The sequence below is a fragment of the Pseudomonas sp. EggHat1 genome (assembly GCF_014892995.1).
GTDB classification, from domain to species: Bacteria; Pseudomonadota; Gammaproteobacteria; order Pseudomonadales; family Pseudomonadaceae; genus Aquipseudomonas; species Aquipseudomonas chaetocerotis.
Genome location: NZ_JACKQK010000003.1, coordinates 1 through 55,107, shown reverse-complemented (window position 1 = coordinate 55,107; position 55,107 = coordinate 1). Strand labels below are relative to the sequence as shown.

The 55,107-nt window shown below is 62.4% G+C and carries 62 protein-coding genes, 1 tRNA gene and 1 pseudogene (1 of these 64 only partly in view); 12 read left to right on the top strand and 52 right to left on the bottom strand.

The genetic code is table 11. The features are described from left to right. From INS93_RS06640 to INS93_RS06605, 8 genes are all read left to right on the top strand, one after another. Positions 1-955, top strand: partial view of a flavin-containing monooxygenase gene (locus INS93_RS06640; protein ID WP_192980769.1) — the 3' portion only. Its footprint begins 374 nt before the window's first position; only the last 955 of its 1,329 coding nucleotides appear in the window; its start codon lies beyond the left edge, outside the window; it ends in the stop codon at positions 953-955. After that, positions 952-1,890: a bile acid:sodium symporter family protein gene (locus tag INS93_RS06635; RefSeq protein ID WP_192980768.1), complete on the top strand. Its 939-nt coding sequence runs from the start codon at positions 952-954 to the stop codon at positions 1,888-1,890. The genes INS93_RS06640 and INS93_RS06635 overlap by 4 nt, the downstream gene beginning before the upstream one ends. After that, entirely contained in the window at positions 1,890-2,672 is a 783-nt protein-coding gene (locus INS93_RS06630) for an SDR family NAD(P)-dependent oxidoreductase (protein ID WP_192980767.1), read from the top strand. Before INS93_RS06635 ends, INS93_RS06630 begins: the two co-directional genes overlap by 1 nt. After that, positions 2,672-3,412: a sulfite exporter TauE/SafE family protein gene (locus INS93_RS06625; RefSeq protein ID WP_192980766.1), complete on the top strand. Its 741-nt coding sequence runs from the start codon at positions 2,672-2,674 to the stop codon at positions 3,410-3,412. Before INS93_RS06630 ends, INS93_RS06625 begins: the two co-directional genes overlap by 1 nt. Continuing rightward, positions 3,409-5,202: an N-acyl-D-amino-acid deacylase family protein gene (locus INS93_RS06620; protein WP_192980765.1), complete on the top strand. Its 1,794-nt coding sequence runs from the start codon at positions 3,409-3,411 to the stop codon at positions 5,200-5,202. Before INS93_RS06625 ends, INS93_RS06620 begins: the two co-directional genes overlap by 4 nt. 85 nt (positions 5,203-5,287) lie before the next feature. Next, entirely contained in the window at positions 5,288-6,634 is a 1,347-nt protein-coding gene (locus tag INS93_RS06615; RefSeq protein ID WP_192980764.1) for a class II 3-deoxy-7-phosphoheptulonate synthase, read from the top strand. A gap of 162 nt (positions 6,635-6,796) precedes the next feature. Further along, positions 6,797-7,552, top strand: coding sequence for a M48 family metalloprotease (locus tag INS93_RS06610; protein WP_192980763.1), 756 nt, complete (start codon positions 6,797-6,799; stop codon positions 7,550-7,552). 51 nt (positions 7,553-7,603) lie between these two features. Continuing rightward, positions 7,604-7,993, top strand: a complete 390-nt coding sequence (locus tag INS93_RS06605) for a lysozyme inhibitor LprI family protein (RefSeq protein WP_179527687.1) — start codon at positions 7,604-7,606, stop codon at positions 7,991-7,993. Here the strand turns inward: INS93_RS06605 and INS93_RS06600 are convergent. From INS93_RS06600 to INS93_RS06585, 4 genes are read right to left on the bottom strand one after another with little or no spacing between them, the layout of a single operon-like run. After that, the gene (locus tag INS93_RS06600) at positions 7,990-9,183 is read right to left on the bottom strand and encodes a winged helix-turn-helix domain-containing protein (RefSeq protein ID WP_192980762.1); all 1,194 of its coding nucleotides are present in this window, start codon (positions 9,181-9,183) and stop codon (positions 7,990-7,992) included. The genes INS93_RS06605 and INS93_RS06600 overlap by 4 nt on opposite strands. Before the next feature lie 14 nt (positions 9,184-9,197). After that, positions 9,198-9,644 carry a DUF3291 domain-containing protein gene (locus INS93_RS06595; RefSeq protein ID WP_192980761.1) on the bottom strand — a complete coding sequence of 149 codons (447 nt, stop codon included), beginning with the start codon at positions 9,642-9,644 and terminating at the stop codon, positions 9,198-9,200. A gap of 26 nt (positions 9,645-9,670) precedes the next feature. Next, positions 9,671-10,615 carry a DMT family transporter gene (locus INS93_RS06590; protein ID WP_192980760.1) on the bottom strand — a complete coding sequence of 315 codons (945 nt, stop codon included), beginning with the start codon at positions 10,613-10,615 and terminating at the stop codon, positions 9,671-9,673. 24 nt (positions 10,616-10,639) lie between these two features. Continuing rightward, the gene (locus tag INS93_RS06585) at positions 10,640-10,864 is read right to left on the bottom strand and encodes a DUF1127 domain-containing protein (RefSeq protein ID WP_192980759.1); all 225 of its coding nucleotides are present in this window, start codon (positions 10,862-10,864) and stop codon (positions 10,640-10,642) included. A 97-nt stretch (positions 10,865-10,961) separates the two neighbouring features. On the opposite strand from INS93_RS06585, the gene INS93_RS06580 reads away from it, so the two are divergent. Further along, entirely contained in the window at positions 10,962-11,816 is an 855-nt protein-coding gene (locus INS93_RS06580) for a LysR family transcriptional regulator (RefSeq protein WP_192980758.1), read from the top strand. Here the strand turns inward: INS93_RS06580 and INS93_RS06575 are convergent. Continuing rightward, positions 11,811-12,578, bottom strand: a complete 768-nt coding sequence (locus INS93_RS06575) for a sulfite exporter TauE/SafE family protein (RefSeq protein ID WP_160018083.1) — start codon at positions 12,576-12,578, stop codon at positions 11,811-11,813. The two genes, INS93_RS06580 and INS93_RS06575, sit on opposite strands and share 6 nt — an antisense overlap. A 100-nt stretch (positions 12,579-12,678) precedes the next feature. On the opposite strand from INS93_RS06575, the gene INS93_RS06570 reads away from it, so the two are divergent. Then, a complete protein-coding gene (locus INS93_RS06570) occupies positions 12,679-13,641 on the top strand; it encodes a LysR family transcriptional regulator (RefSeq protein WP_192980993.1) in 963 nt (320 codons plus the stop codon). A gap of 99 nt (positions 13,642-13,740) precedes the next feature. Here the strand turns inward: INS93_RS06570 and efp are convergent, their stop codons facing one another. The 13 genes and pseudogenes from efp to INS93_RS06505 form a co-directional block, all read right to left on the bottom strand. Beyond that, positions 13,741-14,313 carry an elongation factor P gene (gene efp, locus INS93_RS06565; protein ID WP_003460252.1) on the bottom strand — a complete coding sequence of 191 codons (573 nt, stop codon included), beginning with the start codon at positions 14,311-14,313 and terminating at the stop codon, positions 13,741-13,743. Positions 14,314-14,347: 34 nt separating this feature from the next. Further along, the gene (gene earP / locus INS93_RS06560; protein ID WP_192980757.1) at positions 14,348-15,490 is read right to left on the bottom strand and encodes an elongation factor P maturation arginine rhamnosyltransferase EarP; all 1,143 of its coding nucleotides are present in this window, start codon (positions 15,488-15,490) and stop codon (positions 14,348-14,350) included. A 108-nt stretch (positions 15,491-15,598) separates the two neighbouring features. Beyond that, positions 15,599-15,805 carry a hypothetical protein gene (locus INS93_RS06555; protein ID WP_099523996.1) on the bottom strand — a complete coding sequence of 69 codons (207 nt, stop codon included), beginning with the start codon at positions 15,803-15,805 and terminating at the stop codon, positions 15,599-15,601. Positions 15,806-16,149: 344 nt separating this feature from the next. Next, the gene (locus INS93_RS06550) at positions 16,150-17,346 is read right to left on the bottom strand and encodes a type II toxin-antitoxin system HipA family toxin (RefSeq protein WP_192980756.1); all 1,197 of its coding nucleotides are present in this window, start codon (positions 17,344-17,346) and stop codon (positions 16,150-16,152) included. Continuing rightward, a complete protein-coding gene (locus INS93_RS06545; protein WP_192980755.1) occupies positions 17,346-17,597 on the bottom strand; it encodes a helix-turn-helix transcriptional regulator in 252 nt (83 codons plus the stop codon). Before INS93_RS06545 ends, INS93_RS06550 begins: the two co-directional genes overlap by 1 nt. 586 nt (positions 17,598-18,183) lie before the next feature. Continuing rightward, positions 18,184-19,152, bottom strand: a complete 969-nt coding sequence (locus INS93_RS06540) for an LLM class oxidoreductase (protein ID WP_192980754.1) — start codon at positions 19,150-19,152, stop codon at positions 18,184-18,186. Positions 19,153-19,372: 220 nt separating this feature from the next. Then, complete coding sequence (locus tag INS93_RS06535) at positions 19,373-21,154, bottom strand: monovalent cation:proton antiporter-2 (CPA2) family protein (protein ID WP_192980753.1); 1,782 nt, start codon at positions 21,152-21,154, stop codon at positions 19,373-19,375. Positions 21,155-21,469: 315 nt separating this feature from the next. Next, the gene (locus tag INS93_RS06530; protein WP_021489146.1) at positions 21,470-21,940 is read right to left on the bottom strand and encodes a phosphate-starvation-inducible PsiE family protein; all 471 of its coding nucleotides are present in this window, start codon (positions 21,938-21,940) and stop codon (positions 21,470-21,472) included. Positions 21,941-22,219: 279 nt separating this feature from the next. Continuing rightward, on the bottom strand, positions 22,220-25,063 hold the full coding sequence (gene clpK, locus INS93_RS06525) for a heat shock survival AAA family ATPase ClpK (protein ID WP_192980752.1): 2,844 nt from the start codon (positions 25,061-25,063) through the stop codon (positions 22,220-22,222). Positions 25,064-25,168: 105 nt separating this feature from the next. After that, positions 25,169-25,500, bottom strand: a pseudogene (locus INS93_RS06520) (Hsp20/alpha crystallin family protein); the annotation flags it as partial. A 314-nt stretch (positions 25,501-25,814) separates the two neighbouring features. Beyond that, positions 25,815-25,901 (bottom strand) — tRNA-Leu (locus INS93_RS06515). Between the two features lie 293 nt (positions 25,902-26,194). Next, positions 26,195-26,743 (bottom strand): DUF2514 family protein, encoded by a 549-nt coding sequence (locus INS93_RS25015; RefSeq protein ID WP_192980751.1) that lies wholly within the window; start codon positions 26,741-26,743, stop codon positions 26,195-26,197. After that, entirely contained in the window at positions 26,743-27,180 is a 438-nt protein-coding gene (locus INS93_RS06505; RefSeq protein WP_192980750.1) for a cell wall hydrolase, read from the bottom strand. Before INS93_RS06505 ends, INS93_RS25015 begins: the two co-directional genes overlap by 1 nt. 89 nt (positions 27,181-27,269) lie before the next feature. Here INS93_RS06505 and INS93_RS06500 point away from each other — a divergent pair, with 89 nt between their 5' ends. Further along, entirely contained in the window at positions 27,270-27,491 is a 222-nt protein-coding gene (locus tag INS93_RS06500) for a carbon storage regulator (protein ID WP_192980749.1), read from the top strand. 80 nt (positions 27,492-27,571) lie between these two features. Here INS93_RS06500 and INS93_RS06495 read toward each other — a convergent pair whose 3' ends face one another. The 34 genes from INS93_RS06495 to INS93_RS06330 form a co-directional block, all read right to left on the bottom strand. Continuing rightward, on the bottom strand, positions 27,572-27,994 hold the full coding sequence (locus INS93_RS06495; protein WP_192980748.1) for a hypothetical protein: 423 nt from the start codon (positions 27,992-27,994) through the stop codon (positions 27,572-27,574). Positions 27,995-28,637: 643 nt separating this feature from the next. After that, complete coding sequence (locus INS93_RS06490; RefSeq protein WP_192980747.1) at positions 28,638-29,321, bottom strand: hypothetical protein; 684 nt, start codon at positions 29,319-29,321, stop codon at positions 28,638-28,640. A 10-nt stretch (positions 29,322-29,331) separates the two neighbouring features. Then, entirely contained in the window at positions 29,332-29,775 is a 444-nt protein-coding gene (locus INS93_RS06485; RefSeq protein WP_192980746.1) for a hypothetical protein, read from the bottom strand. Next, positions 29,759-30,346 (bottom strand): hypothetical protein, encoded by a 588-nt coding sequence (locus INS93_RS06480; RefSeq protein ID WP_192980745.1) that lies wholly within the window; start codon positions 30,344-30,346, stop codon positions 29,759-29,761. Before INS93_RS06480 ends, INS93_RS06485 begins: the two co-directional genes overlap by 17 nt. A gap of 26 nt (positions 30,347-30,372) precedes the next feature. Continuing rightward, positions 30,373-30,771 (bottom strand): hypothetical protein, encoded by a 399-nt coding sequence (locus INS93_RS06475; RefSeq protein ID WP_192980744.1) that lies wholly within the window; start codon positions 30,769-30,771, stop codon positions 30,373-30,375. Further along, positions 30,768-31,190: a hypothetical protein gene (locus INS93_RS06470; RefSeq protein ID WP_192980743.1), complete on the bottom strand. Its 423-nt coding sequence runs from the start codon at positions 31,188-31,190 to the stop codon at positions 30,768-30,770. Before INS93_RS06470 ends, INS93_RS06475 begins: the two co-directional genes overlap by 4 nt. Positions 31,191-31,199: 9 nt before the next feature. Further along, a complete protein-coding gene (locus INS93_RS06465) occupies positions 31,200-32,798 on the bottom strand; it encodes a hypothetical protein (RefSeq protein ID WP_192980742.1) in 1,599 nt (532 codons plus the stop codon). Beyond that, positions 32,788-33,213: a hypothetical protein gene (locus INS93_RS06460; RefSeq protein ID WP_192980741.1), complete on the bottom strand. Its 426-nt coding sequence runs from the start codon at positions 33,211-33,213 to the stop codon at positions 32,788-32,790. The genes INS93_RS06465 and INS93_RS06460 overlap by 11 nt, the downstream gene beginning before the upstream one ends. Continuing rightward, entirely contained in the window at positions 33,210-34,967 is a 1,758-nt protein-coding gene (locus INS93_RS06455) for a hypothetical protein (protein WP_192980740.1), read from the bottom strand. Before INS93_RS06455 ends, INS93_RS06460 begins: the two co-directional genes overlap by 4 nt. Before the next feature lie 2 nt (positions 34,968-34,969). After that, the gene (locus INS93_RS06450) at positions 34,970-35,473 is read right to left on the bottom strand and encodes a hypothetical protein (protein WP_192980739.1); all 504 of its coding nucleotides are present in this window, start codon (positions 35,471-35,473) and stop codon (positions 34,970-34,972) included. A gap of 3 nt (positions 35,474-35,476) precedes the next feature. Further along, complete coding sequence (locus INS93_RS06445; RefSeq protein ID WP_192980738.1) at positions 35,477-37,591, bottom strand: tape measure protein; 2,115 nt, start codon at positions 37,589-37,591, stop codon at positions 35,477-35,479. 175 nt (positions 37,592-37,766) lie between these two features. Further along, positions 37,767-38,132, bottom strand: coding sequence for a hypothetical protein (locus INS93_RS06440; RefSeq protein ID WP_192980737.1), 366 nt, complete (start codon positions 38,130-38,132; stop codon positions 37,767-37,769). Positions 38,133-38,188: 56 nt separating this feature from the next. Further along, positions 38,189-38,719: a DUF4124 domain-containing protein gene (locus INS93_RS06435; protein ID WP_192980736.1), complete on the bottom strand. Its 531-nt coding sequence runs from the start codon at positions 38,717-38,719 to the stop codon at positions 38,189-38,191. A gap of 82 nt (positions 38,720-38,801) precedes the next feature. Further along, positions 38,802-39,587: a hypothetical protein gene (locus INS93_RS06430; protein WP_143503774.1), complete on the bottom strand. Its 786-nt coding sequence runs from the start codon at positions 39,585-39,587 to the stop codon at positions 38,802-38,804. A gap of 23 nt (positions 39,588-39,610) precedes the next feature. Next, the gene (locus tag INS93_RS06425; protein ID WP_192980735.1) at positions 39,611-40,057 is read right to left on the bottom strand and encodes a hypothetical protein; all 447 of its coding nucleotides are present in this window, start codon (positions 40,055-40,057) and stop codon (positions 39,611-39,613) included. 3 nt (positions 40,058-40,060) lie between these two features. Continuing rightward, entirely contained in the window at positions 40,061-40,693 is a 633-nt protein-coding gene (locus INS93_RS06420) for a hypothetical protein (RefSeq protein ID WP_226945363.1), read from the bottom strand. Next, positions 40,672-41,223: a hypothetical protein gene (locus tag INS93_RS06415; RefSeq protein ID WP_192980734.1), complete on the bottom strand. Its 552-nt coding sequence runs from the start codon at positions 41,221-41,223 to the stop codon at positions 40,672-40,674. Before INS93_RS06415 ends, INS93_RS06420 begins: the two co-directional genes overlap by 22 nt. Continuing rightward, entirely contained in the window at positions 41,224-41,550 is a 327-nt protein-coding gene (locus tag INS93_RS06410) for a head-tail connector protein (protein ID WP_192980733.1), read from the bottom strand. 11 nt (positions 41,551-41,561) lie between these two features. Next, positions 41,562-41,792, bottom strand: a complete 231-nt coding sequence (locus INS93_RS06405) for a hypothetical protein (RefSeq protein WP_192980732.1) — start codon at positions 41,790-41,792, stop codon at positions 41,562-41,564. Positions 41,793-41,828: 36 nt separating this feature from the next. Then, positions 41,829-43,088: a phage major capsid protein gene (locus INS93_RS06400; RefSeq protein WP_192980731.1), complete on the bottom strand. Its 1,260-nt coding sequence runs from the start codon at positions 43,086-43,088 to the stop codon at positions 41,829-41,831. Between the two features lie 10 nt (positions 43,089-43,098). Continuing rightward, positions 43,099-43,794 carry an HK97 family phage prohead protease gene (locus INS93_RS06395; protein ID WP_192980730.1) on the bottom strand — a complete coding sequence of 232 codons (696 nt, stop codon included), beginning with the start codon at positions 43,792-43,794 and terminating at the stop codon, positions 43,099-43,101. Further along, complete coding sequence (locus tag INS93_RS06390; protein WP_192980729.1) at positions 43,791-45,125, bottom strand: phage portal protein; 1,335 nt, start codon at positions 45,123-45,125, stop codon at positions 43,791-43,793. The genes INS93_RS06395 and INS93_RS06390 overlap by 4 nt, the downstream gene beginning before the upstream one ends. Then, entirely contained in the window at positions 45,118-45,282 is a 165-nt protein-coding gene (locus INS93_RS06385) for a hypothetical protein (protein ID WP_192980728.1), read from the bottom strand. The genes INS93_RS06390 and INS93_RS06385 overlap by 8 nt, the downstream gene beginning before the upstream one ends. A gap of 12 nt (positions 45,283-45,294) precedes the next feature. Next, the gene (locus tag INS93_RS06380; RefSeq protein ID WP_192980727.1) at positions 45,295-47,019 is read right to left on the bottom strand and encodes a terminase large subunit; all 1,725 of its coding nucleotides are present in this window, start codon (positions 47,017-47,019) and stop codon (positions 45,295-45,297) included. Next, positions 47,003-47,524, bottom strand: coding sequence for a P27 family phage terminase small subunit (locus INS93_RS06375; protein ID WP_192980726.1), 522 nt, complete (start codon positions 47,522-47,524; stop codon positions 47,003-47,005). The genes INS93_RS06380 and INS93_RS06375 overlap by 17 nt, the downstream gene beginning before the upstream one ends. 136 nt (positions 47,525-47,660) lie before the next feature. Then, positions 47,661-48,050, bottom strand: coding sequence for an HNH endonuclease (locus INS93_RS06370; RefSeq protein WP_192980725.1), 390 nt, complete (start codon positions 48,048-48,050; stop codon positions 47,661-47,663). Continuing rightward, positions 48,050-48,376 carry a phage holin family protein gene (locus INS93_RS06365; RefSeq protein ID WP_192980724.1) on the bottom strand — a complete coding sequence of 109 codons (327 nt, stop codon included), beginning with the start codon at positions 48,374-48,376 and terminating at the stop codon, positions 48,050-48,052. Before INS93_RS06365 ends, INS93_RS06370 begins: the two co-directional genes overlap by 1 nt. Before the next feature lie 290 nt (positions 48,377-48,666). Beyond that, entirely contained in the window at positions 48,667-49,092 is a 426-nt protein-coding gene (locus INS93_RS06360) for a hypothetical protein (RefSeq protein WP_192980723.1), read from the bottom strand. 336 nt (positions 49,093-49,428) lie between these two features. Then, a complete protein-coding gene (locus INS93_RS06355; protein ID WP_192980722.1) occupies positions 49,429-52,152 on the bottom strand; it encodes a DUF5906 domain-containing protein in 2,724 nt (907 codons plus the stop codon). Continuing rightward, positions 52,145-52,774, bottom strand: coding sequence for a hypothetical protein (locus tag INS93_RS06350; RefSeq protein WP_192980991.1), 630 nt, complete (start codon positions 52,772-52,774; stop codon positions 52,145-52,147). Before INS93_RS06350 ends, INS93_RS06355 begins: the two co-directional genes overlap by 8 nt. 29 nt (positions 52,775-52,803) lie before the next feature. Continuing rightward, complete coding sequence (locus INS93_RS06345; RefSeq protein WP_192980721.1) at positions 52,804-52,959, bottom strand: hypothetical protein; 156 nt, start codon at positions 52,957-52,959, stop codon at positions 52,804-52,806. After that, positions 52,956-53,315: a hypothetical protein gene (locus tag INS93_RS06340; protein ID WP_192980720.1), complete on the bottom strand. Its 360-nt coding sequence runs from the start codon at positions 53,313-53,315 to the stop codon at positions 52,956-52,958. Before INS93_RS06340 ends, INS93_RS06345 begins: the two co-directional genes overlap by 4 nt. Continuing rightward, on the bottom strand, positions 53,312-53,803 hold the full coding sequence (locus INS93_RS06335) for a phage regulatory CII family protein (RefSeq protein WP_192980719.1): 492 nt from the start codon (positions 53,801-53,803) through the stop codon (positions 53,312-53,314). The genes INS93_RS06340 and INS93_RS06335 overlap by 4 nt, the downstream gene beginning before the upstream one ends. A 237-nt stretch (positions 53,804-54,040) precedes the next feature. Next, the gene (locus tag INS93_RS06330; RefSeq protein WP_192980718.1) at positions 54,041-54,304 is read right to left on the bottom strand and encodes a hypothetical protein; all 264 of its coding nucleotides are present in this window, start codon (positions 54,302-54,304) and stop codon (positions 54,041-54,043) included. Between INS93_RS06330 and INS93_RS06325 the strand changes: the two genes are divergently transcribed. Further along, positions 54,303-55,107 (top strand): LexA family protein (locus INS93_RS06325; RefSeq protein WP_192980717.1); only part of this gene is annotated, 805 nt, incomplete at its 3' end. The two genes, INS93_RS06330 and INS93_RS06325, sit on opposite strands and share 2 nt — an antisense overlap.

The following is a 55,107-nucleotide window of genomic DNA, read 5'->3' as shown; positions in this document are numbered from 1 at the left end:
ATGGCGTTTCGACGGTGTGCTGATCGCCAATGGCACCCTGCATACGCCCAACCTGCCGCACCTGCCTGGCGACTTTTCCGGCGAGCTGCTGCACTCCAGTGCTTACAGGAGCGCGGATATCTTCGCCGGCAAACGGGTGCTGGTGGTCGGCTGCGGCAACTCCGCCTGCGATATCGCCATCGATGCCGTGCATCGCGCCGCCTCGGTCGACCTCTCGGTGCGCCGTGGCTATCACTTCCTGCCCAAATTCATCCTCGGCAAACCCACCGACACCTTCGGCGGCGCGATCAGGCTACCGCGCTGTCTCAAACAGCTGGTTGACGGTCTGCTGGTGCGCGCGCTGGTCGGCAAACCTTCGCAGTACGGTCTGCCCGACCCGGACTACCGCCTGTACGAGTCGCATCCGGTGATGAACTCGCTGGTGCTGCACCATATCGGCCATGGCGACATCCGCCCTCGGGGCGATGTCACAGCGGTGAACGGGCAAAGCGTGACCTTTGCCAATGGTGAACAGGCCGAGTACGACCTGATCCTCATGGCCACCGGCTACAAGCTCGACTACCCCTTCATCGCCCGCGACGAGTTGAACTGGCCGCAAGATGCCGGTGCACCACAGCTGTATCTCAACGTCTTCCACCCCGAGCACGACGACCTGTTCATGCTCGGCATGGTCGAGGCCTCCGGCCTGGGCTGGCAGGGTCGTGACGAGCAGGCGGAGCTGGTGGCGCTGTATATCCGTCAGTCGCAGACTGGCAGCCCCGCTGCTCAGGTCCTGCGCCAGACCATTCGTGCTCAAGCCAGCCAGCGCCTGGACGGCGGCTATCGCTACCTGCAGCTGGAGCGCATGGCCTATTACGTGCACAAGGACAGCTATCGTAGACGCATAGCCGAACACAGCGCCGCCCTGCGCCGTGAGCTGGCCAACGACGGCGCATTCGCTGCGCAGGGGGCATGAGCATGGAACAGGTGAATATCGCCTTCGATCCCAGCAGCCTGGTGCTGATCAACCTGATCGTCGCGTTGATGATGTTCGGCGTTTCACTGGACCTGCGCGCCGAAGACTTCCGCCGCATCGTCCGCGCGCCCAAGGCCCCGGTGATTGGCATGCTGGCGCAATTCGTGCTGCTGCCGGCACTGACCTGCCTGGCCTGCTGGGCTCTGGCCATCGAGCCGCAACTGGCGCTGGGCATGACCCTGATCGCCGCCTGCCCGGGCGGCAGCTTCTCCAACATCATGACCTGGATGGCGCGCGGCAACGTCGCGCTGTCGGTGAGCATGACCGCCGTTTCCAGCGTCGTCGCCAGCGTACTGACACCGCTCAACTTCGCGCTGTACGCCTGGCTCAATCCCCACACGCGGCCCTTGCTGACGCAGATCGAACTGGACCCGCTGAGTTTGTTGCTGCTCGTGCTGCTGGTACTCGGCCTGCCTCTGCTGGCTGGCATGTGGATCGGCCGGCGCTTCCCGCAACTGACGCTGAACGCGGAAAAGCCCCTGCGTCTGTTCGCCTTGCTGGTAATGCTCGGTTTCGTCGCGCTGGCGTTCAGCCGCAACCTCGAGCAGTTCACCCGACATTTCCATCTGTTCTTCTGGTTGGTGGTGGCGCACAACGCCCTGGCACTGAGCATTGGTTACCTCAGCGCACGCCTGAGCGGGCTGCCGGTAGCCGACCGCCGCGCCCTGACACTGGAAGTGGGCATCCAGAATTCGGCGCTGGGCCTGGTGATCATCTTCACCTTCTTCCCGCAGGCCAGTGGCATGTTGCTGATCGCGGCGTTCTGGGGTTGCTGGCACCTGGTATCCGGTCTGAGCCTGGCCTGGCTGTGGTCACGCAGACCGCCTGCAGTCGACGCGTTGCTGACGCCTTTGCCCAACGCTGGAGAACGATGATGCGCGTAGTCCTGATTACCGGCGCCGCCAGCGGCCTCGGCTGGCAACTGGCACGCGCCTGTCACGCCCGTGGCGATGCACTGTTGCTCACCGACATCGACGCCAATGGTCTCACGGCTCGCGCCAATGAACTGGGCAGCGAACGCGTATTGGCCCTTGCTGGCGATATCACCGAACCCGAGCTGCATGAGCGTCTGCTCGATGGATGCCGGCAGCGCTTCGGCCGGCTGGACGTGCTGATCAACAACGCCGGCATCACTCACCGCTCGCCTACGCTGCGCACCGACCCAGCGGTGTTTCGCAAGATCATGGCGGTGGATTATCACGCGCCGCTGGAACTGACCCTGGCCGCCCTGCCCTTGTTGCGTGAAAGCAGCGGCCAGGTGGTCGCCATCGGCTCCATGGCCGGCTGGATGCCGGTGCTCGGCCGCGCCGGATACTGCGCTGCGAAGAGCGCCCTGGGCCAGGCCTTCGAGGTGCTGCGCGCCGAGATCGCCCGTGACGGTATCGGCCTGCTGATGGTCTATCCGAGCTTTCTCGATACCCCCATCGACCGCAATGCCCTGGGCGGCGACGGCAAACCGGCCGGGCATGCCCGTTCGACCATTGGCAAGATTCGCGGCGCCGACTGGATGGCCAGTCTGATTCTCGATGCACTGCAGCAGCGCCGCGAGCGCCTGTTCCCGGACCGCGGCAGTTGGCTGGCGAGCCTGCTCTGGCGCCTGGCACCGGCGCTGTACCACCGCAAGATGAGCCAGCGCTTCGCCGGGGAGATCAGCTGATGGCCCTGGCGCCCTACGCCCTCGGCGGCTTCATTCTGCTGGCCTACACCCTGGAAGCCGTCACCGGCTTCGGCAGCGTGGTCATCGCGCTGTCGCTCGGCGCATTGCTGCTGCCCATCGATCAGCTGTTGCCAATCCTGGTGCCGCTGAACATCTGCATGACCGGCTATCTGGTGCATCGCCACTGGCAGCAGATCGACCGCCGCCTGCTGCTTGGCACCCTGCTGCCTGGCATGCTCATCGGCACGTTACTCGGCTATTGGCTGCTGCCTTATCTGGACACCCAGGCGCTGAAGGTCGGCTTCGGTGTGCTGATAATCTGGTTCGCCGGCCGCGAGCTGTGGCGCCTGCGCCGGGCGAGCGCACTGCCGAAACGCCCGGTTTGGCTGACTCGCGTCATCACCCTGGGCGCCGGCCTCAGCCACGGCCTGTTCGCCTCGGGTGGCCCGTTGTTGGTCTACGGCCTGGCCGGCACCCAGCTGGACAAGGCGCGACTGCGCGCCACTCTGGTCACTGTCTGGTTCACCCTCAACAGCCTGCTCACCCTCGCCTTTCTGCTCGACGGCCGCCTGCTGCCGGCGCTGCCCCAGGTGCTCACCTACATGCCGTTGCTGCTGCTCGGGGTGTGGTTGGGCGAACGCCTGCACCGGCGCTTCGACGAGCGTCATTTCCGCCTCGCCATCTACATCCTGCTGTTGGTCACCGGCATCCTGCTGCTGGCGCCCTGGAGACTGCCATGAGCTACGACATCATCATCAACAACGGCCTGTACTTCGACGGCACTGGCGCGCCGGGGGCAATCCGTCATATCGGTATCCGTAACGGCAAGGTCGAGGTGCTCAGCCTCAGCCCGCTGGACGCCACCGACTGTCCCGAGGTGATCGACGCCCAAGGCCAATGGGTCACCCCTGGTTTTCTGGAGATCCACTCGCACTACGATGCCGAGGTGATCGCCGCACCAGCACTGAAGGAGTCGGTGCGCCATGGTGTCACCAGCGTAACCATCGGCTCCTGCTCCATCAGCATGGTGCTGGCCGACGCCGAAGACTGCTCCGACCTGTTCACCCGCGTCGAAGCGGTGCCGCGAGACTACGTGCTGCCAATCCTCAAGGAAAAGAAAACCTGGCGCGACGCCGCCGGCTATCGCGCCTTCTACGACCAGTTGCCGCTGGGCCCGAACGTCAATTCCTTCCTCGGCCATTCCGAACTGCGCGTGGCGGTGATGGGCCTGGAGCGCGCCACCAGCCGGGTAACGCCCAGCGAAGCCGAACTCGCGCGCATGGAGCAGTTGCTCGAAGAGGCGCTGGACGCCGGGTGTATTGGCCTGTCAGTGATGACCACGCGCCTGGACAAGATGGACGGCGACCGCGCCTGGTCCAGCCCGTTGCCGTCGACCTTCGCCAGCTGGAAGGAGTTTTCCCGCCTGTTCGCCGTACTTCGGCGGCGCGGCGCCGTGCTGCAGGGCGCACCGAATGCGGTGACCAAGGTCAACGTATTCGCCTTCCTCTGGCAGGCCCACGGCTGGTTCAGGAAACCGCTGAAATGCACAATGCTCACGGCGCTGGATCTCAAATCGCAGCCGCTGCTGCACCGCTTTACCCGGCTCTCCGGCTGGCTGGCGAACCGAGCGCTGCGCGGCCACTTCCGCTGGCAGACCCTGCCGGCGCCCTTCACCCTGCGCCTGGAAGGGCTCAACGTGAATGCCTTCGAGGAGTTCGGTGCCGGCGAGATCCTGCGCAACATCAAGGACCCGGATGAGCTCTACGCCAAGGTCAGGGAGCCGGCGTTCCGCGCCCTGTTCAAGAAGCAGGTCAAGGCCGTACTGACCAAGGGCCTTTGGCACCGCGACTTCTCCGACTGCTGGGTGACCGAATGCCCGGACGCTAGCCTGGTCGGCAAGAATTTCAGACAACTGGGTCAGGCACGCGGCCTGGATGCGGTAGACGCCTACTTCGAGCTGGCCTGCCAGTACCGCGAGGCGCTGAAGTGGACGACCTGCTACGGCAACCAGCGTGAGGCGATCATGCGCAAGCTGTTGGCCAGCCCCTGGACGCACCCTGGCTTCGCCGACTCAGGCGCGCACCTGCGCTCCATCGCCCAGTACAACTTCCCGCTGCGTTTTCTCAAGTACGTGCGCGATGCCGACCTGGCTGGCGAATCTTTCATGGAACTGGGCAAGGCGGTGCGCCGATGCAGTGGCGAGCTGGCCGACTTCATCGGTGTCGATGCCGGCTACCTGCGCGTCGGCGATCGTGCCGACCTGGTCGTCATCAACCCGCAAGGCCTCGACGACAGGCTGGACGAACTGCATGAAGCACCGATGGAGGTGCTCGGCCTGGTGCGGGTGGTCAAACGCAACGATGCTGCGGTCGCACTGACGGTGATCAACGGCCGCATCGCCTATCGCCGTGGTCTGGAATACCCGGATGATCTCGGCAAGGCACAGCGCTACGGACACTTCCTGCCGGCGCGCGATGTCTCGCCGCGACAACTGCCGGCGTGCGACCTGGAGCCCGCCGCTGCGTCATGAGCCGCAGCAGCGCCAATACACGTACGAGCCCTGGGGCTTATCGGTTACCATGCGCCTTCGCCTGATCAACCGCTAGAGACGCCGCATGTCGAACGCCTGGAGCCCCGAAAGCTGGAGGGCCAAGCCCATCCAGCAGCAGCCTGAATACCCTGATGCCGCGCACCTGACTCGCGTCGAACAAACCCTGGCCGGCTATCCGCCGCTGGTGTTCGCTGGCGAGGCGCGCGAGCTGCGTCGCCAGTTCGCCGAGGTCACCCAGGGCCGCGCCTTCCTGCTGCAGGGCGGCGACTGCGCCGAGAGCTTCGCCGAGTTTTCCGCCGCGAAGATTCGCGACACCTTCAAGGTGCTGCTGCAGATGGCCATCGTCATGACCTTCGCTGCGGGCTGCCCAGTGGTCAAGGTCGGGCGCATGGCCGGCCAGTTCGCCAAGCCGCGCTCGTCCGGCAGCGAAACCATCGATGGCGTCACCCTGCCCGCTTACCGGGGCGACATCGTCAACGGCATCGGTTTCGACGCCACCAGCCGCGTACCCGACCCGGAGCGTCTGCTGCAGGCCTACCACCAGGCCACCGCCAGCCTCAACCTGCTGCGTGCCTTCGCTCAGGGCGGGTTCGCCGACCTGCACCAGGTGCACCAGTGGAACCTCGACTTCATCGCCAACTCGGCGCTGGCCGAGAAATACCAGCAGCTCGCCGGCCGTATCGACGAAACCCTGGCCTTCATGCGTGCCGTGGGCATGGACGGCGCCCCGCAGCTGCGTGAAACCAGCTTCTTCACCGCCCACGAGGCGCTGCTGCTGAATTACGAAGAAGCCTTTGTGCGTCGCGACAGCCTTACCGGCCGCTGGTACGACTGCTCCGCGCACATGCTGTGGATCGGCGACCGCACCCGCCAGCTGGACGACGCTCACATCGAGTTCATGCGTGGCATCGAGAACCCCATCGGCGTCAAGGTCGGCCCGAGCATGGACCCGGACGAGCTGATCCGCCTGATTGACACGCTCAACCCGGACAACGATCCGGGGCGCCTCAACCTGATCGTGCGCATGGGCGCGGACAAGGTCGAAGCGCACTTCCCGCGTCTGCTGCGCAAGGTCAAGGCAGAAGGTCGCCAGGTGCTGTGGAGTTCCGACCCCATGCACGGCAACACCATCAAGGCCAGCAGCGGCTACAAGACCCGCGATTTCGCGCAGATTCTCAGCGAAGTCCGGCAGTTCTTCGCCGTGCATCAGGCCGAGGGCACCTATGCCGGCGGCATCCATATCGAAATGACCGGGCAGAACGTCACCGAGTGCATTGGCGGCTCGCGCCCGATCACCGAGGACGGCCTGTCCGACCGTTACCACACCCACTGCGACCCGCGCATGAACGCTGACCAGTCCCTGGAGCTGGCCTTCATGATCGCCGAAACGCTGAAGCAGGTACGCCACTGATCCTCCGCGCCCTGGCCACTGGCCAGGGCGCGAACGGGCTCGCACATCTTCTGTGCGCTATCCGGCATAATGCCGCTCCATCGCGAGCACCGTGCAGGTGCCAAAGACGCTACCCAGCCGGAAAGGACTCGCGGCCAACACCCCCAACAAGGACGATGAACCATGCAACTGCGCACCACCCTCTCCGCTTTCGCCCTGTCCAGCGCCGTTCTGCTGACCGGCTGCCAGAACATGTCTCCCGACGCCATGCTGCAATCGGGCCTGATGGCCGTGCAGGCCGCGACCCTCAGCGACGCCGAAGTACGCAGCATGTCCGACCAGGCCTGCGCCGAAATGGATGCCGAAGCCAATATCGCCGGCCCGAACAGTCCGTACAGCAAGCGTCTGGACAAGATCGCCAACAACCTCGGCCATCAGATCAACGGCACGCCGATCACCTACAAGGTGTATCAGGCCGATGAGGTCAACGCCTGGGCCATGGCCAACGGTTGCGTGCGCGTCTACAGCGGCCTGATGGACCTGATGACCGACAACGAAGTGGAAGGCGTGCTCGGCCACGAGATCGGCCACGTAGCCCTCGGCCACAGCAAGAAGGCCATGCAGACCGCTTACGCCACCACCGCCGCGCGCAATGCCGCAGCTGCTTCGGGCAACGGCACCCTAGCTGCCCTGTCCACCTCGCAGCTCGGCGCTCTGGGTGAGCAACTGGTCAATGCCCAGTTCTCGCAAAGCCAGGAAAACGCCGCCGACAACTTCTCCTTCGACCTGCTGAGCCAGCGCAACATCCCGCGCGATGGCCTGGTCACCGCGTTCGAGAAGCTGGCCAAACTGGGCGGCGGCGAAAGCAGCATGTTCGACTCGCACCCGGGCTCCAGCGACCGCGCCGCCAACATGCGCACCCGCCTGGCTACCAAGTAAGCATCAGGTTCAGGGGCTGCAGCGCAGCCCCTGTTTCATTGGGGGATTGTCATGTCGATACTGCGCAACGCCCTGCTGCCGCTCATTGGGCTGCTGCCACTCGCTGCCTGGGCCGATTACGACCAGCAGTACCAGGCCTGTCTGGATGCCAGCGGGATGATCAACAACGCCAGCGTCGCCGGCTGCGCCGAAGGCGTATCGGAAACGGTGAAGAAGGAGATGAACCGCGTTTACCAGCAGTTGTTCCTGAAGCTGCAGGAAGACGCGCCACAGGACGCCGAACAACTGGAAACGACGCAAAAGGCCTGGCTGATCTACCGCAACGGCCAGTGCGACCTGCAGGGCAAGCATGTCGGTTCACCGATGTACTACACCTGCCCGATGCAGATGAACATCCAGCGCGTCGATGAATTGAAGTTTCTGCTGGAGAACGGTGGCTAGCCCAGCAGCCCGCGCAGGCTGACGCTCGGCGCCAGCCACACCTCTTCCAAGCCCAGCCAGTGCGCCAGCGCGCGCAGCGAATCGCCCAGTACCAGGCGCGCCTCCTCGCCCAACACCGCCTCTTCCAGATGCACGGCATGCACTGCCAGGCGCCCGGCCACGCGCTCGCTGCGCAGATCCACCCGCGCCAGCAGGCGCTCGTGATGCAGGAACGGCAGCACGTAGTAGCCATATACGCGCTTGGCTTGCGGGGTATAGATCTCCAGGCGATAGCGAAAACCAAACAGCCGCTCGGTGCGCTCGCGTTCCCAGATCAGTGAATCGAACGGCGACAGCAACGCACTATGGCGAACACGCCGGGGAATGCGCGGCTCGCCCCGGCAGTAGGCCACCTGCCGCCAACCCTGCACCGCGACGGGCAACAGCTCGCCCGCCTCCACCAGTTCGGCGATACGGTGCTTGCTGTCACTGACGTCGAGTCGGTAGTAGTCGCGCAAATCGCGCTCGGTCGCCACGCCAAGGGCATCGGCAGAACGCAGCAACAGCCGGCGCTGCGCTTCGGCCTCATGCAGATCCGGGTGATTCAGCACATCCGCGGGAATGACCCGCTCCGGCAGATCGTACAGTCGTTCGAAGCCGCGGCGCCCAGCAACAGTGACCAGACCTGCAGCGAACAGCCATTCCAGCGCCATCTTTTCCGCGCTCCAGTCCCACCAAGGGCCAGCCTTTTCGGTTCGTTTGGAAAGGCTGCCGGCGCCCAGCGCACCACGCTCGTGCACGGCCTGCAGCACGCTGTCAATCGCATCGCGCCGCTCCACACCGAACTTCGCCAGCTGGCTGTAGATGCCCTGCCCATCCGCAGCCCGGCGCATTCGCCAGCGCAGCAGCGGATAAAGCTCGAGTGGCATCAGCGAGGCTTCGTGCCCCCAGTATTCGAACAGCCGCCTGCGCCGCGCCCGGTCCCAGGCCAGTTCATCGAGGTGCTCGGCCTGGTAATGACCAAGACGGGAAAAAGCCGGCAGGTAGTGCGAGCGCACCAGGGCATTGACCGAGTCGATCTGCAACACACCAAGGCGCTCGATCTGCGCCTGCAGCTGCTTGCGGCCTATGGCGCCGCGTGGCGTACGACCGAACCCCTGGGCAGCCAGGGCCAGGCGGCGGGCTTCGGCGAGAGAAAGTGAGAGCGTCATGGCGACTCAGCCTATCAGGCTGGCGCGGCGAAGGCGTGGCGAAAGGTGAAGGCCTGTGCCGTCGCGCCATGCTCGCGCAGATGCACCAGGCGCTCGGCGGCTTCGACCACGCTCGGCCGATGCCCGGCTGGCACCCACCACAGCACCTGGTGCGCCTGTTCGACACGCTCGAACCATTCGCGGCGGCGCTTGAGCATCTCGGTATGCGCCGATTTATAGACGTAATCGCTGAGCGACTTCACGTTCTGCCAGAGCGACATATTGACCAACACCTCGTCACCGAACGGACGGATCGCCGTCGCGTCACCCGCCTCGTCCTGCAAACGCCAGACATAGCCAGGCGAGCCTTCGGCCAGCGCGTTGATACGCTCCAGATTGGCGACGAAGTCAGCCATCTCTGGCGACTCCAGCGGCGCCTTCATCCAGGCAATGTTCAGTTGGGCCAAGTGATAAGCGGACAATTTCCAGCCTCCATGCAGATGAATGATCAGGGTTGCTGTGGCAAACCACGCCAGCCGGCCAGACGGCGACGCAACCAGGCCTCACTGCTGACCAGGGTGATGCCCGACAGCACCAGCGCTGCGCCGATGATGAAGTTCAGGGTCAACGGCTCGTCCAGCACCAGCACGCCGAAGGTGACGCCAAACAGTGGGGTCATGAAGGAGAACACCGCCATGTTCGAGGCCAGGTAGCGGCGCAGCAGCCAGAACCAGGCCAGGTAGGTGAAGAACGACACCACCACGCCCTGCAGCAGGATGCTGGCGATGGCAATCGGGGTCCAGCGCAGTTGGGACAGGTCGACTACCGCCAACGCATAGGTCAGCAGCAGCACGAACGCCACCGCCAGTTGATAGAGCAACGTCAACCCGGCCGGCGCTTCGGACAATCGCGAACCTCGCACGACGACCGTGGTCGCGCCCCAGGCCATGCCGGCGCACAGCCCCAGCGCATCGCCGAGCAGCATGCTGCGATCGATCTGGGCCCAGTTGCCGCCCACACCGAAGGCCATCACCACACCGCCGAAACACAGCGCGATACCCAGCCACTGCAGGCGACGCAAGCGCTCGCTGGGTAACAGCAGATGCAGGCCAAGCGCCGAGAAAATCGGCGCCGTATAAAGGAATACCGCCATGTGCGAGGCCGTGGTGTAGCGCAGGCCCAGCGCAATAAAGAAGAACTCCAGCGCGAACAATACGCCGGCCAGGATCCCGGCCAGCCAAGTTGAACTGACCCATTCGCGCCAACCGCGCTGCCACAGCAACAGCAGGCCGACCATTAGCGCGGCAACGCCCGAGCGCAACGCCACCTGCAGCATGGGCGCGATATCGTCCGCCGCCAGCTTGATCGCCACCTGCTGGCTGCCCCAGATGGCGCACAGCAGCAGCATCAGTTGGAACAGGAAAAAATCGGCGCCCTTGCGTACCGCGGTCATTCAGCAACTCCTGTCATGTGTCACTCACTTTCTCAACGGGTCATCCCAGAACGGCCGTTCGGCCTCCTGCAACGCATCGGCCCGGGACAGCCCCAGATCCTTCAGTGCAGCATCATCCAGCCGCGCCAGTTGCCCCCGTTCGCGTGCCAGTTGACGCCAGCGCCGCAGCATACGCCACATACCGGCCAGTGATGGCAGACGTTCGAAGTGGATGGCCTGAGCCAACGCGTAACCTTTCTGACCTTTCATCTTTTCGCCCTCCTTGTGGGGTTGGCGCCAGTGTCGGGTTACGCTTAAGATCAATCAAACGAATGTTTCTTATGGAATCCATCTCGAGGATTGATGAATGGCCTTCCACCCCAGTATTGATACCGAATTGCTGCGCAGCTTCGTTGCCATCGCCGACACCGGTGGTTTCACCCGCGCCGCGGAAACGGTCAACCGCACACAATCGGCCGTGAGCATGCAGATGAAGCGGCTGGAGGAAGACGTGGTACAGCGCCCACTGTTCGAGCGCGATGGCCGCCAGGTAAGGCTGACGCCCGAGGGCCAGGTGCTGCTGGGCTACGCGCGGCGCATCCTCAAGCTGCATGGCGAGGTGCTCAACACCTTGCGCGAACCGCACATGGTCGGCGCCGTGCGCATCGGTACGCCGGACGACTACGTGATGCGTTTTCTGCCGGAGATTCTCTCGCGCTTTGCCCAGGCTTATCCGCTGGTGCAGGTGGAGGTGCATTGCGAACCCTCCGGCCAGTTGCTGCTACGCCAGGATCTGGACCTGACCATCGTCACCCGCCAGCCCGGCAAGGAGATCGGCCAACTGCTGCGCCAGGAGCGCTTTGCCTGGGCCGTGGCCCAGGGGTTCGACCCGCATGAACAGAACCCCATGCCGCTGGCCATGTTCAACGCCGACTGCTTCTGCCGGGAATGGGCCTGCAACGCGCTGGATGCGATGAGTCGTCCCTACCGCATCGCCTACACCAGCCCCAGCCTGTCGGCGCTGTTCGCCGTGGTGCGCGCGGGCCTCGCGGTCACTGCGCAGCTGCAAAGCCTGATCACGCCGGATCTGCGCACTCTCGGCGAAGCCGAAGGTCTGCCCCTGCTGCCACTGACCAGTATCGTGCTGTTGCGCAACGAAAGCAGCCAGTCACCGGTTACCGAGTGCCTGGCCGAGCATATCGTCGAAGGTTTTCGCCTATAGGCGGCCACCCGACTCCAGCGCGAGCAGCAGCGCACAGAGCAGCAGAAAGCCGCAGAACAGGCTGCGCAGCAGACGCTCCGGCAGCGAATGCGCCAGGCGCACCCCCCAACTGATGCTGAGCAGGCCACCGATGGCCAGCGGCACCCCCATCCACCAGTTGACGTGATCGTGCAGCGCGTAAGTGAACAGCGTCACCCCGGTACTGGGCAGCGCCAGCGACAACGACAATCCCTGCGCCACCACCTGGGTGGTGCCGAACACACTGGTCAGCACCGGCGTCGCCACCACCGCGCCGCCCACGCCAAACAGCCCGCCCATCGCACCGGACACCCCGCCCAGCACGCCAAACCAACCCCAGTGATGACGCAGCTCACCGCTGGCCGGCGTCTGAGCCATCAGCATGCGCAGCAAGTTGTAGGCCGCCAGGGCCAGCAGAAAACCGACGAAGGCCCAGCGCATGGTGCGCGAATCCACCTCCACCGCATACAGCGAGGCCAGCCAGGCGCAGAAGAAGCTGGTAACGCCGAGTAGCAGGGCATAGCGCAGATCGATGCGATTGCGCTGATGGTAACGCCAGATCGCCAGCATCACGTTCGGCACCACCATGACCAGTGCAGTCCCCTGAGCGAGCTGCTGATCCAGCCCAAAGACAATGCCCAGCACCGGAATGGCGATCAGCCCACCACCGATGCCGAACAAGCCGCCCAATGTTCCCAGACCCAGGCCCAGCAACAGATTCAGCAACAGGTCGAACAGATTCATGACACCTCCAGACAGTGGGCGCATGTTAATCAGTCGCGGCTAGCGCGGAAACGCACAGCAACGCACAATGGCTTTGCTTACCCCGCACAAACAGGCTGCCATGAACCCCGATGCACTGACCGACCAACTGGAACTCTTTCTCGACGTACTGGAAACCGGCAGCTTCTCCGCTGCGGCCAGGCGCCATCCGCTCACGCCTTCGGCAGTGGCACGGCGCATTGACGCCCTGGAGCGCGCCATGGGCAGCAGCCTGTTCAACCGCACGACCCACGCGGTGCGCGTTACTCCGGCCGGTCTGGCATTCGCCGAGCGCGCCAGGCGCATCCTCGCCGAGCTTCACCTGGCGCGCGCCGAAGCGGTCTCACTGAGCAGCGCACCCGAAGGCCTGATCCGCATCGACGCCCCCTCGCCTTTCGGCAGGCGCCACCTGGCCCCGGCGATTGCAGAGTTCCTGCGCGCCAATCCTGGCCTGGACGTACAACTGCGCCTGATCGACAGCTTCATCGACCTGCAGGGCGAGCACCTGGGCGAGGTGGATATCGTCGTGCGTATCGGCCCACTGCCGGATAGTCGCCTGGTAGCCACGCCCCTGGCTTCCATGACTCGCATCGTCTGCGCCAGCCCGGACTACCTGCGCCGACGCGGCATCCCACGCAGCCCGCTGGAGCTGGAACAGCACGACGGCCTCGACTGGGACAGCCTGGCGCCACCCTACGCCTGGCGCTTCGAAGTCGATGGCAAGCTGCAGCTGTGCAAGCCCAAGCGCCTAAGGCAGACCAGCAACAACGCCGAAACCCTGCTGTTCAGCGCCCTCGCCGGCCTTGGCATCGCCCACCTGCCCACCTGGATGAGCAGTGAGCACCTGCAGCGCGGCGAGCTGATCCCACTGTTCTGCGAACAGGGCCTTCCGGCCATCGAGCCGGTGAGCATCTACGCCCTGCGTCTGGAGCGCGAAGCCAGCCCACGCACGCGCTTGCTGCTGAGCTTCCTGAAGCAGCGCTTCGGCTTTCCGCCGCCCTGGGACCAGGCGCTGCAGACAAGCCTGGCCATCCCGCAGCAGTAAGATCATGACCCTAGGGTACGCCACGCGTACCACGAAAACCGCCGCGTGACGGCCATAAAAAACCCGGCACCTAGGCCGGGTTTCTCGTGCAGCTCAAGCTCAGGCTGGCGCCTGGGTACGGCCCTTGTAGGAACCGTCGCGGGTGTCGATCTCGATCCAGTCGTCGATGTCGACGAACTCGGCAACCTTGATTTCGGTACCGTTACGCAGCTTGGCAGGCTTCATGACCTTGCCGGAGGTGTCGCCACGAGCAGCGTTCTCGGTGTAGACAACCTGACGCACGATGGTGGTCGGCAGGTCAACGGAGATCACTTTGCCTTCGAAGAACACGGCTTCGCAAACGTCGCTCATGCCTTCTTCGATGAACGGCAGAACGCTTTCCAGATCTTCGGAACGCAGCTCATAGGAGTTGTACTCCGGGTCCATGAACACGTAGTCCTCACCGCTGATGTAGGACAGGTTCACTTCCTTGCGCTCGAGAATCACCGGCTCCATCTTGTCGTCGGCTTTGTAGACGGTCTCGGTCTTGGAACCGTTGAGCAGGTTCTTCAGCTTCATCTTGACGATGGCGCTGTTACGACCGGACTTGGTGAACTCGGCCTTCTGGATCAGCCACGGCTGGCCATCGATCAGGGCCACGCTGTTGACTCTCATTTCTTGTGCAGTTTTCATGCGGATATCCGAAATATGCGGGAGGTACAGAAATCTAGGCCGCGTATGATAGCCAATTTAGGTAAAACTGTTCCAGCGTCGTGGCAAGATCCGCCCGAGCGGACTGCTGATCGCACCACTGCTCGGCATGTCGCTGCAGTACTGGCCAAGCCTCGAGAAGCGCAGGCCAGGCCGTTTCCATCCCTTCACCGCTATTCCATGCCCGCCAGGATTCAGCCTGAACCGCAGCGGCTTCAGGCATCAGATCGGCGTTATAAATCGCCAGAAACGCCTCGAGTTTGTCCCAGTGCGCCCGCTCCTCCTGCGGGTAGATGTGCCAGAGCAACGGCCGCCCCGCCCATTGCGCGCGGACGAAGGAATCCTCACCGCGTACCGCATTGAAGTCGCAGCACCACAGCAGGCGATCGTAGTCATCCTGGGCAACGAAGGGCAGCACATGGATCAGCAGATTACCGCGCAGGCCGTGATCACCCGGCGCCAGTAGCTCCCCGCCAAGCCAGACCTGCAGGTCAGCGAGAATCTTGCCCTGCGGCACCAGCAGTTGCGTCGGCTGCGGATCGGCTGCCAGTGCATCCAGCCATCCCGCCAGACCTGCGTTCTCGTAGGCGAACAGCGATATCAGCCGCGCCCCCGCTTCATGTGCCACGCCGAGTGACTGCAGGAAAGCCTGCTGCGCCTGCCCGTCAGCTTGAAAGGTGCGCCGCCGCGCCAGCAGATCGGCCTCGCGCAGCAAACCGCCCGTGCCCTCCACGAACCCAGGAAAGAAGAAGAATTTCTGCAGGCCTCCTGGCTGCGGCGATGGCAAGCCATGACAACCAGCGACCCAATCCTCGGCACTGAGGTATTCCAGGTTCAGCCACAAACGGCGCGTACCGCTGGTCGCCATCGCCTCAATATAGGAAGGCGGCAACTGACAGGCGAAGGCCTCGATCACCACCTCGGCTGGCTCCACCAGGGGGAACGGCTCCGCCCACCGGCGTACCTCGACACCGCTCCAGCGTTGGCATTCGGCATCGACACTGGCTTCCGGGCACAAGCGTACGAAGGCACCCAGCTCGTCGACCCACAGACGCACCGCATGCCCCTGCTCGGCCGCCAATTGCCGGGCCAGCCGCCAGGTCACGCCGATATCACCGTAGTTGTCCACCACGCTGCAGAAGATGTCCCACCTGGCCACACTGCGCCCCTTCAGAAAATGATCGTCATTGTAACCAGCGAGCAAGAAAAAGCCCGCCAGAGGCGGGCCAAGGGGAGCGCTGGAGCGAGCGCGGGGTAAAACAGTGAATCAGGCCAGCAGCGAGTCGCCCTCACGACGAATGGCACTGCTGAGCATCCAGACCGCCTGGCAAGCCAGCGCAGCCTCACGAGAAGCGAAGGGACCGGCTTTGGGCTGGCCGTCTACCATCACCAGCCAGCAAGCCATATGGCCGTCGGACCTGAGCTCAGCCGGTACGGCACTACCCACCAGGGAAACCACATCGATACGGGACATCATGACCTCCAATCCAACTCAAGCTCTGTTGGGCTCAACATTAGGCCGATGCCTCGCCGGACAGAAATCAGTGCTCTCGATAGTGACCATGGATATTGCCAATGGCAGAAGCACAGGCGCCGGCACAGACTGCGCCCCTGCGCCTGGCAGGCAAGAGTGGCTACGAAAGGAAAGAAGCCCTCAAGGCCGTAAAGCCTTGAGGGCTCAGAAGTACATCCAGATACTCGTCATTGTGACGAGGGCGGGAAATTGGAAAACAGCACGTCTCGAAAACTTCGGTCTTGCAGCTATTCGATCAAGTCCGAGAGTCGTCTCCGATTCACTGCAACGGAACTGTCAGCATGCTAGCCAAAGGTCTTCATGAACGGCTCAGCGCACTGTCTGATTGCCGCGACCACATGCGGCGCTTGCTCGGCCAGTTCACCTGAGCGCGCCATTACCTGCTCCAGCGCGCTCAGCTGTCCACGGATTATTTCTTCTGGCCGCACCACATCACAGATTTGCGCGAAGTCCAACAGCCCTTGACGCGACGCGAAGAGCGATTTGTTGCCCACAAGGTCCAGCGCCAGTACATCCCCTGGAATATAGGCGGTGGTGTTGACGATGTCGTACGCCGGGGCGAGCCGTGCATCGCGGCGAGTGGGGTCGGAATACAGCAGCCCGAAGTTTTTCAGATGGGCGTCGCCGTTACCGACTATGCAGCTCAAGGTTACGATCGCGAATAGCTGCGCCAGTGAACTCTGCATATGCTCGGGTGGGCAGAACAGACGGATAGCCTTGGCGATGGCGGAATAGCTCTTACTGTACTTTTGCTCTGCAGCCAGCCCCATCAATGCCGCCATGTCCTCAAACCCGATGGGGTCGAGCTGCTGATCCCGATCGAAGCGGCGCATGACAAACAGCTTGCGGTTGTCGGAGAGGTAGAACTCCGGCACAGCGATGCCCACCTCCCTCGCCACTGACATGCAAAGGAACTCGTTGATCGCCAGCCCCGGAAACTCATCCCGACCGCTCTTGATGATCAGGTCAGAGGTTTTCGAGGTGAAGCGCTGTGGCGTGGAATCCTGATGCTCTGGAACCAGCACCTTAGGCTGCACACCTGATATACCTGCACGCAGGATGTAGCGATCCACCAGGCCGGCAAAAATATCTTCTGCGCCGTCCCAGGCAAGGATTTCCTCCAGCTTTTCTCCAGGGAACTGCTGGCGCGCCAGCAACTCATCGACTTGTGGCGAGCTGACTGCCACCCGTCCGATGGGCGAACTGCTACCAGATAGAGCCAGCAACAACATCGGGTCAACGTTCGCCACCTTGGCCAGGCGGTTACGCAACTGTTCCAGGACGTAGCCTTCCGGCAGGTTCATCTGGAAGATTGGGTGCAACTCGCGATGGCGGTATTCGTCGAAGCGCACCGGCATCAGCAAACTGATCGCGGCCTTTGCCTCGATATTTTCGTGGTAGCGGAAGAGGTAGTCTCCGGCGCTGGCAAGAATCCTCCCACTGTCACCCTCAGGCGTTGCAACCTGCAGCACGGCCGTCATCAGTCGAATACTCCATGGATTTCGTCCAGCGTGGGCATGGCTGCCGGCACCACGTTGAGCTCACAGTCGAGGGCTGCCAGCACCCGCGCGTAGGCAACCATTCCCACCGAGAGGTCGCCCTTCTCGATGGCGATAACCTTCTGACGGGTGATGCCCGCTAGGGAAGCGAGCGCTGCCTGCGTCAACCCACGATTCAGACGGCGCTGCCGAAGCTGCTCACCAAGTCGCAGCGTGATGAGGGAATAGTCCATGTTCTGTATACGCGACAATTTATATTGTATGTAACGTATACCGAACCAATGGGGAAATCAAAGCGAATGGATGCTTAGCCCACGAATCAATGCCATCCGCCGGATGCAATCACGACTGCATTGCGTGAGCGTCTGGGATGCCATGGACTTGGCTTATCCGATGCAAAGCGCCCAGGCGACACCCTGTGCATGGACGAATTCACCGCTACTGCACAGGACCAAGGCTTCGAAAGACAGGCCGGAAAGGTAGCAGAAACAGCCTTTCACCTACGCGATCTACGGGCAAAGTAAGCACCGACATGGCTGAATCGGGTGAAGGCATCCTGAAGACTGGAGATCAGCTTGGCCAAACCACGGGAGTGGTTGCAGAGCTTTACGTCCGATAGCTGCGAGGAAGGAAGGTGCCGCCAATAAGATAATGGCGGGAAACACTTGAGCCGCGAAAAACGGGCAAGGGCGTTCGTCGAGGTTGCGCTGCTCGGCTCGGTCAAGCCCAGCGCCGTCGTGGCTGCCAGGTTGCCGGTCCACGTACGGTGCAGTGACCGAACAGAAAACGTGGGCCGTCGCTATCCAGCACCATGCTGCCTCATGTCGACAGGACGAAGTTAGGCAGAACGAACTGACCGAGCTCCTCGATAACCTCGCCCGCGGAACGCTGGCCGTATTTCAAATTGACGATCACATGGTTAACCCCGATCTCCTGCAAGCTTTCCAGTAACGAGATCAGGTGATATCGCCCTAATTGATAGCCCAGGTGGATCGGTCGTGGTGGTGTCTGCGGGTTATCTGTCAGGTCGATGTATAGCGACTGGGTGAATGGTTTGAACAGCTCACCGCATTCGGCACGAACCGCAGTGCGCCAGTTCTCGACAATCAGCTGCTGCGTCTTCGGGGCGCGCGGATAACTGATCCAGCCATGACTGTAGCGGGCAATCCATTCCAGCGTCTGGCGGCTATGGCCGGTGACAAAGAAAGGAATTTCCGCCGTGGTCGGCTTGGGAATCAGATCCGCACCCTCAAGCGTCCCGCCGGACCAGGTCAAAGGCATGAAACTGCTGCGCTGAGCCTCGCGAAAGACCTCGAGGTATTCGCGGAACAGGCTGTCGCGTCGCTCCGGGTCGACACCGAATGCGGGAAACTCCACCGGCCGGTCACCGGAAGCCACACCGAGTAACAGGCGGCCACCGCTGAGCTGATCGACACTGGTGGCGGCCTTGGCGGTGTGCAGAGGATTGCGGATTGGCAGGATGATCGAGGCGGTGCCCAGCGCAATCGAGTGTGTGTGTGCCGCCATAAAACCCAGGTAGACCCAAGGGTCGAAGACCTGACCCGAATCACCGAAGCTGGGGTCGCGTAACGGCACGTCGCGAAACCAGAGGGCAGAGAAACCCAGCCTGTCGGCACGTTGGGCCAGGCTCACCTGGTCGAGCATGCTCGGCGTATCACCGGCAAAGGCTTCGAGGGGGAAGAAAAGACCCAAGGTCAGACGGCCTTGGCGGTATGTGCGCTGAAAGCCAGGTTGTTGCTGATAGGGAATGGAATTCGGAGTGAACATGCGCCCTCCTACCTATTTCGAAAGATGTTGAGGAGCTGAAAGAAATCCTTGCGGACGGATATCAAATCAGCGTTATCAAGGCCACCTGAAGCTCCGCGCGGGGCGTTTGCAATGGTCCGGAGGCGATGCGTTGCGAGGTCACCAGTTGCCCCTGCTGCACGGCAGCGATACAGCGCGAGACGGTCGACGGCGACAGACCTGGACGATCCCGGATGAGTGCTCATTGGGCGTCCCGCGCTTCTTGGTTCGGCGGTTCGATATGCTCGATGTTTCCCAGTACCAACGCTCGCCCGGCAAATAGACCACCCGCTGTTTCCAGGGCAAAACGTTCGGCATCGCGCATGCGCACTTCCTCGGTTACCGCGTCGGCTTCGTGCTCAGACGCGCCCAGCGTCAGCACGGCCTGACGGCCGAGCAGCAGGGCGGCCTCAAAGGTTTCCCGCACTATGTAGTCGGCGTCGTGCTTGACCAGCTCCAGCGCGTGCTCGCGGTCAAAGGCACGCACCAGCAATTTCACTTGCGGGCAGTAATGCCGCGTGCTTTCGACTATGCGTGTCGCGGCTTTCTTGTCGTTCACACAAACGATGATGGCGCGGGCGTGATGGGCACCGGCAGCGTGCAATATTTCATGGCGGGCACCATCACCGTAATAGGCCTTGAAACCATAGGGCTCCACGGCGCGGATCACCTCCGGATCTATCTCGATAATGGAAAGTTTCGCTCCCTGAGCGAGCGGTGCCTGGCAGGCAATCTGGCCCACGCGGCCAAAACCGATGATGAGTACATTGCCTTGCAGATTATGTGCGGGCTCCACACCGTCCATGGAAACGCTCTGCGCGCGGGCAAAACGTCTGTACAGCAGTAAGGCAACCGGCGTAATGGCCATGGAGAGCACCACGATAGCCGTCATATTGGCGTTGACTTCGGGGCTGATGACCCTGAGCTTGAGCGCCTCGGCAAACAACACAAAAGCAAATTCTCCACCCTGCGCCATAAGCACTGCACGATCCAGCGCATCGCCATGGGAGCTCTTTGCAAGGCGCGCGACCGCATAAATACACAGTGCCTTGACCAACATCAGCGCCAGCAGACCAGAGGTGATGAGCATCCAGTTCGTGACCACCACTTGCAGATCCAACGCCATGCCGACGCCAAGAAAAAACAGCCCCAGCAGCAGGCCGCGAAACGGCTCTATGTCGGCCTCCAACTGGTGGCGGAAGGTGGATTCCGATAGCAGCACGCCGGCAACGAACGCCCCCATCGCCATTGAAAGCCCGCCGATTTCCATCAGCAGCGCTGCCCCCAGCACCACCAGTAGCGCGGCGGCGGTCATCACCTCGCGCGCCCGGGCTTGGGCCAATACCCGAAACATCGGATTGAGCAGCCACAATCCGATGGCCACCAGTGCGCCCAAGGACAAGGCGGCGATACCGATACGCTGCCAAAGCGGTGACGTGGGTTCATGCACCCATTCAGTGGGCGCCAGAAATGCCACCACCGCCAGTAACGGCACTATCAACAGGTCTTCAAACAGCAAAATGGACACGATACGCTGCCCCCTCGGCTCGGTTATGTCACCGCGCTCCGAGAGGACTTGCATAACCAAGGCCGTAGATGTGAGTACAAAACCGGCCGCGCACACAAACGCCACCTGCCAGGGGAAACCAAAGGCCATACCGACAAAGGTGAGCAGAACAGCACAGACCACCACCTGCAGGCTGCCCAGCCCAAAGATCTGCCCACGTAGCGCCCATAGATGCGAGGGTTTCAGCTCCAGTCCAATCACAAAAAGAAACATCACCACACCCAGCTCGCCCACCCGAATGATGGTGTGGGGGTCATGGATCAGTTGCAGTCCAAAGGGACCAATCATCATCCCCGCCGTCAGGTAGCCCAGTACCGAGCCGAACCCGATGCGTTTGAGCAGCGGCACTGCCACCACGGCCGCAGCGAGCAACGTAACGACACCCAATAATTGCCCTGCGTTGTCTTCAGCGGCCATAGCCTTGACCCTCAGTCCGTATCAGTAAACGTTCGTACACCCTCGATTTCGGGTGTTTCATCCGACTGGATGGCATGCGTGGCATACAACCTCAGCGTCAGCGCTTTAGCCGCCACCGGTTCGAATGACAAGACGAATCGGCTTGCTCGCAGGGTGCCCCGCAGTCCCCTTTCGCCAAGTAAAAGGCCGACGGCGAGTGCGGCGATCCTGATCGAAGTCCAAACCGGTAGCGCTGTTTTCAGGCAGTTACGCAAGCGATGCCGTGACCAGACTCGACGTTTGTGGCGTGGGCCACTTGCTGTCAGGCATGGCGTTCTAGACAATTCGGTCATCGCGCTCACGCAACAGCCAATAGGTCAGCCCCAGGGCCAGAGTGGCGCCGGCCAGCGCCGCGACTTTGGCCGGGCCGACATCGGGATCGAGAATCACGAATTTGCGGGACAGCGCAATCAACCCGATCAGGATGACCGTCTTGACCTGAATGATGCTGTCACGGCGCAGGGCCACGCGCACGATGGAGTGCTTGAATTCCATCGCGATCAGAAGCGTCATGATCATGCCGAACACACTCTGGAAGATCTTGTGGTCGAGTGGATTGAATGCATCGATGATCAGCAAGCTGAAGACAATCTGAATCAGCTGCACCAGAGACACCACGATAATCACCGCCATCACCGCTGAAAGGATGATGGCGACGGCCTGCTCGAAGCGTTCGTAAAACGTCATCACCGCCCAGTCACGACGGAGTCGTTCGAGTGTCGTCCCGGTCTGATTGCTGTTGTTCATGTGCCACTCCTTCAGAAACAGGCCAGTCCTACGAGAAATCGCGGTCGCTGTGCCTCTAGGCCTTCGTCCATGTCGAAGCGCGTGAACATGTCGCAAGTGATGTCGGCAGCCCACCAGGTCGTCACGACAGGATGTCGTGCAGCCTGGGGTACTCCACTACGCGCGCACAGTAAGGTCGTACCTGGATGGGCGGGGCTCGAGCCGAAAGATGCCCGGCGCACCAAAGAGAACATACGGGCCGCCCGTCTCACACTTTCAGGATTAGGGCAGCCCCGTGCTTCAAGCTTTGCCACTTTCGGACTTCTTCTTGCGCGCCCCCTTGCTCGACTCCTTGGACGAGTCAGGCGGTTGCGCAGATTCAGGTGGAGCTTCGGCGCTGGCCGGAGCGGCTGGCTTGCGGTCGAAGGCAACCCGCTCCGCCTTGTCGCCCCAACGTGCACGGGCGTGATCGCCCTTGCCTATGCCACCGCCGAGCATCTCGCGCGCCAGTGCCGTTTCCAGCTCGCTGCGAATCAGTCGTTTGAGCTCGCGGGCACCGAATTCGGGCTTGTAGCCTTCTTCCGCGAAGTGATCGACCAGCGTCCCTTCGAACGTCAGCGTCACCCCCTGGCTCGCGGCATTGCGCGCCACGCGATCGAGTTGCAGGCCGACGATGTGGCGGATCTCCTCCTTGCCCAGCGCATGGAAGACGATGATCTCGTCGATGCGATTGAGGAACTCGGGGCGGAAGTGCCCGCGCAGCACGTCCATCACCTCTGTCTTGGCCTTCTCGTACTCCTCGCCGGCCGCTCCGCGCGCCTTCAGCCGGCGCTGAATGATGTCGGATCCCAGGTTCGACGTGGCGATGATGATGGTGTTGGTGAAGTCCACCACGCGACCCTTGCCGTCGGTGAGCCGCCCGTCGTCGAACACCTGCAGCAGGATGTTGTAGACGTCGGGGTGGGCCTTCTCGATCTCGTCGAGCAGCAGCACGCTGTAAGGCTTGCGACGGACCTTCTCCGTGAGCTGGCCGCCTTCGTCATAGCCGACGTAGCCCGGCGGAGCGCCCACCAGCCGCGCCACGGTATGACGCTCGCCGTACTCCGACATGTCGATGCGCAACAGGGCGCCCTCGTTGCCGTAGATGGATTCGGCCAGCGCCTTGGCGAGTTCGGTCTTGCCGACGCCGGTTGGGCCCAGGAACAGGAACGTGGCCACGGGCTTGCTGCCTTCGCGCAGACCCGCGCGCGACAGCCGCACCGCATCCGCTACAGCGCGTACCGCCTCGTCCTGCCCCACCAGGCGCTCATGCAGCCGCTGCTCCAGGTGCAGCAGCTTCTCGCGCTCCTCCACCGTCAGCTCATTGACCGGGATGCCGGTCAGGCGCGAGACGATCTGCGCCACGTGTTCCGCCTTGACTTCGGCGCTGCCCGAGCCGCGCTCGCGTTCCCAGTCCTCGACCTGCGTCTTGAGTTCGGCTTCCTTGGTTTCGATGCGCTTGCCGACCTCCGCCGCATTGTCGTATTGCTTGCGGGAAGCCAGGTAGTCCTGCTCCCGGCGTAACTGGTGCAGTTCGGCCTCCAACTCCTGCACCGCAACGGGGCGGGCCGTCGCCGACAGCTTCACGCGGGCAGCAGCCTGATCGAGCAGATCGATGGCCTTGTCCGGCAGGAAGCGCGCGGTGACATAGCGATCGGCCAGCTCGGCGGCCGCGATGATCGCGTCCTCGGTGATGCTGACCTTGTGGTGCGCTTCAAAGGTATCGCGCAGGCCGCGCAGGATCATGATGGTCTGCGCCACCGTTGGCTCGGGCACCATGACCGGCTGGAAGCGCCGTTCCAGTGCGGCGTCTTTCTCGATGTACTTCTGGTACTCGTTGAGCGTGGTCGCGCCAATCAGGTTCAGCTCACCGCGCGCCATCATCGGCTTGAAGACGTTGGCCACATCCAATCCGCCTTCGCCACCCCCCTGGCCGGCGCCCACAATGGTGTGCACCTCGTCGATGAAGAGGATCATCTCGCCCTGGTGCTCGGAGATCTCCTTCAGCACCTTCTGCACGCGTTCCTCGAACTCGCCACGGTACTTCGCGCCGGCCACCATGGAATTGATGTTCAGCTCGACCAGGCGCTTGTCGCGCAGCGTCTCGGGCACCTCGCCGGCAACCATGCGCTGTGCCAACCCCTCGACGATGGCGGTCTTGCCCACGCCAGGCTCGCCGATCAGTACGGGGTTGTTCTTCTTGCGCCGCGCCAGCACCTCGATGGTGGTTTCGATTTCCTGCGCGCGGCCGATGACAGGGTCCAGCTTGCCCGCATGCGCCATCTTGGTGAGATCGCGCGAATACTTGTCGAGCTCCGGCGTATTGGTCGGCGTCTCGGCGCGGCCATCCTCCGCACCTTTGCCGACCACCTTGTTGACCTGCTGGCGCAGGGCCTGCGGCGTGAGGCCATAGCGGCGCAGCAAGTTGGCGGCCAGCCCTTCACCCTCTTCGGCCAGCCCGATCAGGAAGTGCTCGGGCCCGACGTAAGAGTGTCCTAATTCATTGGAGGCGACGAAGGCGCGACTGAGCGCATCCTTCACCCGTGGCGACACGCCGATCTCGCCTTCAAACGGCGTGTCGCCGCGCTTGGCTTCGGCTTCGATCTGGCGTTTGAGCTCATCGACCTTGATCTTGAACTGGCTCAGGATGGTCTTGATCACATCGCTGTCGGCCAGCGCCAGCAGCAGGTGCTCCGTATCGACTTCGGAGCGACCGAAGTCCGCGGCATGCTTGGCGGCTTCCTGCAACAGGGCCTCGGAGTGCTCGCTGATGCGGCTGGCCAACCCGCTACCGCGACGGCGCGGCGTGCCAGAACCTGTGGAGGCTGGTTCGCCAAACGACGCATCGACCACTTCATCGGCATCGGCTGCAGCCGGTGCCGATTCCTCTCCAATGCGGAAGAAATCGCTGCCTAGAAAATCTTCGAACAAGCCGCTGCGCGAGCCGAAAAGGGCTTCCAGCGGGGAAATGGTGCGTTTTTGCTGACGCACCAGTTGGCGGTAGTGGTCGTCACACAACAGCATGGTAGTAAGGCGACCATTGAGATTGGCTTCCACCCGCGCGGTGGCGGGTTGGCCGCAGATTTGACATTGCTTCCTGGCCATGCGGACGCTCCTTGGTCATTGAGATGACGAGGTGCGGCATGCCGCGGCACCTCGTCCCCTGGTGGGACTTCGTGGTGACCGCAATGGAATATCCGTCTCAACTTCAATCGGAATCGAGCGGCCGTGCTTCGGTGCACTTGCTTCGCGCTTCGAATCCTGGTTGGCATCGTCGGGCAGGTTCAGTGCACACTGGAAACTGCCGTAGGAAAATTCGACACGAGAAAAGCCGCTTCGCTCTTCTCTTGCTCTTGGCGCTTTCACCTCGCACCATCGGCACGTCGTTGTCGGGCGTGATCTGGATCGCCTTTTCCTCGACACCGGGACCGTCGAGGGAAATCCTGTGCTGCATCGGTTTCCTGAATATCCAACGCCAGCTTCAGCATGCCTAGCCAATCGAACGGCAAGCGCGGCATGACAAGCGCCGGAAAACCAAATCCAGCCAAGCCCAAGGGGATTGTTGCAATACTTGACAAAGTCTGCGCCTTACAGGCTAGAAGTCAAGAAAAGTATCTGGCTTGAAAGGTGGACGCGGAGAATGGGGTTTTGCGGGGCAGGTTTGAACACCACGTTGCAACCGGCAGCCAAGACCAGGCCGGCTTGACGGGTGATCATCCGTGGCAGGGACGTTCCATGACATGCTTGCTGGCAGTAACGCCGATCGACTGCTTACTGATCAGATCGATAGCGGATGAATGCGAGGATTGCGGACCAAGCCATGCCGCCGAAAAAACTCGTAAGCGCTTGATTTAAATGGTGCCCGAAGCCGGACTCGAACCGGCACGCCATTGCTGGCGAGAGATTTTAAGTCTCCTGCGTCTACCGATTTCGCCATTCGGGCGGTAGCGCTGTGCGAAGGACCGGACTATATACAGCCCTCCCTGTCCTCGCAAGGTATGCAAAAGCACATCAGGGATAATGAAAAAGGCCTCGTAAATCATGGATCTACGAGGCCTTTTAGATTGGAGGCTGAGGTCGGAATCGAACCGGCGTTCACGGATTTGCAATCCGACCTAAAGCTTAAGCCTTTCATAATCTTACGGCATATTGATTTCCGCAACAACGCAAAATTTCATTGCCTGCAAGCCTTTAGGCATGCGGGGCGTATGAAGCGATGCGGAAACGAAAAACAGCCTACCCGCTACCGCCTCTCACCCCCTCATAGGCCCGCTCACACATCGCACCAGCTACTCCACGCCGGTCAGCTTCTGCTGCCATTGCTCGGCCTTCTCGCTCCACTTCTTCGAGCAGGTCGGCGAGCAGATCGGCCGTGCTTCGCCCTGCCTGGCTTCCATCGGGAGTGCCGGAATAGCTGGCGATAAGTCCACGTATTCGGTTGAGTTCTGCGCGCAGCCCGCCAGCAACGCGATCAGCGGCAGCAGCATCAGCTTGAGCCCGTTCAAGTTCTTCATGGTTTTTCTTCCTGTTCTGTTCGTCGGCGGCCAGCCGGCGCTGGGTTTCTGCCTGCGACGCTATCGCCGAGCGCCTATCACGCTCAGCCACTTCCGTGCGGTAGTTGGCCAGGTCGGCCTGGGCCTTTGACTTTGCGGCATGGGCGACGACAGTTGCAGATTGCGCTGCCAATACCCGCAGCTGCTGGCCGCCACCGACCGCCAGCGCAAGCACCACCCCAGCGATCCACGGCCAGGCCCAGGACGGGACCAGCTTCAGCAAGGCGGCCATCACGGCACGTCCTTAAAGAAGATGTGTCGGCCGATCTTGCAGGTTCGGGTGGCGCCCTTCACCCAGGCTGGTGGCTTCTTCATGGTGGTCGAGTAGTAGTGCGTGGCACCGCCAGTCGGGTCAGGCTCGTGGGCGTCGATCACCGCCACTGCAGCCTCCCGGCACTGCATGAACTGCGCCGCCGGGATCGGTTTTTCGCCGCGCAGGTATGGGCTGTTCGGGTCGTTCTTGTTCCAGCAGCTGAACTGCCATGGCGCCTTGCAAACGCCGGCATAGCCTTCGCCCCACCAGTCCGGTTTGCCGTCGTTGTGCAGGTCCATCTCGACGCGGTTGCGGATGCACCAGCCCACGGCGACCTGGCCGCCCTGCCCTTCGCCGCGCGCCTCGCCCCAGATGGTGCGGGCCAGCACGTCAATGTCTTGTTCACGTTGGGTCATGATTTCTCCAGGCACAAAAAAGCCCGCACTCGGCGGGCAGGGTGGAAATGATCTACGCTCGTGGTTCAACGATCAGCACGGAGCGCGACATGGGAGTAGTGATTGAACGGAAGCAGGGCCAGGCGGTACGCATCTTGTTCGGCGAGAACATGAGCGACCAGGCCATCCTCGAGCTGGTCCGCTACGGCATAACCATCACCGTGACCGATATCGGCCGGCACGGCACCCGAGCACGCATCGGGATCGATGCACCTGCGTCCGTCAGCATTCTGCGTTCGGAGCTGCTCGAGCAGGCACGGGGTAATGCCTGACGCATTGCCCCTACTCCACCCTGAGCCAGCCACACAGCTCGCCAATAGCACTACTGGCTAGCCCTATCAGCGATAGTGCATTAGGCAAGTCTCTTAACCGAAACTTGCGAATAAACGCTTTCAGTTGGCAGAACCATCGTGCTGGTAACAGCGGCGCCATCGAGGAAGTACCAGTTGAACGAGTATTGCCGCGCAGCGGATATCTCCACCATCCTCGTCAATGACACCGAGGGATGCTGCCCGCCGGGGAACTCCTGGTTGGCAACTTTCAAAAGCGAATCAAGAGCGCCCGTAGGTCCATGATCAATCAAACCCAAGTACAAACTTATCTTTGCGGATGAGTTTGCAGGTGCGCTTGGGTACAACTGAGCGGACAATTCATATATACCCGCAGAAGGCAGCAGCAGGACTCCAGTAGGTTCGGAGCTTACAGTTTGGAGCACGCCGCCGATGCCATCGAAATCGGTAGAAGCTGGCCTGATTTTCTTCCATGTGTTGCCCACACTGCCCTCGGCGGCAGAGGCAAATATCCCCGAAAACTGAGCGGCAGCGAAGGCCGACCTTCGAGGGATACTATCCCATAGCGTCCAAGTGCCTGGGGCTGCACCGTATCTCCAGCGAAACTTAATCGTTGCTCGAGCATTGTCCGCACCGCTCAGATACGGGAACGCAAACTGACACAAGTTCAAACTTCCGAAACCAAGCGTCAGAACCCAGTAATAGTTCGCGACTCCGTTGCCTACCGCTACAGCGGTTTGTCCATCTGGGTGGTCCGATTGCCGAGAACCCGCCCCTGCCCCATAAATTCTCGGCGCCCAACCCTGGCCGGYAAGTTCTCCAAATAGGGTTACAGAGTCAGTACTGGCCGCGTAGGGAATTCCACGTAGTGAGCGTTGTTGTAACTTCCCGATAGCGGCAAGTATCGAGTCAGTGTTTACTACAGAAGACTCCGAACTGTTCGATAATCCAGACAGTATGACGGCGAGAACATCGGCTGGTAGATCTTCCGCCAGCGCTATTGTCCCTGTCTTGTCGGGGATAGAGACGGTCCGGGGAACTGTCACCCCCGCCGAACTTATCGTAGCGCGGCCGACGCCGAACGTCGTCCGCATACTACCTGCCAAGTCGCTTAGCCACCGCATGGCGTTAGCTCGGAATCACATACGAAACCAGAATACGCGCGGCACCTGCCGTCGCGCCGCCAGCGCTGTAGGTCGCGATCAAGTCCTGGGGCGTACCTACCGCCGCGGTGGCAGGGTCCACCTCAAACGTGGTGCCAGCCGCCGCCTTAAGATCGACCTGAGTGCTGCCCATGTATCGCGACAGTTCACCGGAAACACCAACCGATACCGACGGAGCGCCATCGAACGGCTCGTCGATCACGATCGCCACTTTGCGCACGACAGCGTTAGCGGGTAGTTGGAACATGCTCACGGTGCCGATCGAGTCGAACTCAAGATCGGTAGTGTCGGTAGCCTCGAGGTTCGTAGCGGCTGCCGACGAGGCAAACGAAAGGTTGCCTGCACCATCGGTGACCAGCGCGAAACCGGCAGTGCCATAGCTCGGCGGCATCTTGAACGTCAGGTTCTGCGTCATGCCGGCGTCCGGCCGGCTGATCGTCATCGTCCAGTCCGCGCCGCTTTCCGCCGCACCCTCGTTCAGGGTGAGACTGTCTCCGCTGGCCTGGATGCTACTCCCCACCAACGGTACGTCGTCGGTGTCGTCGGCGTTGCGCGCACGGATTTTGCCTCCCGTACTCTTCAATTGCAGTCCGTTGAGGCCCAATCGAAAAAGAGTGCTGAGCGTGCCGCGTAGGTCGAGAAAGCGCATGATGGTTACCTCAGTTCAGGTTGAGCACAACGAAGCCAGCGCCGGCGGTTGCGCCGGCACCTGGGGTGATTTCGAGATAGATTCCGGTGCCGGCGGCGAGCGAGGCACCAGGCGTTGATTCGTAGGTGGCGGCGAAGTCAGGTGCCACCTGATCACTGTCGAGCAGCACGACACCGGCTTGCGTGCGTATCCGCAGCGCTGCGCCTTCGCCATTGAAAGGAGTGGTGATGATCAACTGCACAGAAGCCAGCAGGCTTGGCTTTGTAATAGTGTGCAGCAGCCGGGTTGAGGCATCTCCGAAGGCAAATTCAAATGCGCCTAACGCACTCCCATCTCCCGGCGGCCCTGGCGGCCCCTGCCTCCCTGCCGCCACGACGATGGCCGGCGCGGCCACTGGCTCGTGCACCAGCACGAATGGCTGGCCAGCGACGATGACATCAGGTGCAGCAGCCATGGGCAACTCCTCGGCGCACGGTCACGGGGCCGTCGAGCCAGCGGTCTACGTCGCCGTTGCTCCAGGTGATATCCAGCGTGTAGGTCACGCCGTCGAGCGGGATGGCGGTGCTCTGTGCTGGGGTGAGCACGATGTTCAGCTGGCCCACACCAAGCACCTGCAGGCCACCGTTGGCGGTGGTCAGCTGCAGGCTGTAGTCGGGGCCGGCGAGTGTGAGCACAGCAGTGGCATCAGCCAGGTCGACGCCCTGCTGATACACCAGCCAGCCGCCGCTGGCGTTTTGGCCGGCGCCGTTGAGTGCGTTGATTTCCACCGTGTCGTCACCCACCACACCGACTAYCCACGGCGCTTGCTGCGGCGGCTGGCGGTTGAGTGCGGTGAAGCCGCTAACGCCCTCCACCCAGCACGGCCACTCGCCCGGCAGATCGTGCCCGGGCACGGTCAGCAGCAGCGATGGAGTTTTCTGCACCTCGGCGATGGCGCGGCGCTCCCAGCGGGGTTGCAGCAGGTAAAGCGGTTTGCGGTTTGTCGCGCCCGGAACGATGGGCAGGTCTAGGCAGGCCGGCTGCATGGCTGGCTACTCCGAGTCGAGTGGGTTCAGTTGTATTCGGTGAGGGGGGTGACGATGAGCAGATAGCCGCCAGCGTCAACGCGCTCCAACTTCATGTGACTGAGACTTGCAGCGGTGAACGAGAGAATCTCGCCGCCCAAGGCGACGTTTGAGTAGATCGGGCCGCCGAACTCGAACTGCACCAGCGTGCCGGCCTGCAGAATCATCTCGCTCTGCCGGATGTATTCATTGAGCAGCGTCACAGTGCCGGAACCTAGCTCGATAGGCACACCAACAGCCATACGGCGCCATCTGGACGAATCCACATCGCTGTACACACAGAACCAGGTTTCCTCAGTTGTGAGGTCGAGGTAATGCGAGTTCACCGGCGCCAGAACTGTGCCAACGGGGCTGCCGGAGCCCCGGTATTCGTGCTGTACGGTCATTCGTAATCTCCTGCGGTTAAAATTGCGCCGTCGCTGTCAGCCAGCAACTCTCCGTCAACATCGGCCAGCGCATTGCCGCTGCCAGCCTCAAGCGCCGCCACGCGTGTGATCAGGTCATTGATCTGCACCTGCTGCGCGGCGATTGCCGGCTGCAGCCCCTCCAAAAATCCCGCCGTTACGCCGATGTACATCACGCTGCCAGCGGGCCAGTCCTGCTCGAGCGTGCCCTCGAGCCCGCGCGTGAGCGTGGCCGAGCCGCTGACTACCACTGCCTCGGCGATCTCCCAGCGTTCGGCAGCCAGACCCACGAAATCACTGAACGTCAGCCGATAAGTGCCATTGGCCAGGGCTACGTCGAGCACAGTCACACCGGGCGCGAGCTCTACCGGCTCCCACCAGTTGTTGATGAAGTTCTGCATGTGAGGCCTCTATACCCAACTGATTTGCGGGTAGCCGCCCGGCCACCCGTAGTAGTCGTCTGCGCGCACGATCTGCCCGGTTACCGGGTTACCTGTGCCATTCACCCAGCGCTGCCCGACCTCGGAGAAAAAGCTTCGATAAAACGGCCCAACCACGGTGCGCGGGCGGTCCAGAGTGCGGCTCATGCTGCTGGCCACAATGCCGGCTGGGCCGATTGCCGGGCCGGAGTAGGCCTCGACCTGCATCAGGTCACCGCCGCCCGGGTAGTCATACGGCTCGCGAGAGCGGCACAGGCTGGCCACGTTGTTGGAGTGCGCAACCAACCACATGAGGCGCACGTCCTGCTCGCGCAGTACGTTGCCTTCACCCGGCAGGGTGAGGATGTAGGCAACCGAACCCATCACCAACCCCTGCCCGGCGCGAAACACCGCAAACGGGTCAGGCTCGATGCCGCTGCCGCCGGCGTAGGTGCCAGTCCAGGTGGCGACGTCATCGGGCAGCCCGCTCTCGGTAACCGTGCGCGTGGCGGTGAGCGTGGCGCCTACCTGGTCTATCTCCAGCTGCTCGCTCAGTGAGTGCTCGTCAACCACACTGCCGCCGTACAGCAACTCGAACTCGGTGCTGCGGGTCAGATCCCAGTGGCGGTCATCCACGGCCGTTGAAACGTAGTCGTAGGTTGCGACCTGGCGGCGGCTGTAACGCGCTGTGCGCACGGTGCCAGCGTTGTCATACCAGGCCGTGAGCAGCGCAGAGGTTTGCTCGGTCTCTTCGTCACGGTTACGGCTGCCGCCGCCAGGCGCTGTTGTATCGATGAGCGAATAGGTGGGGTTGCCCAGCGCGGTTTCGCGATCCTCCAGCAGGTTGATGTTCAGATGCTCCAAGGGATCGCCGGTCGGGCCAAACAGGGCTTTGTCGACTATCACCTCCACCAGCCCGCAGTAGCTGGCTGGAGCGCCGCCAGGCGAAGAGCCTGGCGCCGTGCCCGTTGGGTGCGGCAGGCCAACGCCGCCGAAGGCCAGCAGGCTGAGCGCAAACAGCATGCGGTTTTTATGGGCGCCCATGAACGACCATCTGACGCTGTAGTCTGCGGCCTGGCCAACCAGTCGCCACTCACCGGTCGTGTTTTTTGCGGCGCACAACGGCTGGTCCGTGCCCTGGCCGCGCTCTGCGAGAGACCAGGAGCGCGTGACGCTTTGCTGAACGCCATCTGCGTTACGCCAACCCAGGGTGAACGTGTCGGTAAAAATGGGGTAGTCGACGATCTGCGCTGCCGGTTCATCATCCTCTTCCCACCACAGCGGCACGATCCGCCGGGCGGTTGTGAAGAAGCCGCTACCATCAGGCCGTAGGCCGGACCAGAAATACCCATCCCGCATGATCGCCCGCCCCCACCACGCACCACCGGCCGCCTCTACGACGGGGTCAGGTATGTCCGGGCGGCCCATATCAAACGTCCACGTAACCGCGCGGGCATCGTTGAACCTCGGCAGCGGCATGCTGCCGCCGCCGGCCAGTTCCAGCGTGCTGACGCCACCAAGGCTGACCACCCGCCCATGCCACGGCCAGCCAATCGCGACGATCTCGTCGTCATGCCATTCACGGAGCATTGAGGAAGACCCTCGTTTCCTGCGTGCCTTCGGCGTCCTGCATCAGCAGTTCATTGGTCGGTTTGCGCGTGAAGGCCACCAGGCCTTCGCTTGACCACACCAACCGATCAGGGTGATAGGTGCGCGACACTTCAGTGATGGGGCTCACAAGGCCGCCACCACCGCCGGAGGACGGCACCCGGTTCGGGTTCCAACTCCCCACCCCCACCGCCGGCCCGCGCGTGCCGCGCCGCTCCAGTTGCGGCAACTGGGCATTCTTGCGCGGGGACTTCTCCAGGGCGTTGAGATCTTCCTTGATCCCTCGGCGCTCATTTACCAGGCGCTGGCCGATCGCGCGGCGCTCATCGGCGCCGGTTGCGGCCCGGCTTGCGGCCATGCCCTGGGCGATGGCGCGTCGTTCGTCAGCGAGCGTCATGTGAACTCCAGCAGGTCATGCGGCACGGCCACCCGGTAGGTGGCGGCCGTGCTCAGATCCAGTTCGTCGATGTGGTACTCGTCAATCTCCGGCGCCTCGACGCGGAAGTCGCGCGGGTACTGCTCAGAGCCTGGGAATGGCACGTCATAGTTGCCGCTGAAGCCCATCAGGGTTTCGTCGAACTCCGGCGAGTCAGGCCGGCCGCCGAGTTGCGTCACAAGGTCACGCGCGGAGGCGCGCCCGGGTCCGGCTGGCACAGCCGGCGGCGCAGGCACGGTAATCGGGTCGGTCACGTCGCCACCGCCCCGGCTCACGCCGAGGGTGATAGTGGTGATCGCCGTCTGCGCATCGATGCTCAGCTCATGAGTCAGCAGCCATACAGGCGCCTCGCAGCGGCAGCGCTGGTCCTCAACGCGCAGCGTCTGCTGCAGCGTCACGCCCATGGCGTCGCTTGTCGGCACGTCGAAGCTCAGCCGGTTACCCCGGTGCGCGGCGAGTATCTGCACGCGCGCCATGGCCACCGCGCACACCAGCGCGGCTTGCCACCGGCTTTGCTCGCGCAGGTTCACCACCCAGTCACCCACGGCGTCATAGCTGCCGCCGGCTTCCAGACCCTTCCAGCCGGGCTCGGCGAACGTCTCGGCGCGTTCCTGATCGGAGCTGTCGACGGCAACGCGATCACGACGAATCACTTCCCCGGCGGCGGCGATGCTGCCCGGCGCCTCGACGCGCAGTGCGTAGGTTTCGGTTACAGCCTGCACCCAGCGCCGCGCACCGGCCCAGGCGCCGCCCAGCAGCAGGTCGGCGTAGTTGTTGATCCACACAAACTGCGGGTCGCAGAACTGCCCGGTGTTCGTGCCGTCTGTCACGGTCAGCGGCAGGCGGTACCACTCAGAGTTGAAGATTGCCCCGTAGCCCGCGCCGGTCGTGCCCTCCTCAATCATGGGTATATCGGGCAGCTCAGTCGTTTCGAGGTGCCACACGCAGAACCCGCCAATGCCTGTCAGGCCGCTCAGGTTCGGGTGCTGCCAGTTGAAGTTGTCGCGGCGCTCGCGCAGTTTCGGGTAGCGCCACAACGCGTCCACCTCCACCACGTTCACGCGCTCATCGAGGTCGACCGGGCTCCAGGCCAGGCTGCGGTCGAGCGTAACGCCATCGCCGTATACGAAGGCCGGCGCCGTGGCCGCCCAGGGCGTTACCACCAGCTCGCCACCGGGCAGGCGGTTGAGGCTGGCAGCGCGGCTGCTCATACGCTCCTGCGCGTAGTCCCACCGGCTGCGGCCGACTGGGTCCTCGAACAGATCCGCACTCCAATTACCGCCCACCAGGGCATCCACCCCGGCAATGCTCAGCGCCTCGATGGCATCCTGCAGGCGGTCGCTGCACTCCAGCGCGATTACACTATCTACCGGCTCGAACGATGGGCGAATCACCCAGCCGTCGAACAGCAGGTACTCCAGCCACGCGCCGTCACGCCATTCCTTGTAGTACACCGCAAAGGTTTTGCCGGTGTACCAGGTCGGGTCGATGGGGCCGGGGTCGAGCAGCAACTCGCAATCAGCCAAGCTGGCTGCGCCGCGCTCCTGCTCAACACGGATCGTACCCGTCAACAATTCGCTCACATCCTCGCCGGCGAGCATCGCGCGCACATCCCACAGAATGCTGTCACGCGGCGCCACCGTTACCGGCTCGGCCCCGCCGCCCATGCTCCCGGCATTGATCGGCGCGCCGTTGATCAGTAGGCCGTTGATCATGCTCAGACTTCCTCAGCAGTAAACGACCACTCGTGGCGATCAGTCATCGACTCATCCGGCGGCGACACGAACACCATCAGCACCGGCATCCAGCACACCTGATACGCCGTAGCACCAGCCACTGCCGTAAAGGTCACCGCACGGCCTACCGCACTCACCGGGCTGCGCTGCCAGCGGTCATCTACATAGGCAAACGCCCAGGGCGCACGGTCCGGCCGCACGTCAGTCGTGAGCGTGGTGGTCAGGCTTTCAGTGCTGATGCTCAGTGGCTTGGTGCAGCGCAGCTCAAGGGGTTCGTCATAGTTCAGTCCACTGAGGCCAGGCGGCAGAATTCCGGAACCGCTGACGCTGACGGACATACGCCGCGTCCAGTGGCGAAACTTCACCGGCCGACCGCGACTGCGGTAGCGAATCACCCCATCACCGAGCGGGGCATAGCTTTGTACGGGCGCACCCTTCTCTGCCTCGATGGCAACGCCACCGAGGGTCAGCTTGGTTACAGTCATGGATCAACTCCGAGGGCGGCCGAACTTCACGCGCTGCCGGCGCAGGATCTGCTCGAACGGTTGTGGCTCTGCCAGCATTTCGTAGCGCTGCCCCTCCACATTGAGGGTCACGCGGCCAAGGTCGCGGCCAGGGGTGGCGCCGGGTACGGAGGCAGCCAGCTCAGCGGCCGACCCACCGGCCAGGTCTTGCACAGCCAAGCCCTGCATGCGGCTCATCAGATTTTGCGAAGCTGCCGCAGTGAGTACACGCTCACCACCGCCGAAAACAACCAATTCCGGGCCGCGCTCGCCCACCCAGGCCATGCCTGGCGGGGCGCTGTTGGTGCCGGTGGCGAAGCCCGGGATGCCCGAAGTAGGCTCACCCGGCAGGCTCACCTTTACTGGCAGCACAATCTCAGTGCTGCCAAGCTGTGCGGCCAGGCTCTGAATTTGCGCACGTACCGCTTCAATGCTGGCTTCATCAGCCGTAACACTCACGGGCATGCCTTCCAGTTGACTGGCCTGATCTTTGAGCGCCGCGATGCTCACGCCAATTGCCGTGATCTTGTCTTCAGCCCTGGTTTTCTCGATATCGTTTGCTGCCAGCTCAATCTCCTGCAGCTCGCGAATAAAGAACGAGAAACCCGCCGTGCTCTCCCCGGCCGCAGCCAGATCGCGCAGCACCTGCAACGCAGCCTGCGCCTGCCGCTGAGCGCCCTCAGCGTCACCGGCGCTGACCGCATTGCGCGCAGCTCCTCGAAGCGACATAAAGTCGATCAAGCTCGGCTCACCCTGCCCGCCCGACATGATCTCGGTCATGGCTTGCTGATAGCGCTGCTCGATCTTCAGGCGATCATCGCGCACCTTCTCCAGGTCGCGCTGCGCGGCCTTCTCGGCCTGCACCTGCTGCTTGATGGCGTCTTGCGTGGCCTTTACCGTCTCACCCTGCAGACGTTTAATTTCAGCGGTGTATTGGCGAAAACCAGCCAAATCAGCATCACGAGAAGCATCCTGCTGCTTCCTGTTCTCTTCGGCATTTTTCCGCTGTTCTTCAGTGAAACCTGTTTGCTGTCGCAGCAGCTCGGCGTGATAAGCCTTCCATTGCGCTAAGCCTTGATTGATCTGCTCATCAGTCATGTACAGGTCAAGCACGCCAAATCCATCAGCAGCCGCTTGAAACTTTTCTATCTCCTTCTCGGCTCGGCTGATCTCGTCGACGTTACCTGTGAGGCGAGCGGCGATGTAGCCGAGATCCTGCCCCAGGGTGGCAGTGTTGGCACCAGCCTTGATCGTCCATTCAGCAAGGGTCACCAAAGCACCGGCAAGTTTGACGATGCCATCGACCACAGCAGGGTCGGACACGGTCTTGGTGACCTCCTGAATCGCCTCAACCAGCGGCGATACATCAGCGCCGCCAATCGCCGCATTCCAGGCGTTCTGCAGTCTGGTCAGGGCATCGCCTACGGTAATGTTCATGCCATCAACCGCACTGCCCAAGCTATCCATCTGGCTCAGCAGCGCAGGGACGAAAACATCCGTGGTCAGCTTGCCATCGGTGGCCATCCTGGCCAGCTCTTCACGCGTCTTGCCCAAGCCTCGCGCCAAGGCATCGGTTAGCGCCGGAGCGCTCTCAACCATGGCATTGAAGGAATCCCCCTGCAGCTTGCCCTGCTGCAAGGCTTTGCTGAATTGGTTGATCACCTGGGTGGCACGCTCGCCTTTGGCGGCACTGGCCACCAGCCCGAGACCGATGGTCTCGGTAAACTGCAAAGCCTCGCGGTTGCTGAACCCGCGCTCACGCAACACGGACAGCGAGTTGATGTAAACCTCGGCGTTGTTCGTCATGTTGGTGAAGGTGCGGTCGCTGATCTTGCGCAGTGCATCCAAGCTTTCGGCGTACTCTTCATCACTGCGCGTGGCCAGTTTGATGCGGTCAGTCATCTCGACCCACGCATCAGAGGTGCTGGCGATAGTACGGAGCGCCCCAACGAGCGTCTGCACGCTCAGGTAACCAACTACAGCCTGCCCAGCCTGGGCAATACGCTTGTCGAGCGAGTCGAGATCCTTGCGCACCTCATCGAAGGCTTGCTTCGAATTGTTCTTCCCGTCGATCACCAGCTGGGTTCGTACACGGCTCATGCATTAAGCTCCCGCAACATTTTCCGGAATGCATCCGGCTTCGCCTGCGCCCCACGGGCTACGATCAATGCCCGCCGCATTGCGGCCTTCTCTTCGCCATCAACTGCAGCAAGAAAGGCCTCGACTTGGCCAAGCGTATAGCACCGCATGTCGCCCCATTGGTGCCCTGCCCCGATCAGGCGTTGGGCGACTGCAGCCCAGCCAGCGCACTTGCCATCACCGGCAGGGCCTCGCCGAAAAAACCGGCGTTCGCCCGCACCACCTGCACTATCAGTTGAGCAGCAACAGGCGCAGACAGCAGCCAGAGCTGAAAGCGGTTCAGACTCGTGGTGGCGCGCAACACCTTGCGCAGCTCACCAGCATGTTGCACGGCGTAGTTGTTGATGGCCGAAACGCTGCCAGCCCCCATCAAACCCATCACCGCCTGGGCGCTTTTGCCGAACAGCTCAAAATCCTTGAGCCGCACCGGGTACAACTTCACCTTCTTGCGCCCGAGCAGCACCACTTCGGGCTCGGGAATCAGAATCGTCAGATCGGACATAAAAACTCCGGGCAATAAAAAACCCGCCGAAGCGGGTTTTCTTAATCAGTTCCTGGCTATTTCTTTCGAGAGCCAGACATGTAGCTGCTCCTGACGCAGCCATTGCCATCGAAGCTTACGCTCGTGGCGTTTACGTACTTGTCGTTCCAGTAGGTGCTGGTCCCTGCACCCGCTGCACTATCGCCATTTGGGGTGCCGTACATGCTTTCCACGTCCTTCCTGCTCATGCCCGGCACCACTCGCCCCTGAACCTTGGCCTTGCGCAAGTCCTGCTCGGAAAGACCAGTAGAGCACCCAGTGCCGCCACTGTTCGAACCAGCAATGCTTACAGAAGAGTTAGACGCGCTGCTACGTGCAGGGGCGGCAGTAGATGCTGAACCCGCCTCTGTCGTAGCCATTTTTACAGGCTCACTGGAACCAGAAGGCGGCTGGTTGTAGGCAGAAACGACAGCATCAAGCCCATGCTGATCGGGGCAATTCTGCTGGGTGAAAGTCACCTTGCCGCTCGCATCCACACAACGGAAGATGGTCGCGGCCATGCTTTGGCTTGCGAGCAGCAGCAGGATAAGGGCGAAGTACTTGGCCATGGTGGACTCCATTCCGTGACGGATTTGGCAATACGCTAGCACCATCCAGCATCCTTGAAAACAGGCCGGCCTTGGCAGAGCCTCACACCACGTCGGTGTTCTGCACTTCCATCTTGAAGATGGCAGCCTCGCCCACATCGATGATGTTCGGGTCGGGCAGCATACGCAGCTGCACCGGGATCACGCCAAACTCGGCGCCCTGGTTCAGCGGCAGGCCACCATTCAGGCTGATGCGCACGTAGTAGGCCAAAGTGCGGCGCTTCTCGCCGTCGCCGGCTTCGTTCACCTGCTCCCAGAGCACGCGGTAGAACTTGCGGCCAGTCACGAACGGGCTGATCACATCGACGGTTGGGTAGGTGTAATCCACCTCGATCGGCAAGCGCTTGAGGCCGCCATCGCTGGGGGCAGCCTCAGCGTTGATGTCATCGGCCAACTGACCACCAAGAAGCACATGAATGCCACCCGGAGTTACCGCGTAGTCGATGCCGCGTTCATAGACCGGTGTGCCGCCAGCACCAGTCACTTCACTGACCACCAGCGGCAGGTTAGCCAGCATGATGGTGCGGTCGACGTAAGCATCATGTTCTTCAGCTGCCACGGTGCCACTCGGCACGCGCTCGGTGGAGCCGTACAAGATCACCGCCGCCGCGGCCGGGGTGAAGTTCACGGCCTCGCCGGTGCAGTTCAGCGCCGTGGTGGAGGTCACGCCGTCCAGTTCAGGCAAGCCGATACGGGTCGGGTCTTGAATAGTGATCTCGGTCGTCTCCGGCTCCACGGTCACGTTCTGGAGCTTGAACAGCTCTTCGAAGACGCGAGTCGGATAGGCCGCAACCTTGGTCGGGCCGCGGAACAGTTGGGTATGCAGCATGGGTTTCTCCTGGCCGGCGGCCGTCAGTTGTAGGTCTGGACGTACTGGATGCCCAGACGGATGGTGATGCTTTGGGTGGTTTCGCCTTTCACCGCCCAGCGGTATTCGGCTTCGTCGCCTTCCTCATCGAGCAGGCCGGGGAACTTGCGTTCGGGCAGGTCCTGGCCAATGCCGAAGGCGCGCAGCACATCGACGTGGAAGTTGGCCATGTCTTGTTCGGTGGCTGTCTTCTTGAACACACCTTCGATTTCGTACTCACGCACGCGAATGGCTTGCGGACTGGCCCAGCCGATCAGCCGGTCATTGCCGCCGCGCAGCAGCACGTGCATGTGGGGCGCGTTGTCTTTCGCCACTTCAGGCGCGACGAACACGGCCTGCACGTCGGTGTAAAAGCCGGCAGTTGGCTTTATCAGCTCAAGCCGCGCCTTCGCGGCCGCTGTCACAGCGGCCACGTTGGGGAAAAGGGCCATGGGTTACCTGCTGTACTTGAGCAGCTCACGGCGCATCCGCCGCTGGAACTCTTGCTCGAGGCGTTTGTTGACCCAGCGCACGGTGGTCACCGTGGTGAGTTGTTTGAAGAACCAAGCCACGGAAGGCCCCATGGCCGGCATCAGGCCATTCCGGGTGCCGGTACCGTAGCTGTAGGTGAACTGTCCGCCACGGCTTTTGACCATCCGCGTGACGCTGCTACGCGTAGCCAGCGGTTGCCTGGCAAAGCTGGAGGGGTTGACGAAGCCAGCGGCTACCTTGTGCCCCTTGAAACTGCCCACAAGAATCCGCGCCCGCGTGGCGTCGATGGCCTGATAGCCCCAGCGCTTGTACTCGGTGACGTATACCCCGGCAGAACTGGGGATGAGGCGCGCATCGAAGCGTCCCTTGCGCACGTTCACGCGCTTGACCACGATGCGCTTGTTGACCCAGCTGCGCCCCTTGAACATCTTGGCGATGATCGGCGTATAGCGCCGCTGCCGCGTGTCTGATGCTGTGGTATCAAGCGCACCGCGCAGCACTGGCTCAATCTGCCGGCCGATGGACGCCAACTGCCGCTTTGCAGCATCAAAGGCTACCGGGCGAATACCGATCTTCAATCCACCGGAAGTAGCCATAAGCCCCTCACCACCCCGTCGTCGGTATCGTCGGCGTAGTTGGCGACCAAATACAGGTCGCCCTCCACGCGCAGCTGGTCCCCTGCCTGCGGGCGCCCTACTTCGATAATCGCCACCTCAGCCCGCGTCATGTAGCTGGTCACCTGTCCCAGCTCATCGCGATACGGCGCCTCATGCGTCAGGTGCACTCGGCAGCAACGCGGCGCGCCATCGGCGGGCAAGTACTCCCCGGCCTGGCCGACCAGCTCGCTGCAGGTGATGGCCACCTCGGCACGCTGCCCGGTGAAGTCTCGCACGTCGTCGATCAGCAACAGCCGCCCATCGCCGCGCAGGTAGCGCCCAGCCTGCAGCCGCTCATCCCACCAGGCCCGCACCGTGACCTTGGCCGGCGCACGCAGGCCGGTATGGGCTGGGGCGTCGGTGGATTCTTTGGAGCGAATGCCGACCCAGACCCAGTCGAGGACACTCACCGTCAGGTCGGTATTGAGTCGGAGGATGTCAGCGGGCGTAGAGAGTTGGCCGGCTCGCATCTAAACCCCCAACTGCACACGGTAAGGCCAAAGCAGGTTTTCCGCTGTCGGCATCTTCGTGTAGATGGTGCCGACCACACCCTGCTCGCGGTTGGCCACCAGTTCGGCAGCCAGGATCAGAATGGCGGCGCGGACTGGCGCAGGCACATCGGCGTAAACCGGCCCACCCTCTTCCGGCTGCTCGGCAGCCAGCCAGGGAATGGGCCGGTTGATGAATTGAGCCGCCTGCTCGATGCCGGCGGCGAGCTTCTCTTCCAGGTCGGCATCTTCCTGGCTGTGCCGGATACGCAGATGACGCTTGAAGTCTTCAAGGCTTGGCACAGACATGGATGCGCGTCCTACTCGTTGGGTTTCTTCTCGGTCGGCTTGGCAGCCGCTTTGTTGGCGGGCTTGCTGGCCTGCTTGTTCTGAGGTTCAGCCTTGGCTTTTTCCACCTTGGGCTCCTCGACAAGGCCGAGCAGCGCCAATTCCTTGGCACGCTCAACCGACACCTTGATAGTGCTGCCGCGCTTGGCATACACGCCCTGGTTATTGAACCCCTTGAGGGTCTTCACTTTCACATCAGCCATGGGTCATGGCGCCCAGTTGCCTGGGCGCCCTCCTGATCAGGGTCCAGCCGGCGCTTCGAACTCGCCGTGCACGAACGACTCGGGGCGGTACACCGCCAGTGCCAGGCGTTCCTCGGCGCGGATGGTGACCATGTTTTCGCGGAAGTTGGCGCCGTCCTCGGTCGAGACTTCCACCGCTGCATCCTCGCGGTCGAACACCTGGGCGGCGATATTCATCGCGCCCACCAGGAACTCGCCTTCCGGCACGGCGTTGGTGTCCACCACCGGCAGGCGCCACATGCGCTGGGTGCCGCCTTCCTGCACGTTCACCCAGATGTACGAGCCGTTGTCATCCTTCTGCAGCTCGATGTCGGCCCAGTCGATCGGGTTCAGCGCAATGGCGCTGGCACGGTACTCGGCGATGCGAACCTGCAGGATGGCGCGCCGCAGGGTGTCGATCTTGGTGTCGCCAGTTTTACGCAGGCCATCGTCGAAGGCGGTGGCTTGCGGGATCAGGCCCAGCAGGTTCTGGCCAGTACCGTCGCCGGCGATCAGCTGCTCTTCTTCCTTGTACTTCAGGCCGTAGATGGCGCGGCCGTTGATGTAGCTCTGCAGCAGCGGGATATCGGCCAGCACCTGCTTGGAAGCGCGGAACCAGTGGGCGATGGTCTTGACCGTGGTGGTCTTGAGTTCGAACGACAGGTCGGACTGCGGCTTGGCAGTACCCTCGGCGACCATGGCTGCCATGTTCTGGAAGCCGCTTTCCTGCACGAACTCGATGGCGTTCGAGCCGGTGCGGCCCGGCATAATCAGGTCACGAATGGTGAACTGACGTTCCGGCGCGGTGATGATGCCCGGCACGCGAGTCGGCTCGATGGCCACACCCACGCCACCGGTACCGGTGGTCGCGCTGGTGATGTTGGTCACCGCCTTGAGGTTCATGCGGGCGATGCCACGGCCCTTCTCGGCAAGCGCCTTCAGGTCGTCGGTTTCGCTGAACTGCTCGCCGACGGACTTGGCGCCGGCCGGGTCGTTGCTGGAGAAGCGGCGAGCGAGCTTCTGCTCGACTTCCTGCAGGCGATCCTGCAGCCCCAGGCCGGACTTCACCAGGCCATCGAGCACGGTCTTGGTGTCATCCAGGATCTTGCCGTGCTGTTTGATTTCTTCGCTGGCCTTCTCGGCGAAGGTCTTGATCTCGGCGTCACGCTTGTCCAGCGCTTCCATCACCGATTTCAGTTCCAGTTGATCGTCCGCGCGCTCTTTGCGCTGCAGGCGGCTGTGCTCGTTACGAGCGGTGTTGCTGAGTGCGTTGTGCATTGAGTAGTCCTCAGAATTGTGGAAGAGACAGGCCAAGCGTGAGCCGGTCGCTCAGCGCCTTGATGCCGTCGGGTTCCGCCTGTTCGCCCTCGGACTCACTCCGGAGCAGATGCTTCAGGCCGCGATTGGCGATCACCGCAGCCTGGGTTTTCGAGAAGCCTGCCTCGCGCAGGAGCTGCTCAAATTCGGGGAGGCTCGGTAGCGAGCCATGGGCGAGCTTCGACTTGATGGTGTCGATGCGCGCATCGTCGTTGGCCGGGAAGGTCACCAGGCTGATCTCGACCAGATCCAGCTTGGTGAGCGTGCGCACGCCGGTCTTTTCATCGCGGCTGGACTCGCGCACGTAGTAGCCGATGGAAAGGCCAGACACGGCGCCGGCCTTCATCAGCGCGTGCGCCTCGATGGCGCGCGGCACGCCATCCAGAATCAGTTGGCCGTCACCGAACAAGCCGCGGTCGTCTTCCTTGAGGTTCTTCCAGACGCCTACCGGCTGGTCGCTGCGGTGCTGCCAGAGCACCGGCACGGGGCGCCCCTTGGCGGCGATCTCGGCCAGGCTTTCGGTGAAGGCACCGGGCGCGACGATTTCCAGGTAGGAATCGACGACGCCGAACACCGAACCGTAGCCAGAAAAAAGGCCGTCATCGCTGACAGCCTTCACGTGTAGATCGAAGTCCCTGATCTTCAGGGCAGCCGACTTGCGGTTCATTCGGGGTTCTCCGGTTTGTCTTCGTTCAGCCAGTCGATCAGAGCGTTTCGTGCCTGCTGGCCCTGGCTGTCGCCGCCGAGCTTGTCGATGGGGAGTAGGTTCGATTGCACGGTGAGCGCGTCGGCGTTGCCGCCTCGGCGCGGGAGGTTTTCTTTCTCGCGGCAGTCGTCGCGGGTGTAGATGCCGTTCTGCACCATGGAGCTGTAGAAGGCCGCGCGGGCGGCGCTGTCGGCGCGCAGTAAGCCTTCCGGGTTGAACTTGGCGAAGTACTCACGGCGCTCACCCGGCTCCAGCAGCCAGCGGTTGATGCTTTGTTCGATGCGCTTCATCCAGGGCAACAGGGTGAAGCTCAGGAAGGCGATCATCTCCTGCTCCATGCCGGAGCCCCACTTGGTTGCACCTTGCGCCGAGTGGCCAACCATCCACGGAGGGGTACGGAACCAACGGCAGATTTCCTCGACGTTGAAGCCGCGCGTTTGCAGCATCTGCGCGTCTTCTGGCGTCATGCTGACCTGCTGGTACTTCATGCCAGCCTCAAGCACCATGGTCTTACCGGCGTTCACCGCGCCAGTGAACTGCTGCACCATGCTGTCGCGGATCTCGTCGCGCTGTTCCTTCTTCAGAACCTGGTCAGTGGAAAGCACGCCGCCCAGCTTCATGCCGTTGGCGAACATCTTGCTCGCCGACTCGTCGGCAGCCATGGCAGCGCCGAACACGTTGCGCCCCATGGCCAACGGGCTGAGACCCTGCAAGGGGTCAGTGCCAAACCCGCGAATGTGGATTAGCTCGCCCTCTCGCATCACCAGGCGCAGGCCGTTGAGGTCAACGTAGGTGTACTCAATGTCACCCGAGCTGAGGCGCCGCACGCTCATGCGCTGCGGCAGCAGGAACTCCAGAGCGATCACTCGGCCGGCAGAGCGCGTTGGTAGCAGGAAGGCATTGCCATGCAACAGCAGGCTGGCAACGACGCATTCCCAGAACTCGACAGGGGTCTGCTCAGCGTTGGGCTGACGGCTGATCACGTCGTGCAGCGGGTGCCCGTCAGCCACTTCGGCGGCGTTGCTGCCACGGCGATACAGCGCAATTGGCAGCGTTGCGATGGTCTCAGCGATCAAGCGCACGCAGGCCCATACGGTGGATACCTGCAGCGCAGTCTGCTGGCTGACGGTCTTGCCGGATGCCGAGTCGGTACCGTAGAAGGCTTGCCAGAAGTCGCCCGTGGTCAGTTTGATGGTCTGCCCCAGGAAGCCCGCCAGCGACGACTTGATCAGCCCGGGTTCCGCCGAGCGCACCAGCGCTTGGCCGAGCACAGCTTTCAAGGATTTAGTCACTGGTCAGCCCCTTGCGAATGAAGCCGGCAATCACCAACAACGCCACACCGCCAGCTAGCAATGCCCAGCCAATGCCCAGCAGGACGAACACACCAGCCACCAGCAAGCCGAGCCCCAGCAGCGAACACATCAGGAAGATCAGCAAGCCGGTATTCATGGTTGGCACCTGTCACCCGACGATGATCGGGTTGGAAATGAAGTCGTCGATGTCGCCTTTCGGCTCTTCAAACTCGGCAGCCGTCGCCCGGGCAATCGCCATGAGCATCGCCAGCACGCCGTCGATTTTTTCGCTTTCGCGGTCTTTGCCGATCTGGCTCAAGCCGTTGTATTTGCTGGTGAGCTTCTTGGCGTTGGAGATCATCCAGTCCATCACCGGGCTTTCTTCGTGCACCAGCTTGCCGGTCAGCACCAGGTTCTCCACCTCGATGATCGGGGCGGTGAAGGTGCTGGGGTTCTGGCCGATCTCCACCGCCGGCACGCCCTTCTCCATCAACTTCTTGACGAAGTACGGGGCGAACTTGGGGTCATAGTCGAGCTCTTCCACGGCGAACATCTGCAGGTCGCCAGGCTTCTCGATCACCTCGTTGCTGTGCTCAGCACGCCGGCCGGCGATCTGGTCGCCGATCACGTCGAAGTCGGTGGCGTTGCCCGGGGTGATGTGCAGGAAGCCGGCATCCGACCATTTCTGGTAGTGCCGGTTTTCCGGCAGGCTGGCCTGGTACTCGTTCTGGTAGAAGCGCCAGAACACGTAGTACTTGCCGTTTTCGCGGAACACGTAGCACACGGCAGCAATGTCGCGGCGCTCGGCCAGGTCGAGGCCGATCCAGCAGCGCTTGCCGGCGAAGTCTTCGAGCTTGAGGTTCTTGTCCTCGCAGGCGCGCCAGTCGGCCAGGGCGATCCACTTGGCGCCGCCGGATAGCCAGATGTTCAGGCGCTTGGTCTTGAACTCGGGCTGTTCGGACGGCAACCGGATGGCGCTGTTGCAGGCTTCGCGCAGGCCGTCTTCGTAGACGGATACGCCGTAGTTCGGGTTGGCCTTCTGCCACTCGGTTGGATCCTGCCACTTCTCAGGGTCGTCGACGGTGTAGATGATGGCGAGAAATTCGTCATCTTCGAACACGCCTTCGAGCACCTTCTCGGCGTAGCCGTGCAGGTCGAAGCCTGGCCCGCGCAGGTTGATGCCGGCGGTGGTGATCATCCACATCAGCCAGTTGCGACGGGCGCCGGTACCGGAACGGATCACGTCGATGATGCCGGCGTCCGGCATGGCGTGCACTTCGTCGAAGATGGCGCCGTGCGGGTTGAGGCCATCGAGCGATTTACTGTCACGCCCCAGCGGCTTGAAAACGTCCGCCTTGCCGCGCACGAACAGTTCGCCTCGGCGGTCGCTGATGCTGCGCTTGAGGTGCGGGCTGCTCTTGACCATGCGCACGGCTTCGTCGTGCGTGATCTTCGCCTGGTCCAGCTTGGTGGCGGCGGTGTAGACCTCGGGGCCACCCTCGCCGTCAGCGCGGAACAGGTAGAGGCCAACGCCCGAAAGCTTGGTGCTCTTGCCGTTCTTGCGCGGCACCTCTTCCCAAACCCGGCGAAAGCGGCGGGTGCCATCGGCGCGCATCCAGCCGAACGCTAGGGCGATCCAGAACTGTTGCCACAGGGACGGCACGAACTGCTGCCCGGCCCATTCGCCCTTGGAGTGGCGCAGGTAGAGGAAGAACTCCAGCGCGTGCTGGGCGTGTTCCTCGCTGAACCACAGGCCACGCTGGTGGCCGGTCTGCAGATCGCGGTAATGGCGCTCGACGGCCAGACGCGTCCACTTGCAGACAGGTATTTCGCCGGCAATCACCTGGCGGCCGTACAGGTCCCAGTCGAAGAGGCGCTCAGTCGTCTCCACCATGAGGCTTGCCACCAGGGATAGCGCGCAGCCCCATCTCGCGCTTGCGCTGGCGGAACTGCTCGATTGGGTCAGTGCCGAACAGGTCGCCCTGCGGCGTACCCTGCTCGACCTTGAGTTTGTGGAAGCTGGGAATGGTCAACGCCGCCTCGGGCAACCACTTGAGCAGCTCACGCTTCTTGTCGCGGGCCACGTAGTAGGCCTGGTGCGGTTGCTGGTAGCCGTTGGGCGTGCTGACGTAGTAGCTGCCCTTCTCCTTAACCAGCGCCTGCAGGAACTCCTCCTGCGCCACCCAGTCGACGAACGTCTTGCAGATGATGGTCATCAGCATGCCGTCGGTGCGGTGGATGAGGCCGTACTCTTTCAGGGCCGAGGTGACGTGCTCCCAGAGCTTGCGCTCTTTGGCCGACAGCTTGACCGGCGCGTCCGGGATCTCGGAGGCGATCACCTCGACAGCCGGCTCATCACCCAGGCCGCCCTCGATCACTTTCGGGAAAGCCGTGTTCATCGGGGTCACCATAAAGGGCGGTCTCTTGACCCCCCCCCCTATTTGAATTTCACCCACGCGCGAAACTTGGCTCCCCCCGTCGTTCGGAGATCGGATTCGGTAGAGTTTCGATCCCCCCTACCCCATGGCGTGGTTTTCAGTCGCGGCCGCGGCGGTCGTGGCGGCGGCGGTTGTCGCAGGGGCGGCAGAGGCCGCGCACGTTGGCCTCATCGAGGCCTAGGTCCGGGCGTTCCTTGTAGGGCTTGAGGTGGTCGACCACCACGGCCGGCACCACCAACCCTTCAGCCTCGCAGTCAACGCAGAGTGGCCGCGTGATCAGGATGTAATCGCGAAAGCGCCGCCATGCTGCGGTGCTGTAGAACTTGTCCGACTCATCCCGCGTGCGGTTGTAGCGTTTGTTCGCGCCCTTGAGCTGCGAGGCTCGCCGCTGGTCAGCCAACTGCTGATGCTCAGCGCAGTAGCTGCCGTTACCCACCAGCCGACTGCAGCCAGGGTGACAGCATGGCCGAGGCGCATGGTTGGCCATCAGCTACCACCAGGCAGCGTGATGCCCGCCTTCTTCGCTGCATACCGCGTATACAGTGCGCCGGCGATGTCGGCGCCCAACAGGCCAACGATGATGCCGACACCACCGGCCAGCATCAGATTGCCCCACCACCACATAGCCAGCATCAGCGAGGCCATGCCGAACAGAGCGCTAGAGCCGAAACGCAGCATCACGCGGCGCACGATCTCGCCAGTGGTCACGCCCGGCACATCAGCCTGGCGCATCTCACCGACCAGCCCAGCCACAGCAACCAGCAGCAGGAGCAACAGAGGCACGTCGGCAAGAGTCTGGCTTTCGTTCTGCATGCTCACCTCGAATACAAAGGCCCGCGTGCCACGGGCAAATGCCGATGCTCCCTGCCACAGCAGCACCAGCCAGAAAAGACAAAGCCCCGCGTAAGCGAGGCTTTGAATGACCGAGACAGGGGGCTCGGTCAGAGCCAGCACAGCCACTGGCATCAGGCGGATTTATCAAATCCTGCCAACCTTCTACCGTTCGATTCCGGCCCCTGCAACCGGATATCAGCAAATGCGCTCTATTGCGCTCTACGGCGCTCACTGACGCCCTACGACGCCTTAAGGCCGACGAACGGTCATCACGCAGACCGCTTCAACCGCACCTTTAGTTCACGCTCAACAGCCGTATGTAGCGCATCGAGGCGCTCGTAATACGCACTCTTGGCACAACGCGCCACCACCAGCTGTTCGCTCAACGGCTTCTGCGCCAGGTAGCGGGCATAGGCCAACTGCACCAGCAGCGAGTCCAGGCATGGGCTGGCGTTGCTCTGCTCATCAAGCAACGCGCCACGGCGCTCCATGGCAGCCAGGGCAGCGTCCACCTGGCTGGCGGCATAGCCCATGCCTGCACCACCGGTGAGGATCACCGAACTCGGTTCACCACGCGGCGGCGCCCCACACCACTCGATCAGCCCAGCCAGCGGGCTCACACCAGTACCCATCAGCCCACGGCGGCGACGCTGCTCGCCCCAGTCCACCAGCAACCCCTCGATACGTTCATTCATCACTGATCCCCTGTAAAACCAACCCGCCACACCTACCGCCAAACCCGACACATACTCAACACACTTAAAACCCATATAAATCAATGAATTAATAAAAGTGTGTTGGGTGTGTTGGGTGTGTTGAGTTCTCTCGCGCATGAAGAAAAAACAACAGCTAACGGAATGCCTCGCAGCAGATGAACAAAAAAGCGCCCGCACACACGCGCGCCCGCGATAAACCCAACACACCCAACACACTTGCGCAGCAAACCAGCAACGATGCGGCCTGTAGCTGTGTTGGGTTGAGCGAAACACGCCAACACAGTGCCAACACACCCAACACACTTACGCGCGCCGTCATGCCGGATCCGCCTTCACGTGATCCCACTCATCAACCTTCCAGCCCGCAGTACGCGCGGCCTTGCGCCATTCCTCCACCTGCTTGGCCAACGCGAACGCGTCCAGAGATGGGGGCGGGGAAGATTCCTCAACACCCTCCTGCGGGAAGAAGAAAGCCGCAAAGGCCCGGCGCTTCCCGTCGTACCAGGGCACGCCCTTCGCCTTATCCACCTGCGTAGCGATGAAGCCGCTGAACTTCGTATGGCTGAGCGAGTGCTCCTTATTCCGGCTGCACCATTCGAGGAACAGCGCATACAGATCGCTGCTCACGCACGGCTTCCACAACTCGCCCAGGTAGCCCAGGCGCCACTCAGAAAGGAACGTCTGCCAGCTCGCCTTCGAAAGCTCCACCAAGCGCTGCCTGGCCGGCGTCTTCGGCGGTCGTGTGTGCGCGTCGAACTCGCCCAGGTCGTACTGCAACAGATAGCCATAGAAGGCCTCGATGCCGCCTGAATCCTTCTCAGCAATTACCCTGGCCAGCAGCTCGCCCTGCAGCGTCCAGTCCGGCCACACCACCAGCAGGCGCCGGTCGTCTTCAGCAATCGGCCAAGGAATGATCTCGTTGGAAAGGAACACGGCGTTCATATAGTTCGCCTCTTCCCAGCCCGAGATGAACTTAGACTCGATGCGCATCGTCTTGCCGGTGATCATGTGCTTGATCTTCCCGACCTGGTTGTAACGCTGGTCGCGGCTGACAACCTCCTCGAACACGCCATAGAGCTTGCTCGACTGCCACGCCGACCACTGCGACTCCAGCTGCGTCTGCCCCACCGTCGCCCCGTAGGCGCCATAGATCGGCCGCATGATGTCCGACAGCAACAAGCTCTTACCCGAGCCCTCCATCGTGCTGTGCATCAACACGGCGGTGGCCATCTTCGTGCCCACCTGCTGCAAGGGCAGCGCTAACCAGCACAGCAACCAATGCCGCGCATCCGCATCGCCGTTACACAGAAAGTCCACCATCTCGAGGATGGCCCGGCACTTCGAGAAGTCCTCAGCCGGCGTCAGCGGCAAGCCCTCGAACGTGTTGATATACACCGCAGGGTCAAGGCTCATCGTCGGGTCAAACACCAGATGGTCTTGATCCACCTCCCGCCGCTCGCTGCTGTTCAGCCACAACGTATAGGCATCGCCCAACGCCACCCGCAGCGCCGCCACCGGAATGCGCCGACGCTTCTGCGCATCCCATATATCCTGCGTGCCATCGATGTACACATAGCGCTCGACAGGCGACATACCGCCACCGGCCTCAGCCTTCGCCTTGCCCTTAAGCTTCGCCTGATCGATCAAGCGCTGAGCCTGATCCTCAGCAATGCACTTCTTGTCCTCACGCTCAGCCCATGCCTTCGCCACCGGCTTCGTCACCAGCATCTCGAACGCCGTGCGCTTGATCGCCACACGCTTGTACAGGTCGAAAACCTTCGTCGTGCCCTCGATCAACGCGTAGCGCTGGAAAACCTTCTGCCCAGCGTCAGCACCACTCTCCCCGCCCCCCTCGGATGCAGGAGCGGCCGCCGCAGCGGCCTCACCAGATGGGGCCGGGGGAAGATCATTCGCAGCAGCATGCACAGCCGGCACCAACTCCAGCGCCGCCACCAACTGCGCCCGCACCGCATCCAGCCCTTCGGCCACCTGCAGGTCATTCCAATCCTTGCCATGGCCACCGGCCGGGAAAACCGCCACGCCTCCAACCTCAAGCGCAGCGGCCTCAGCCTTCGTGCGCCCAGGGTTGCCCGGCTTGGTCGGGTCATCATCACCACACAGCACAATGCGCGCCGCTGGGTGCTTCGCCCGGATGGCCCTGGCAACTGCCGGCATATTCCCCGAGTCCACCGCCATCACCACCGGCCAGCCGGCAGCCTCCAGGCAACTGGCCGCCGTGGCGTAACCCTCAGCAATGCCGATCACATCAGTGGCCAGGTGCTCGCCCAGCACGTGGAAGCAACCCGCCTTACGCCCGTAGCGCGGGAACAACTTGTTGCCCTGCGGGTTTATCTGCTGCAGCGACTGAATCAAGCCCTGCTCATCGCGCAGCGCAATCACCAGGTCACCGCGCTTGAACACCAACATCGACAGATGCGCCGGCCGAGGCTTCGGCACCGCCTTCAGGAAGGTCTGAGCATGCTCTCCCTCCCAGATCTGGCAGCGCTGCTCTTGGTCGTCGATCTCCAGCACCACCGTGCGCGCCATAAAGCGCACGCCCCAGGCCTGCACCTGCTTCTTATCCAGATACGGGCTGGTGCCCTGCTCGCTGGCATGCTCAGCCCAAATGCGCTGACAGGCACCGGCCACGGCGGTACGCATCACCGCCAGCAAGGCTTCGTCCGCCTCGATCTCGGCCTGACGCTTCGCCCGGCGAGCCTCCTGCTCGCGCGCGAACTGGCGCTTCTGCTCGGCGGTCAGTTCCTTCTTTTCCGGCGTCCAGCCGTTGTCCTGAGCCAGCTTGATCACCGAACCCAGGCCAGTACCGCTCTTGCGGAACGACTTCCACACCGACTTCGCATCGGCCAGCTTGTAGCCCGTGCCACTCTGGCTCCAGTCGTTCCAGGCATCCCAGCCCGACTCGCCAAACTCGGCCTTGATGCCCATGCCGACCGCCACCCACGTCTCCCGGCTATCCGCCGGGATAAAACGCAGCAGCAACGGCAGCTCAGAAAGGGAAAGCGGGATCTTGTCAGACACTGGCCGCCTCCACCCGCTTGAACTCGACGACCCATACCCAGGGGTTGGCATCCCATGACTCAGCGCCGTTGATGTCCGCCCAGAGGCGTTTGAAGCGGTCACGGGGCTGGTTCATCGCATTGAACAGCTCACGCTCGGCACCATCCCAAACATCGACATTACGGATGTTCTCTGGACGGTCAACTCCTTCCGCGACGGCTTGTTCCTCGTTGATATCCTGCAGGCGCTCGACGCGCACGGCTGTTATCTCCAACAGCATGCGGCAGGCGGCGCGAGGCATGTGGATGCTTGGCTTCCACTTGATGCCGAAGTCTTTCCTGGCGTCATCGCTGTATGATCCGGGCGGAGAATCAGCCGCGAACGCATAGCGCTGCAACGGGCCAGCAGGATCAGGGCGATGCTCAATCCCCGTGCCGCGAAGATCGGTGAACGACTCACGCACCCAAAGCCGATCACCAGGCTGACCATAAGGACACTTACGGCCGTTCTGCTCAAGCAACCGGAGCAATACCGCTGGGTCGCCTTCCCAAGTAACAGCTGCTCGGTCAGTTACCATCTGAGGTACCGGCTTGATAACCCGCCGTGTCACCGTCTTACGACCTTCAAGAATGGCCCGCACCATCGGGCCGCTGAACAGAATCGGGCGCTCCTTCACAGTGCAGCCCTCGACGCATTGGCCGCCTGCCAGTAGTCCTGCAGGGCAACCTTGATACCTGCCCAATCACGCATCGCGTGCAGCTCACGCAGGCGCCGGGCCGCTTGATTCACTTTGCCGCGCAGCTTGGCGCGCAGGGCTGGGCGGTTCATGAACCTTCCCCTTGAAACTTTCCCGCATCATTGCGGCGCTGAGCGATATCCAGCAGAAGCCGCAAGCTTTCTACTCCGAGAAAACGTTCCTCACTCGCGAACTCCACTAGCTCAGAATGAAGGTCACCAAACTTGATCCCTTCATCAGCGTTGAGGCAGTTCATCTGCCGCAATTTCTTATCAAGCCACTCGCGCGCTGAAGCACACGGAAGGCAGGTTTTATAGGAGAAGCCCCGGCCATCCATCGCGCCAAAGTCTCGATCGTATTGGCTAGCCTTCGTGATAACGCTATGGCATTCGCAGCATGCATGTTCCTTGGCGGCAACCAGCGTTACCACCCCATGGAAGTCGCTCATGACGGCACCTCCTGCCCACGCTTCGCCGCCTGCTTGGCACCTTCGAGGATGCCCAGCATCTTGCGGATCACCGCCCAGGTGTGTTCCTCCAGGGCCGCCACTTCGGCGTCCGTCCAAACGCCATCGTCAACGGCCTCAGCCACGGCGCTCACATAGCCGGCCTGCTTGGTCAGGAAGCGCCCCATCGTCAACATGGCATCGCGGCTGGCCTCAACCGGCTGCACCGCAAAGCTGGCCACGCCATACACCTGCTCGAACCACTCGCGCACGGCTGGGCCGCGCACCAGCTCCACCACGCGGGCCAGGTCGCACGCGCGCAGGTGATGGTCGGGGTAAGCAGTAGAGAGACGTTTCTGGAAGGGCCCGTAGGCTTCACCCAACAGGGCGCAAACGGCGGTGTGCCCGCCGCGATACTCGCGGCAATCGAGGTCGACTGCCTCTTCCAGGGCGCGCTGCGGGCCCTGGTCAAACACGGTTGCAGTGCTCATTGGTAGTTAAACCCTGTTCACTACCATAGACGCCGGCTCGGCAACTGCCGCACCATACGCCTACAGCAGTCGAGTGCGCCCGTTTACGTGCTGTGGGCAGGCGCCTCGAGTGTTGAGGAGATCAGGGGTGGTACCCGTTCTCCGGACCGCGGGAACCAGGGCCGAAACCTTGGTGAGTGGACGCCCTGTGTTCCCGCCTCTATTGCACCTGCCGCCGAGGCGTCAGGTTTGTTGCTCTTAGGCGGCCTCTTGTTTCCTTGGGGCAGCAGCTTGCAAAAGAACCTCAGGCGAAAAAGCGTTGCCCAGTTCAGCAGCGCGCTTGGCCAGCAGCTCGGCATAACGCGTCTCGCCGGTGTACTCGGTACGCGGCAGCACGCCAGCCTGGCGCCACTTATTCAGGGCCTGATAACTGCGCCCGCAAACTTTCGCCGCAGCACCGATACCGCCAGCGGCCTCGAAAGCAAACGCAACAGCGTTGGGAAAATCCTCAAGGCGAAGCATGGTAGGCACCTCATATCAACTCGCGGTTGATATTAAACATCAACTGACTCTTGCGCAAGGCGCGTGGCAGTATCAATCGATGGTTGATAGAGAACGCAGCAAAGAAGAATTTGCCGATCGGCTGAACCTTGCTTTGGACGAAGCTGAGGTGCGCGCCCACGGGCGCGGGGTGGATATTCGTACCGAGCTGATAAAGCGCGGCGCGAAGGTCACGACGCAAGCCGTTAGCAAATGGCTCAAAGGTGAGTCAGCAGCCACTGGTCAGAATTTACTGGCGCTGTGCTCATGGCTGAACGTGCGGCCGGAATGGCTGGAGTACGGCATTAAGCCCATGCGCCATGACAGCATTGGCGAGCGGCGAGGCGCCTACGGCCCCAACGTCGAGCCGGCCGGTCAACCCTACCGGACCTACAGCTACCCAGTGATTAGCTGGGTGCAGGCCGGCGAATGGGCCGAGGCCCCGGATAACTTCCAACCAGGGGACGGCGAGAGCTGGGAAGAATCATCGGTCAATGCCGGCGCCCACGGGTTCTGGCTGAAAGTGCGCGGCGACTCGATGACCAGCCCCAATGGCATCACCTTCCCCGACGGCATGCTGATTCTGGTGCGCCCAGAGATGGACTTGATCAACGGAAAATTCTACGTCGGCAAGCTGCTCGACACAGGGGAAACCACGTTCAAGCAGCTGATACTCGACAGCGGCCGCAAGTACTTCCGCCCATTGAACCCGACATACCGAACCATCGAGATCAACGGCAACTGCACCATCGTCGGCCGCGTGGTGGATGCCCGCTGGCCAGGGC

What these genes read in the sequence shown, in the direction of transcription:
- INS93_RS06535 (WP_192980753.1), bottom strand. Translation starts at nt 21,154, where the DNA reads ATGGCCGCTGAAGACAACGCAGGGCAATTATTGGGTGTCGTTACGTTG.
- INS93_RS06630 (WP_192980767.1), top strand. Translation starts at nt 1,890, where the DNA reads ATGCGCGTAGTCCTGATTACCGGCGCCGCCAGCGGCCTCGGCTGGCAA.
- INS93_RS06590 (WP_192980760.1), bottom strand. Translation starts at nt 10,615, where the DNA reads ATGACCGCGGTACGCAAGGGCGCCGATTTTTTCCTGTTCCAACTGATG.
- INS93_RS06365 (WP_192980724.1), bottom strand. Translation starts at nt 48,376, where the DNA reads ATGCAGAACGAAAGCCAGACTCTTGCCGACGTGCCTCTGTTGCTCCTG.
- INS93_RS06465 (WP_192980742.1), bottom strand. Translation starts at nt 32,798, where the DNA reads ATGCTCCGTGAATGGCATGACGACGAGATCGTCGCGATTGGCTGGCCG.
- INS93_RS06455 (WP_192980740.1), bottom strand. Translation starts at nt 34,967, where the DNA reads ATGATCAACGGCCTACTGATCAACGGCGCGCCGATCAATGCCGGGAGC.
- INS93_RS06530 (WP_021489146.1), bottom strand. Translation starts at nt 21,940, where the DNA reads ATGAACAACAGCAATCAGACCGGGACGACACTCGAACGACTCCGTCGT.
- INS93_RS06555 (WP_099523996.1), bottom strand. Translation starts at nt 15,805, where the DNA reads ATGTCCCGTATCGATGTGGTTTCCCTGGTGGGTAGTGCCGTACCGGCT.
- INS93_RS06490 (WP_192980747.1), bottom strand. Translation starts at nt 29,321, where the DNA reads ATGCGCTTTCTCGACCTACGCGGCACGCTCAGCACTCTTTTTCGATTG.
- INS93_RS06415 (WP_192980734.1), bottom strand. Translation starts at nt 41,223, where the DNA reads ATGCGAGCCGGCCAACTCTCTACGCCCGCTGACATCCTCCGACTCAAT.
- INS93_RS06625 (WP_192980766.1), top strand. Translation starts at nt 2,672, where the DNA reads ATGGCCCTGGCGCCCTACGCCCTCGGCGGCTTCATTCTGCTGGCCTAC.
- INS93_RS06375 (WP_192980726.1), bottom strand. Translation starts at nt 47,524, where the DNA reads ATGAACACGGCTTTCCCGAAAGTGATCGAGGGCGGCCTGGGTGATGAG.
- INS93_RS06440 (WP_192980737.1), bottom strand. Translation starts at nt 38,132, where the DNA reads ATGTCCGATCTGACGATTCTGATTCCCGAGCCCGAAGTGGTGCTGCTC.
- INS93_RS06505 (WP_192980750.1), bottom strand. Translation starts at nt 27,180, where the DNA reads ATGACCCAACGTGAACAAGACATTGACGTGCTGGCCCGCACCATCTGG.
- INS93_RS06370 (WP_192980725.1), bottom strand. Translation starts at nt 48,050, where the DNA reads ATGGCCAACCATGCGCCTCGGCCATGCTGTCACCCTGGCTGCAGTCGG.
- INS93_RS06610 (WP_192980763.1), top strand. Translation starts at nt 6,797, where the DNA reads ATGCAACTGCGCACCACCCTCTCCGCTTTCGCCCTGTCCAGCGCCGTT.
- INS93_RS06620 (WP_192980765.1), top strand. Translation starts at nt 3,409, where the DNA reads ATGAGCTACGACATCATCATCAACAACGGCCTGTACTTCGACGGCACT.
- clpK (WP_192980752.1), bottom strand. Translation starts at nt 25,063, where the DNA reads ATGGCCAGGAAGCAATGTCAAATCTGCGGCCAACCCGCCACCGCGCGG.
- INS93_RS06360 (WP_192980723.1), bottom strand. Translation starts at nt 49,092, where the DNA reads ATGAATGAACGTATCGAGGGGTTGCTGGTGGACTGGGGCGAGCAGCGT.
- INS93_RS06575 (WP_160018083.1), bottom strand. Translation starts at nt 12,578, where the DNA reads ATGAATCTGTTCGACCTGTTGCTGAATCTGTTGCTGGGCCTGGGTCTG.
- INS93_RS06635 (WP_192980768.1), top strand. Translation starts at nt 952, where the DNA reads ATGAGCATGGAACAGGTGAATATCGCCTTCGATCCCAGCAGCCTGGTG.
- INS93_RS06445 (WP_192980738.1), bottom strand. Translation starts at nt 37,591, where the DNA reads ATGAGCCGTGTACGAACCCAGCTGGTGATCGACGGGAAGAACAATTCG.
- INS93_RS06330 (WP_192980718.1), bottom strand. Translation starts at nt 54,304, where the DNA reads ATGCTTCGCCTTGAGGATTTTCCCAACGCTGTTGCGTTTGCTTTCGAG.
- efp (WP_003460252.1), bottom strand. Translation starts at nt 14,313, where the DNA reads ATGAAAACTGCACAAGAAATGAGAGTCAACAGCGTGGCCCTGATCGAT.
- INS93_RS06425 (WP_192980735.1), bottom strand. Translation starts at nt 40,057, where the DNA reads ATGGCCCTTTTCCCCAACGTGGCCGCTGTGACAGCGGCCGCGAAGGCG.
- INS93_RS06460 (WP_192980741.1), bottom strand. Translation starts at nt 33,213, where the DNA reads ATGACGCTCGCTGACGAACGACGCGCCATCGCCCAGGGCATGGCCGCA.
- INS93_RS06605 (WP_179527687.1), top strand. Translation starts at nt 7,604, where the DNA reads ATGTCGATACTGCGCAACGCCCTGCTGCCGCTCATTGGGCTGCTGCCA.
- INS93_RS06340 (WP_192980720.1), bottom strand. Translation starts at nt 53,315, where the DNA reads ATGAGCGACTTCCATGGGGTGGTAACGCTGGTTGCCGCCAAGGAACAT.
- INS93_RS06395 (WP_192980730.1), bottom strand. Translation starts at nt 43,794, where the DNA reads ATGAACCGCAAGTCGGCTGCCCTGAAGATCAGGGACTTCGATCTACAC.
- INS93_RS06345 (WP_192980721.1), bottom strand. Translation starts at nt 52,959, where the DNA reads ATGAACCGCCCAGCCCTGCGCGCCAAGCTGCGCGGCAAAGTGAATCAA.
- INS93_RS25015 (WP_192980751.1), bottom strand. Translation starts at nt 26,743, where the DNA reads ATGGCCGCCTTGCTGAAGCTGGTCCCGTCCTGGGCCTGGCCGTGGATC.
- INS93_RS06385 (WP_192980728.1), bottom strand. Translation starts at nt 45,282, where the DNA reads ATGAATACCGGCTTGCTGATCTTCCTGATGTGTTCGCTGCTGGGGCTC.
- INS93_RS06450 (WP_192980739.1), bottom strand. Translation starts at nt 35,473, where the DNA reads ATGACTGTAACCAAGCTGACCCTCGGTGGCGTTGCCATCGAGGCAGAG.
- INS93_RS06335 (WP_192980719.1), bottom strand. Translation starts at nt 53,803, where the DNA reads ATGAGCACTGCAACCGTGTTTGACCAGGGCCCGCAGCGCGCCCTGGAA.
- INS93_RS06405 (WP_192980732.1), bottom strand. Translation starts at nt 41,792, where the DNA reads ATGGCTGATGTGAAAGTGAAGACCCTCAAGGGGTTCAATAACCAGGGC.
- INS93_RS06485 (WP_192980746.1), bottom strand. Translation starts at nt 29,775, where the DNA reads ATGGCTGCTGCACCTGATGTCATCGTCGCTGGCCAGCCATTCGTGCTG.
- INS93_RS06580 (WP_192980758.1), top strand. Translation starts at nt 10,962, where the DNA reads ATGGCCTTCCACCCCAGTATTGATACCGAATTGCTGCGCAGCTTCGTT.
- INS93_RS06550 (WP_192980756.1), bottom strand. Translation starts at nt 17,346, where the DNA reads ATGACGGCCGTGCTGCAGGTTGCAACGCCTGAGGGTGACAGTGGGAGG.
- INS93_RS06585 (WP_192980759.1), bottom strand. Translation starts at nt 10,864, where the DNA reads ATGAAAGGTCAGAAAGGTTACGCGTTGGCTCAGGCCATCCACTTCGAA.
- INS93_RS06420 (WP_226945363.1), bottom strand. Translation starts at nt 40,693, where the DNA reads ATGGCTACTTCCGGTGGATTGAAGATCGGTATTCGCCCGGTAGCCTTT.
- INS93_RS06475 (WP_192980744.1), bottom strand. Translation starts at nt 30,771, where the DNA reads ATGACCGTACAGCACGAATACCGGGGCTCCGGCAGCCCCGTTGGCACA.
- INS93_RS06380 (WP_192980727.1), bottom strand. Translation starts at nt 47,019, where the DNA reads ATGGTGGAGACGACTGAGCGCCTCTTCGACTGGGACCTGTACGGCCGC.
- INS93_RS06350 (WP_192980991.1), bottom strand. Translation starts at nt 52,774, where the DNA reads ATGGTGCGGGCCATTCTTGAAGGTCGTAAGACGGTGACACGGCGGGTT.
- INS93_RS06570 (WP_192980993.1), top strand. Translation starts at nt 12,679, where the DNA reads ATGAACCCCGATGCACTGACCGACCAACTGGAACTCTTTCTCGACGTA.
- INS93_RS06430 (WP_143503774.1), bottom strand. Translation starts at nt 39,587, where the DNA reads ATGCTGCATACCCAACTGTTCCGCGGCCCGACCAAGGTTGCGGCCTAT.
- INS93_RS06545 (WP_192980755.1), bottom strand. Translation starts at nt 17,597, where the DNA reads ATGGACTATTCCCTCATCACGCTGCGACTTGGTGAGCAGCTTCGGCAG.
- INS93_RS06600 (WP_192980762.1), bottom strand. Translation starts at nt 9,183, where the DNA reads ATGACGCTCTCACTTTCTCTCGCCGAAGCCCGCCGCCTGGCCCTGGCT.
- INS93_RS06400 (WP_192980731.1), bottom strand. Translation starts at nt 43,088, where the DNA reads ATGCACAACGCACTCAGCAACACCGCTCGTAACGAGCACAGCCGCCTG.
- INS93_RS06615 (WP_192980764.1), top strand. Translation starts at nt 5,288, where the DNA reads ATGTCGAACGCCTGGAGCCCCGAAAGCTGGAGGGCCAAGCCCATCCAG.
- INS93_RS06500 (WP_192980749.1), top strand. Translation starts at nt 27,270, where the DNA reads ATGGGAGTAGTGATTGAACGGAAGCAGGGCCAGGCGGTACGCATCTTG.
- INS93_RS06470 (WP_192980743.1), bottom strand. Translation starts at nt 31,190, where the DNA reads ATGCAGAACTTCATCAACAACTGGTGGGAGCCGGTAGAGCTCGCGCCC.
- INS93_RS06435 (WP_192980736.1), bottom strand. Translation starts at nt 38,719, where the DNA reads ATGGCCAAGTACTTCGCCCTTATCCTGCTGCTGCTCGCAAGCCAAAGC.
- INS93_RS06540 (WP_192980754.1), bottom strand. Translation starts at nt 19,152, where the DNA reads ATGTTCACTCCGAATTCCATTCCCTATCAGCAACAACCTGGCTTTCAG.
- INS93_RS06410 (WP_192980733.1), bottom strand. Translation starts at nt 41,550, where the DNA reads ATGTCTGTGCCAAGCCTTGAAGACTTCAAGCGTCATCTGCGTATCCGG.